The sequence below is a fragment of the Alteraurantiacibacter lauratis genome, assembly GCF_037154155.1.
Lineage (GTDB): Bacteria > Pseudomonadota > Alphaproteobacteria > Sphingomonadales > Sphingomonadaceae > Alteraurantiacibacter > Alteraurantiacibacter lauratis.
Genome location: NZ_JBANRN010000013.1, coordinates 54543 through 100709, shown reverse-complemented (window position 1 = coordinate 100709; position 46167 = coordinate 54543). Strand labels below are relative to the sequence as shown.

Sequence of the window (46167 nt, the reverse complement as noted above, 5' to 3'; positions counted from 1 at the left end):
TCGCCAGAAACTTCCTATCCGCCGTATGCCTTGCCGCCGCCGTGGCTTTCTGGCTCTGATTGAGTCTCGACCCTAATAAACACCCCTCCACATCAATATACGTCATGCCCTCGTGACGATCATTCGTAATTTCAGAGCAGGATCAGTTGAAGACTGAGAGGCCCTCGTTTGCCAAAACCTTGATCTCGTAGCCCTCCGTTTTCAGGGCTTCGGCGAAGGCGATCGGGTCGAAATAGACGCAGAGCTTCTTGCCAGCTCCGATCCCTTCAGGCTTGATCGTGACGATGTCGAATGCATATTCGCGAAGACGTTTCAGGGCCGTGTTGATTTCTCCCGGCCCCAAGCCCGCTGAAGTGGCCCAGTCCGCCTTCTGCATGGCGAGACATTCGCCGTCGTTGCCCTTCCATTTGGGCTCAATGACCCGCCAGAGGTGTGCCATACGATAGAGCAAGGCTGCTGCTGCCAAATCGCCACCGACTATCGCTCTACAGCGTGCCAGGTAGCCGGGGCTGGACATGCGGAGCTTACCCTTCATCCGCTCCTTGATCTTAGCAGCCTGCGTCTGCTTGCTGGGGGGAGCCTTGGCATCCTTCGCCTTGGTCTTCCCTTTGGACAGATGCTTCTCCACCTCAGCCTTCGCTTTGGCTTTGGACAGGAATGGGGTCACTTTGGTCATAGGTAATCTCCTTCTCGATTGAACAGAAGGAGCACCGGGGATACATGAGATGGTGGTAGTCAGCGTCACCCCGGCGCTCGCGAAAACCCTCACCCGGCAAGGTGGGGGTTTTCTGGTTTCAGGGATGATGCGCGCTAACAGACCAGGCTCGCGGTTTACCGAGCTTTTGTATCTCTTTGAAATCTATAGGCTGAAAAAGCGATCGTTTTACAGCTAAATCACTGAAATACAGTGATACAATCTTGCTTTGGGAGCAGAGGGTCGCAGGTTCGAGTCCTGTCTCCCCGACCATTTCGCCACCTTGTCAACGCTAGGGGCCGCCCCTGTCTATCGAGGAGGCGGCCCCGGTGAAGTCAGCTATCAGGTCGGTCCTGTCAGAAGCGCAGCGAGCCGCTCACCCGGAAGCCCTGCGTCCGCAGGTTGGTGCTGCTGGGCCGCAGATCGGTGCCTTCGGGATTGTCGAGCAGGAAGGGATTGGTCGGCCCTGCCGTGCCCGGCCCCACTTCAACCAGATAGTTCCGGTCGCGGTAGGACGAGCGCAGATATTCCGCGCCCAGGGTGATGCTTGGCGAAAGGGCAAATTCCACGCCGCCGCCATACTGCCAGCCGCGACGCAGCTTGTCGTCATTCACCTCGGTGAAGCTGTTGGCGGTGTTGGTGGTGGCAAAGCTGTGGTCGATCTTCGCCCAGGATACGCCGCCCGTGCCATAGACCAGCACGCTTTCATCCAGGACGAACCCGGCGCGGGCACGCGCGCTCAGCGCATAATCCATCTCGCGCGAGACGGTGTAGCTGGCGGGCGTGGTGGAAAAGCCCGTGGTGCTGTCGGTCACTTCGCTGCGGCTGATTTCGGCAATGCCGCCGACCAGGAACGGGCCGCCGCCAACGCGCATATCGTAACCCACGCGTGCGCCATATTCGGCCCCGCGCCCTTCCCTCAGGCAGGGCCGCGTGGCTCCATCCACGCCGCTGTTGCAGAAACCGGGGCCAAAGGCGTTCTCGCCCGTCGCTGTGCGCACGGTGTCGTCGAACGCGCCATCGCGGTCGGTATCGAAAACGAGGCTGTCTGCAGCCTGATCGCGCACGGCATTCAATCCGCCGAAAACGGAGACATAGGGGCCCTGAAAGGCATCCTGTGCAGCAGCGGGAGAGGCAATGGCTGTGCATGCCAAGGCTGCGCCTGCGAGAAGAAAATATTTGGCGGTCATGGTAACCTTTCAATCAATCAAACGCGTTTCCCGTCCGCCTTTCCAACCGGCAAGACGCGCCGCTGTTCCCCGAATTGTCAGGCAGATCACATCGCCCCAGCGCAAATCGGGCCATCAGGAGCGATGCATTTTCGTATGGAGCGCCTGTGCCATTAGGCTTGCCGCCTTGCGCCTTAACCCCTATCTGCGCGGGCAAATCACCCACACTCCCGTTTACCCGAAGGACGACGCATGGCCGCCCAATACGCCTATGTCATGAAGGACATGACCAAGACTTTTCCCGGTGCGCAAAAGCCGGTGCTGTCGAACATCAACCTGCAATTCTATCAGGGCGCCAAGATCGGCATTGTCGGCCCCAACGGCGCGGGCAAATCCACGCTGATGAAGATCATGGCAGGCGTGGACAAGGATTTCACCGGCGAGGCATGGCCCGGCGAAAACATCACCGTAGGCTATCTGCCGCAGGAGCCGGAGCTCGACCCGGCCAAGTCGGTGCTCGAAAATGTGAAGGACGGCGCGCGGCACATTGCCGACATGGTTGACCGTTTCAACGAGATCAGCGCGCTGATGTGCGAGCCGGATGCCGATTTCGAGGTGCTTGGCGCTGAAATGGGCGAGTTGCAGGACAAGATCGACGCGGTGGACGGCTGGACGCTGGACAACCAACTCGAAGTGGCGATGGAAGCACTGCGCTGCCCGCCGTCGGATGCTTCGGTGGAAAACCTTTCGGGCGGCGAAAAGCGCCGCGTCGCGCTCACCCGCCTGCTGATCCAGAAGCCGTCAATCCTGCTGCTGGACGAGCCGACCAACCACCTCGACGCCGAAAGCGTGCAGTGGCTGGAAAACCACCTCAAGGAATATGCCGGCGCCGTGCTGATGATTACGCACGACCGCTATTTCCTCGACAATGTGGTGGGCTGGATCCTCGAACTCGACCGGGGCAGCTATTACCCCTACGAGGGCAATTATTCGACCTACCTCGAAAAGAAGGCCAAGCGTCTGGAGCAGGAAAGCCGCGAGGAAAGCGGCAAGCAGAAGGCGCTGCAACGCGAACTCGAATGGATCCGGCAGACCCCTGCCGCGCGCCAGAGCAAGAGCAAGGCGCGAATCCGCAAGTTCGAGGAATTGCAGAACGCGCAGGAAAACCGCGCCGTGGGCAAGGCGCAGATCGTCATCCAGGTGCCCGAACGCCTTGGCGGCAAGGTGATCGAGGCGAAGAACATCTCGAAGGCTTACGGAGACAAGCTGCTCTTTGAAAACCTCTCCTTTACCCTGCCGCCGGGCGGCATTGTCGGCGTGATCGGGCCGAACGGCGCGGGCAAATCCACGCTGTTCAAGATCATCACCGGGAAGGAACAGCCCGATTCGGGCACGATCGAGATCGGATCGACCGTGCATCTGGGCTATGTCGACCAGAGCCGCGACCATCTGAACCCGGCCAATAATGTGTGGCAGGAAATCAGCGACGGGCTCGATTACATGAAGGTCAACGGGCAGGATGTCTCCACCCGTGCCTATGTCGGCGCGTTCAATTTCAAGGGGCAGGACCAGCAGAAGAATGTCGGCAAGCTGTCGGGCGGTGAACGCAACCGCGTGCACATGGCCAAGATGCTGAAGCAGGGCGGCAACGTGCTGCTGCTCGACGAACCGACCAACGACCTCGATGTCGAAACGCTGGGCGCGCTGGAAGATGCGATTGAAAACTTCGCGGGCTGCGCCGTGGTCATCAGCCACGACCGCTTCTTCCTCGACCGCCTCGCCACGCACATTCTGGCGTTTGAAGGCGACAGCCATGTCGAATGGTTCGAAGGCAACTTTGCGGCATATGAAGAAGACAAGCGCCGCCGGATGGGCGACGCGGCGGATCGGCCGACGCGGTTGGCGTATAAGAAGCTGACGCGGTGAAATAAGGTCGCCAACGTTATTTTTGCCAACTTACGTTATTGACCAAGCTGATCGCAGCACAGCAGCACGCTGATTTGCTGAAGTGTTAGCGCCTTGCACAGGAACAACTTGGTGAAATCCCGCCCCCATTGGCGGGTTTGTGGCAATCGGCCCGATTGGGCCGATTTCACAAACACCTCTGATAGTCATTCCTGCAGTTTCAAAGGCGTTGATATACGATTGTGCAGGGTTGCAATTGCGAAATTGACCGTATCGCATTGCGATTATCGCTACACCGCAACCACTATTCAAAATATTATCAACGGCTATTTGTTCGTTGATTGAGACTTCCTGTAACGATCTAATTTCAACCCATACCGGTCGAACGATCCGAGGCGTACCAATCTCCACATTAATGGCGCCACGGACCCGAGCACCCGTCAACGCCCTAATCGTGGCTGATTTTCCAGCAGCACCATTGGCGACTACCAAAAATACATCAACCATGATCAACCCCCCCAACTTTTAGTCTGTTAAGGCACTACTTCTATCAAATACAGCAATCAATCAAGGCACCACCCACATCCCCTGCCACCCGGCCCCGGCGCGCACGAATTGCGCGCGGCGGTGGCCGTCATGGGCGAGCAGGAGCCAGTCGAAGGCGTCCACTTCCACCATCAGCAGGGCGAAGTTTTCGCGGGCGGGCAGCAATTGTTCCTCGCTGGGGCGCACGCCCTCGACTTCTGCCGGGAGGCCGCTGGTCGGCCCATCGGACGCGCTGCCGGGGGCGGCCACAGCGAGGTAGCAGCGGCGCGCATATTCGCTGGATGCGGCCCAGGCCGATTCCACCTGTTCGCCCTGCGTCAGAATATGGCCCTGCCCCTTGGCGCGGATCTGGATTCGGGCATCGGGATCGTGGAACAGCAGGCCTACACGCGCGCCTTCTCCGATCTGCCTGACCTTGGCCGAACGGGCATCGGTATGCAGCCGCAGCGTTGCGGTGCGGGCGTCCCAGCCGCGCAGCACCATCATGCGCACATCGGCATCGACCGTGCCCACCACCGGCGTGTGCATCGGGGAACGACGGTTGGAGGCAGCTTCCGCAAGGCTCTTGCGGATATCCTCTTCGATCTGGTCCAGCGTTTCGAACATGGACCGCGCTTTCGGCTTGTGCAGGGTCATCGGCAACATGGACCTTCGTTCATGGACACAATTCAAAAAATGAACAATTGGCTGTCAGCCCGGTTCAGAGATGCGACAGGCCGACTCGAATAAACGCCTCTCTATAAACACCGCTTCCACTCGGCGGCTCGTTTGTGGAGGACGCCATGTACACATTTTCTTCGCTCTTGAAATCGAGTGGAATTGCCGCGTTGGCCATTGCCATTGCCGCGCCCGCCATTCCCGCTACCGCCTTTGCGCAGGATCGTCCGCAGCGCGGCGAATGGCGCGGGGGGGATCGGGGCAATGGTGAGCGGGCCGCACCGCAGGGCCGCAGCGGCGGCGGTGAACGCTCCGGCCGCAGCGAAAGCCGGTCGCAGCCGCAGGCCCAACCGCAAGTTCAGGCACAGCCGCAATCCCGGCCCGTGGCCCAGGCCCGGCCAGACACTCGTGGCAGCGATCGCGGCAATCAAGGTGGCTGGAACGGCGATCGCGGCGGGGACCGGGCGAATGGCGGAAGCTGGAACGGCGACCGTAGCCGGCCAGACCGCGGCCAGGCGCAGAACGCTCCTTCGGCACCGCCCCCCGCTACCTCTCCGCATCGCCAGCCCGAACAGGCCCGCACCCCGCAGCGCCAGACCAACCCCTATGTCGTGCAGACCGATGGTCGCCGCCGGATCGATACCGACCGCACGCGTGACCAGAACTGGGATCGGGATCGTAATTGGGATCGCGACCGTGACCGGGATCGTAATTGGGATCGGGATCGCAACAACGGCAATTGGAGCGGGCGCGACCGGGATTACCGCGACAATGACCGCAACCGCGATTACCGCGACCGGGATCGCAACGGCTCCTACCGCGACGGATACCGCGATGCGCGGCGCGATTACCACCGGTGGGATCGCCAGCGCTGGCGCAATGACCGGCGCTATGACTGGTACAATTACCGCTACAGCAACCGGAATGTCTATCGGCTGGGTGCCTATTACGCGCCCTATCGCAATTACAGTTACCGGCGGCTGAGCATCGGCTTCTATCTGGACAGCCTGTTCTTCGGCAGCCGCTACTGGATCAACGATCCGTGGCAGTACCGCCTGCCCGCCGTCTACGGCCCCTATCGCTGGGTCCGGTATTATGACGATGTGCTGCTGGTGGACACCTATACCGGCGAAGTGGTCGACGTGATCTACGACTTCTTCTGGTAGCAATCCGCTGCCGGAAGAGTGGCCGGCACCCGGAGCCCCCGCCCTGTCACAGGGGCGGGGGTTTTCTGTTGCGCAAAGGCCAGGGCTTTGGAAAAAGAGCGGGCATGACCCTCGCCACCAAGCCCGAATTCCTGAAGGATCAGCCAAACCTGCGCAAGGTGGGCAAGGAGGTGCGCCAGCGGCTGGCGGATAACCCCAACGTCTGGAAAGTGCCCACCGACAAGGCCGAAATTTTCGCCGTGGCCGATTTCATGACGGCGGAGGAATGTGCGCGAATGATCACCATGATCGACGAAGTGGCGCGCCCCTCCACCGTGTTCGATCTCAGCTACAAAGATGGCTTTCGCACCTCCTATTCGGGCGATGTCGATCCCTATCACCCTTTCGTGAAGATGATCGACCGGCGGCTGGACGATCTGATGGGGATCGAGCCCAGCTTTGGCGAGACGATCCAGGGCCAGCGCTATATGCCGGGGCAGGAATTCAAGCCGCATCACGACTGGTTCCACCCCAATACCAGCTATTGGGAAATCGAAACCTCGCGCGGCGGCCAGCGCGCGTGGACCGCCATGGTCTATCTCAACAATGTGGAGGAAGGCGGCAGCACCGATTTCACCGATCTCGGCATGTCGATCGAGCCGAAACAGGGTGTGCTGTTGCTGTGGAACAATGCCGATGAGGGCGGGCTGCCCAACCCCGCCACCATCCATGCAGGTCGCCCGGTCGTGCGAGGCGTGAAATATGTCATCACCAAATGGTATCGCGCCAAGAAATGGCGCTGACCTGACTGCCTAGCCGCGGGTTGATCGCAATTCCTGCGCAAGATGTTCAATCTTGCGCGACAGGCGCAGGATTTCCAGCTGCGTGCGCAGGTTCACCTCGTAATCGTGACGCGCGGTAATGCGGTCCTTTGCCGCCTGCCGGTTCTGGCTCATCAGGATGACGGGCGCCTGCACCGCGGCCAAGGTGGACAGCATCAGGTTGAGGAAAATGTAGGGATAGGCGTCGAAGGGATCGAGGCCGATAACTTCAAGCACCCGCGAATTGAGCAACATCCAGCCCAGCAGGACGACGGCAAAACCGATGATGAAACCCCAGCTGCCGCCAATCGCTGCCACCTTGTCCGCCAACCGATCTGCCCGCGTAGCATGGGCCTCCGCGGCTTCATCCGCATCGCTGCCAGTGAACGTGCCCGACGCCACCCGGCGCAGCACCCGCTGCTCGTCAGTGGCCAGATCCTCAAAATCGCGGCCCAGCAATTCACGGGCCAGGTGACGCGGATCTTCGGTGTGCGACATTGCGAAGGCTTCCTAGCTGGCCAGCGCCTCGGCAATCAGGCGGCGGGTGTTGGCTATGCCATAGAGCGCGATGAAGCTGCCCATGCGCGGCCCCTGTTCGCTGCCCAGCAGCGTTTCATACAGCGCACGGAACCAGTCGCGCAGCGATTCAAAGCCGTATTCGGCCTTCTTGCCGATCTCGTAAACCTGCGTCTGCAATTCCTCGGCGGTGGTATCTTCGGGCACGCCCGCCAGCCATGCATCGAGTTCGCGCAGGGCTGCCGCTTCGTTTTCGGCAGGCGCGCGGCGCTTCAACGTGGGGGCCACGAAATCGCGGTTATAGGCCAGCGCCTTTTCGACAAGACGGTAAAGATCGGGATGATCGTCCGGATCGGCATCGCCGATGTAATTGCCAAGGTAATTCCACACCTGCGCGTGCGTTGCCCCTGCCCCCAGCACGCCCACCAGATTGAGCAGCAGGCCAAAGCTGACCGGCAGGCTGTCGCCTGCTCCCTTCACATGGCCATCGCTGTCCTTGCCCATGGCGTGCAGCAGGTGCCAAGCGGGATTGCCCAGCCGCTTGTCCCATTCCTGCCCCGGAATGGCGGCGCGGAACTGCCAGTATTCGTCCACCGCGCGCGGGATTACGCCAACATGCAGCTGCTTGGCGCTCTTGGGATTGGCGTAGAGATAATGACCCAGGCTTTCCTCGCTGCCATAGGTCAGCCATTCCTCGATGCTGAGGCCGTTGCCCTTCGACTTGGAAATCTTCTCGCCATTGGCATCGAGGAACAGCTCGTAAATCATGCCTTCGGGCTTGCGCCCGCCCAGCACCTCGACAATGCGGCCTGATTGGGTGACGCTGTCGGTCAGGTCCTTGCCGCACATTTCGTAATCGACGCCCAGCGCATACCAGCGCATCGCCCAGTCGACTTTCCACTGCAGCTTGGCATTGCCGCCGAAGATGCAATGCTCGATCAGCTGCCCCTCATCCTCGAACCGGACAATCCCGGCCTCGGCATCGACCACTTCCACCGGCACCTGCAACACCACGCCGCTGGTCGGGCTGACGGGCAGGACGGGCGAGTAGGTGCGGCGGCGTTCCTCGCGCAAAGTGGGCAGCATGATGGCCATGATCGCGTCGTATTTGCGCAGCACCTGCCGCAGCGCCTCGTCGAACGCGCCCGAATTGTAGCGGTCTGATGCCGAAACGAATTCGTAATCGAAACCGAACTGGTCAAGGAAATCGCGTAGCCGCGCATTGTTGTGGTGGGCAAAGCTTTCGTGCGTGCCGAAGGGGTCGGGTATCCGGCTCAGAGGCTTGCCCAGATGGCCTGCCAGCATGTCCTTGTTGGGCACATTGTCGGGCACCTTGCGCAGGCCGTCCATATCGTCGCTGAACGCCACCAGCCGCGTGGGCGCCGGCGCGCCGCCTTCGCTCGCCACGATTTCATAGGCGCGCCGCACCAGCGTGGTGCGCAGCACTTCCTGAAACGTGCCGATATGCGGCAGGCCGCTGGGGCCATAGCCGGTTTCGAACAGCGCAGGCACGCCATCGGGCTTGGCCCCGCCGAAGCGTTTCACCAGCTTCATCGCCTCCTGCATGGGCCAGGCCTTGGACACACGGGCGGCGGAGATCAGCGCATCGTCGAACATGGGCGGGGGCTATTGCGCCAAAGCGGATAGCTTGCAAGCGCCCGCTGTGGCGGTCGGTGCAGATTGCGACATATTCGCCGGTTGCCTTCGCGGCCATCTGTGGCAGTCTGGCGGGCGGAGAGAACTGGGGGGAGACAAGAAGGATGGCGCGCAAGGCCTATCCCGACATACCGCTGTTTCGGTATGCCTACACGCCGCTGAGCGAGGCCGAAGTGGCGCAGAAGCTGGCACCCGCCGCGCTGGCGGGGCCGCAAAGCGCGAGCGAGCTGGAAGAAATCGCGCCGCAGCGTCTGTCCTTTGTGGCGAGTGATGGAACGCGGCTGACCTGGCAGTTCAGCAGCGGCCGGCAAGTGGCGCTGGAGGGGGAGCGCAGCGGAGGGTACGGTGCGCTGACGGTCGATCACATCACGCTGATCGCACATCTGATACCCGGCACGCGGCGCGGCTATGCGCTGGCATGGGACCGTCACGACAACCGCGCCACCGTGTTCGAGCTCTGGTTCGGCACCCCCGGCCCCGCGCCGCAACCGCGCGAAGTCAACCGCGCCATCTGGCATGGGGTTATCGAGGGCGGCCCGTCTCCGACCGGCGAAATGCATGCCCCCACGGGCCGGGTGCAGGGCCGCGCGATCATGTGGGCCGAGGACACCGGCAACCGCACGGTGGATTATTACGCCTCCTCCGCCTTTTCGCACTGGGTAGAGCTCGACCGCAGCGACGAAGGGCGCGGCTATTCCGGCCCGTCCGATTACATCAAGCTGACCGAGGATCTCTATCTCTACACCCGCACCGAGGCCGAGTTTTCGGGCCTGTGGCATATGCTGGTGATGGACGCGAACCGGCTGCAAGCGGCAGGGCTGCGGCTGGGGTTCGACGGGCTCGATACCCTCGAATATTACATGTTCCGCGGCACGGGCGAATGGCTGGGCCAGATCGCCAATTTCATGAAGTTCGAGGATGTGAGCGGCGATCCGCTGGCCATGCCCGACGGGCCGAAGGGCGCGCGGCGCGTGTATCGGCCGCTCGAAACCATGGACAAGATGACGCCAGCAGAAGTGAACGCCGCCGTTGCCGCCAGCACCCATGTGTTCGACCGGGCGAGCGCCATGGCCGGCCACGGCCTGCCGCCCAGCGGCGCGCTGGCGGGAAAGGCATTCGCGGTGCATTACGACGGCGGGCCAGTGATCGAATACCGCTTCACTGCCCACGACGAATTGCAATGGCGCGAAGGCGGCGGCGCGTGGACCACGGCGCGCTACAACGCATGGGAAAATATGCCCGGCGTGTTCATCTTCGGGCATCTGCTGGCAGGCAAGCCCGACCATGACGGGCACGTGGTGGTGGCCGATCTGGACAGCGGCAAGGCCACCTGTTTTCGCGGCTATCTCAACACGCCCTACTTCGCCAACGAGGCGGGTGCGCAGACCATGTTCGGAAAGCTGGTGGGCGAAGGCATCCCCGACCCCGGCAATGCGCGGCACGAACGCACGACAGACCTTTTGGGCAGTGCGTTTACCTGGTCCTACTCGCCGGGCCTTACCTCGATGCATGTCTATTCCAGCCCCAACACGGTGAGCTGGGTGATCTTCACCCCGTCTGGCCACGGCGGCGCGCAATGGAGCGGCAGCGGCGATTATGTGAAGATCCGCGACCAGCTCTATTTCGTGCGCTGGCAGGAGGAGGCATGCAACGGAACGCTGGGCACGATCCTCATCAATATGCGCACCATGCATGACAGCGGGATTGGCTATCACTGCGGAAAAAACGGCCTCAGCATGAGCCCTGTGGGCGCCTATGCCCGCCTTGCCGGGCGCTGGGATGTGGCGAAATATCTGGGCACCAAGCGGGGAGGATATGCGGTATGAGCACTCTGGCGACAAACCGGCGCGATATTCTGAAGCTGGGCGCGCTGGCGGCTGCCCCGCTCGCCGCGCTGGCTCCGGCAGGGGCACTGGCGACGCAGGCTGGGGCGAATGCCGAGGCAGAACTTGGCAAGATCACCGCATTGATGCGCGATGCGGTGCGCCGCTTCAACGCGGGCGGCGTGGCGGCCTGTGCGGGCCTCGCAAGCTGCGGCGATGCGCTCGCCCTTCCCGGCGATATCCGCGCCTTGCGCCTCGCCGGAGAGGCCGACCCTGAGGTCGCGCTGGCCGATGATCAGATGACCGCGCACTGGTCGCACCCTGCCACAGCGGTGCGTGAACACGCCTTTGCTGGCGACAGCACGGCCGAGCGGATGGCCCGCTTTCAAGGGAACGCGGCCGCGCAGAGTGAAACCGCGGTAACACTGGTAGCCGAGATGTGGCGCAGGGCGGATGGCTGGACAATCAGCCGCCTCTATCTCGCCTGACAGAACCATGATCCGGGAGAGAGACATATGAAAAACCGTGCCGCTGTCAGCCTGACAGCGATCCTTGCCACAGGAGCGCTGGCCGCCTGCACCAGCGAGGGAAGCAATGCCCCCGCAACGCTTACCGCAACGCCGCAGCAATGCGCCGATTTCGACACCGCCGTCCTGGACGCGCAGGATGCCAGCACACGCTGGGTGGAGGCAGCCGAGGGCGCGCCGGCCTATTGCGAAATCACCGCCACGCTGACTCCTGCGGAAGGCTCCACCATCGGCGTGGTCTATCGCCTGCCCGCCGAATGGAACGGCAAGCTGCTGGGCCTTGGCGGCGGCGGCTGGGCGGGCAATGTCACCATTCAGGCCGCGACGGATGGTCTTTCCAAGGGCTATGCCACGCTGCAAACCGATGGCGGCAATCCGGGCACCGATGTCTGGGCCAATAGCTGGGTGGCCGAGCGCCCCGCCAGTGCAGAGGATTTCAGCCACCGCGCGATCCATGAAATGACCGTGGCCGGCAAGGCCGTCGCCGCCGCCTTTTACGGCCAGCCGCACCGCCGCGCCTATTTCCAGGGCTGTTCCACCGGCGGACGCATGGCGCTGATGGAGGCGCAGCGTTACCCCACCGATTACGATGCGATCATTGCGGGCGCGCCAGTCTATACCTTGCAGGTGCAGACCAGCGCGGTCTTCCGCAACCAGACCTTTGCTGCCGGTGGAGGCGCGGCGGGTTTCAGCGAGGGCGATCTGCAACTGGTGCAGGCCGCCGTGCTGGCGCAATGCGATGCGGCGGACGGGTTGGCCGACGGCATTGTGAACGATCCGGCATCATGCAACTGGCAACCGCGCGCCCTGCAATGCACCGGGACCAAGACCGACCAGTGCCTGACCGCGCCCCAGGTGACCGCGCTGCAAACCGCCTATGACGGCATTCGCGCGTCGGACGGCAGCTGGGCCATGCATCCGATGCGGCGCGGCGGCGAGGCGAGCTGGGGCTTCTTTGTCGGCACCGCCGGCACCGGGGCCGATCCCACCGGTGGCGGCGGGTTGGGCAATCTCTTCCCGCTGTTCTTTGGGCCGGGCAATGCGGTGACGCTGGCCAATTTCAACGATGCGAATTACCTGACTGTTCGCACCAGCCCCTTTGCCGAAATGTACGAAGCGAAAAATCCGGACCTCTCGGCCTTTTTCGCCAATGGCGGGCGGCTGTTGCTGTGGCACGGGGAAAACGATGCCGGGCCCAGCCCCGTGCTCTCGCTGGATTACGCGCGGGCGGTGATGGCGGCCAATCCGGCCGCGGCAGACCAGTTCCGCTATGTCACGCTGCCGGGCGTCGGCCATTGCCGCGGCGGACCGGGCGCGGATCTGGTCGATTACATTTCCGCGATGGACGATTGGGTGGAAAGCGGCCGCGCGCCCGATCGGCTGATCGGCACGAAGGAGGACGGATCGCTCACCCGCGCGCATTGCGCCTGGCCCAATGTGGCGCGCTATTCCGGATCGGGCGATGCCAACGATCCGGCAAGCTGGCAGTGCATGGCGCGCAGCAGCTGATCGGCAAGTGAAGGGGCAGCGCTCCGCAAGGATTCGCTGCCCCACCTCGCCTTCCTCCCCACCGGGGATAACAGTGGAAAGGACGGGAGGAACACCTCGCAAACGCCAGAACTTGCCTCCGGTTCCAAAGAAAATGCCGCCTTCAATGCGTTTACTTTTCGTTCCGGGTAGCGATAGTGGCCTGTGATGGCCGAAACCGCCCCTTACCCTGCCCCATTGGCCTTGCCTGCGATCCATGCGAGCCATGCGGGGTGCTGGCTGCGGCGCGGCGAGCGCACCGAAGGCGTGGGCAAGGGCGAGGCAGTGATGGTCGCTGCCGATTCGCCGCTGCTGATGATCAATGCGCCGCTGTTGGCCACGCGGCTGGGCTACCCCGATCTGTCGGGCCTTGATCTGCTGGAACTGTTCGCCTTCATCCATCCCGCGCGCTTCTGCGTCCCCACGCCGCGCGGCCTTGCCCATGCGCTCGGTCTGGCCGAACCGGCGGGCGACGATGATGTGCCGCGCTTCCTGCAAGTCGCTGGCGCTGCGCTGCTCACGCGCCTGACCGATCCCGCCTGGCCGGAGCGGGAGGGGGCGTGGAGCGCGCTGCAATCGCTCGCCCGCCTGCGCTGGAGCTGGGCGGGCGTCATCGCCCCGCATCTGGCGCGGCCTGACAGCGCCGAAAAATGGTTGTTCTCGCGCCTGCCTGAATGGGAAGAGGCTGGCGAACGGCCCCAGCCTGCGCAGATAAGGCTGGAGGATGCCGCGGTAGACGCGCGCCTCGCCGCGCTGACAGGCGAAGGGGCCGAACGGCGCGAGGGACAGCGCAGCTTTGCCCGCGCCGCCGCGCAGATTTTCGCGCCCCGCACCCGCCGCGATGCGCCCAATATGCTGCTGGCGCAGGCCGGCACCGGCATCGGCAAGACGCTGGGCTATCTGGCCCCCGCCTCGCTGTGGGCACAGGCATCGGGCGGCACCGTCTGGGTTTCGACCTACACCAAGAACCTGCAACGCCAATTGCGCAGTGAAAGCGCGCGCGCCTGGCCCGAACGCCGCCCTGACGGCACCCGCCCGGTGGTGATCCGCAAGGGGCGGGAGAATTACCTGTGCCTGCTCAATCTGGAAGATGCGCTGCAAGGCGGTTTTGGCGGGCGCGCGGCGGTGATGGCGCAACTGGTCGCGCGCTGGGCGGCTTATAGCCAAGATGGCGACATGATCGGCGGCGATCTGCCCGGCTGGCTGGGCACGCTGTTCCGCAGCCGCGCCATTCGCAGCCTGACCGACCAGCGCGGCGAATGCATCTATGCCGGGTGCCCGCATTACCGCAAATGCTTCATCGAACGCGCTGCCCGTGCCAGCGCCGGGGCCGATCTGGTCATCGCCAACCACGCGCTGGTGATGGTGAACGCCGCGCGCGGACGCGATCATGCGCAGCGCCCCACGCGCATCATCTTCGACGAAGGGCATCATGTGTTCGATGCGGCCGACAGCACCTTTTCCGCCGCGCTGACGGGCGCGGAGGCGGTGGAGCTGAAACGCTGGCTTCTGGGGCCGGAACGCGGATCGAAGGGCCGCCGCCGGGGCCTTGCCGCACGGTTGGCCGATGTGGCGAGTTACGACGAGGCGGGCGGCAAGGCGGTGGCCGCCGCCTGCGACGCCGCAGAAGCCCTGCCCTCGCAAGGCTGGCTGCAACGGCTGGCGGAAGGGCAACCCTCCGGTCCGCTGGAGGAGCTGTTCGCCGCGGTGCGCGCGCTTACCTATGCCCGCGACGAAAGCGGGCAGGATGCAGGCTATGCGATAGAGACCGAGGCCGCGCAGCTGGACGGGGCCTTTGTCGAACTGGCGCAGCAAGCCGCCGCCGCGCTGGCCGACATCCGCCTGCCGCTGATCCGGCTGGGCGTGCGGCTCGAAGCGTTGCTGGCCGAAGGGCCGGACTGGCTCGACGGGCAAGGCCGCGCCCGCATCGAAGGTGCGCGCGGATCACTTGCCTGGCGCATCGATCTGCTTGCTGCGTGGGAAGCGCTGCTGGGCCGCATGGGCGGGCCGGCTGACCCGGATTTTGTCGATTGGCTGGCGGTCGAGCGATCCGATGCGCGCGATTACGATGTGGGCCTGCACCGCCATTATCTCGATCCGACGAAACCCTTTGCCCACACCGTGCTGGCGGGCACGCACGGCGTGATGATGACCAGCGCCACCCTGTGCGACCGGGGGGCGGAGGGGCCGGACTGGGCGGGCGCCGTGGCCCGGTCGGGCGCCGCCCACCTCGACATCGCCCCGCAGCTGGCAGAGGCAATCAGCCCTTTCGATTACGCCAATGCCGCCGAAGTGCTGATCGTGACCGATGTGGCCAAGGGCGATCTGGCCGCGCTGGCGGGTGCCTATGCCGCAATCATCGATGCCTGCGGCGGCGGGGTGCTGGGCCTGTTCACCGCGATCCGCCGCCTGCGCGCCGTGCATGGCCGCATTGCCGACCGGCTGGCGCGCGCCGGATTGCCCCTCTACGCCCAACACGTCGATCCCATCGATACCGGCACATTGGTGGACATCTTCCGCGACGATCCCGCCGCCAGCCTGCTGGGCACCGATGCCCTGCGCGACGGGGTGGACGTGCCCGGCGAAAGCCTGCGCTGCGTGGTGATGGAGCAGGTGCCCTGGCCCAAGCCATCGATCCTGCACCGCGCCCGCCGCGCGGCGAATGGCGGGGCCGCGCATGATGACCGGATCATCCGCGCCCGGCTTGCTCAGGCCTTTGGCCGGTTGATCCGCAGCAAGGATGACCGGGGGCATTTCATCGTCCTGTCGCCCGCCTTTCCCACCCGCTTCACCAGCGCCTTCCCTCCCGGAACGCCGGTGCTGCGCGTAACGCTGGAGGAGGCTTTGCATCGCGTGGCGCGCGCGAATCTGCTAGAGGACAGGAGCGCCGCCGTGGCGCAGGGAAACCCCGCCCGATGAAGCTCCTTGGTCTGTTGCGTCATGCCAAGTCCGATTGGGACGATCTGTCGCTGCGCGACTTCGACCGCGGGCTGAACGCTCGCGGGCGCAAAGGCGCGGCGCTGATGGGCACGCATATCGCCGCTTTGGGCCTTCCGTGGCAGCGCGTCATTGCCAGCCCGGCAGAGCGGGTGAAGCGCACATTGGATGCATCAGGCCTGGGCCTGCCGGTAACCTGGTGCGACAGCGCCTACATGGCCGATGCGGATACGCTGCTGGATTTGCTGCGCACCCAGGGCGGCAGTGATGAGGCGTTGCTGCTGGCCGCGCACAATCCCGGCTTGCAGGAACTCGCGCTCAAACTCGTTCCGCCCGAACAGGAAAGCGCGCTGTTTGACGAGGTGATGGCCAAGTTTCCCACGGCCGCGCTGGCGGTGTTCGAACTGGATATTGCCGATTGGGCCGGAATTGCGCCGGGTTGCGGCAGGCTCACCCATTTCGTGCGGCCGCGCGACCTTGACCCCGCACTGGGGCCACAGGGACGCGATTGAGGTTAGGCCGCGTCGAGCGCGCGGGCCAATCGCTGACGCAATTGCCGAAGGCGGCTGCGCACTTCGGCCACGGCTTCGGTTCCGGGGCTGGTTGCGGGTGCGGGTGCGGGTGCGGATGATGGCACGGTATCCGCAGCATGTCCCGCCGGTTTTTCAGAGAACGGCACCGCCGCCCTGCCTTCCAGTACGGCGCGCGCCCCTTTCAGCGTATACCCTTCGCGGTTGACCAACTGGTCAATCCTTTGCACCAGCGCCACATCTTCGGGGCGGTATAGCCGCCGCCCGCCGCTTCGCTTCAGCGGCTTCAGCATCGGGAACTGCTGTTCCCAATAACGCAGGATATGCTGACGAATGCCCAGCGCTGCGGCCACTTCCCCGATCGTGCGCATGGCGCCGGGCGCCTTGCTGTCAGCAAAAGGGGAAGCGGGCGGCGTGGTCATGTCAGGATCCTTGGGCGATCCGGTCCTTCAACTTGTGGCTGGCGCGGAACGTCATCACCCGGCGCGGCGTGATCGGCACTTCGACGCCGGTCTTGGGATTGCGGCCGATGCGCTGTTTCTTGTCGCGCAGGACAAAGCTGCCGAAGCCCGAAATCTTCACATTCTCACCCGCCGCCAGCGCATCGCTCATCTTGGCGAGGATCGCCTCGACCAGGTCAAGGCTTTCGGCACGCGAAAAGCCAAGCTTGCGGTTGATGGTTTCAGCCAGATCGGCACGTGTCAGCGTGCCCACGGATCGCATAGCGTCCATGCGTCCTCTCCCCTTGCAAAATGGCGCGACCCATTCCTCTTAGTGCAGCAATAAGAGCAGCTTGACAAGGATTACAAATTTGTTGCGCTCAGCCTTGTCGGAATACATTCCGCACGCGTTAGACGCGCATCAGGCTGGCACCCCAGGTGAAGCCGCCGCCCATCGCTTCCAGCACCACCAGATCGCCGCGCTTGATACGCCCATCGCGCCAGGCGGCATCGAATGCCAGCGGCACTGACGCGGCCGAGGTGTTGGCGTGCCGGTCCACCGTCACGATTACCCGCTCCATTGGCAGGCCCAGCTTGCGCGCGGTGGCATCCAGGATGCGGAAATTGGCCTGATGCGGCACCACCCAGTCAATATCGGCCGGACCATGGCCAGACTTTTCCAGCACATCTTCAAGCACTTGGGCAAGATTGTTCACGGCATGGCGGAACACTTCGCGCCCCTTCATCCGCATCAAGCCCACCGTCTGCGTGGTGGAAGGGCCGCCATCGGTAAACAGCAATTCGCGGTGTGAACCATCTGCGTGGAGCTGGCTGAACAATATGCCGCGCTCTTCGCCGGGCCCGGCATCTTCGGCACCCAGCACGAATGCACCCGCCCCATCGCCGAACAGCACGCAAGTGGTCCGATCCTCCCAATCAATCAGACGGCTCAAGGTCTCCGCCCCGATTACCAGCGCCTTTTTCGCCATGCCTGCCCGGATCATCGCGTCGGCCGTGGTCAGCGCGTAGAGGAATCCTGAGCATACGGCCGCCACATCAAAGGCGGGAAAGCCGCTCCCTCCTAATGCGTGTTGCACGATAGTGGCGGTGGAGGGAAAGGTCAGATCGGGCGTGCAGGTGCCCAGCACGATCAGATCAATATCGGCAATGGAAACGCCAGCATTTTCCAACGCGGCGCGAGCGGCAGCCGTGGCGAGCGTGGAGGTCGTTTCGCCCTCGCCCGCGAAATAGCGTTGGCCAATGCCTGTGCGCTCGCGAATCCACTCGTCGCTTGTGTCGACCGTCTGGGCCAGATCGTCATTGGTGACGCAGCGCGATGGCAAGGCGGAGCCGGAGCCGAGAAAGACGGAACGGATCATTTGGCGCTGCTTCCCTTGTCGCGCAGCTTTTCGGTGCCCAGTTCGGCCAGATCGGCGGTAATCCGCTCGGTCAGGCTTTCTTCCAGCAGGCGGGCTGCCACCGCCACGGCATTGGCCACGCCCTGCGTATTGGCGCTGCCATGCGATTTCACGATCACGCCGTTGAGGCCCAGAAAGACGCCGCCATTGTGGTTGTTGGGATCGAGATGATGGCGCAGCAGCTCGGTGGCCGGGCGCGAGACCAGAAAGCCGATCTTCGATCGCAGCGAGGAGGTGAAGGCATTGCGCAAGAGGTCGGTGACGAACCGGGCCGAGCCTTCGATGGCCTTGAGCGCGATATTGCCCGAAAAGCCATCGGTAACCACCACGTCCACTTCGCCGCGGTTGATCTTGTCGGCTTCGACAAAACCTTCGAACGACATGGCAAGCCCCGTGGCCGCACGCAGCGCACGGGCGGCGTCCTGCACGCTGTCGGTGCCCTTGATATCCTCGGTGCCGATATTGAGCAGGCGCACGCGCGGCGCGTCCTTGCCGGTGACAATGCGCGAATAGGCCGCGCCCATGATGGCAAACTGCACCAGGTTGCGCGCATCGCATTCGGTGTTGGCGCCCAGGTCGAGCATGACGACATCGTTGTCGCCCAGGCTGGGCATCAGCGCCGCGAGCGCCGGCCGGTCGATCCCCGGCATGGTGCGCAGCGCCAGCTTGCTCATCGCCATCAGCGCACCGGTATTGCCTGCGCTCACCGCCGCGCCGCAATCGCCGGTTTTGACGGCATTGATCGCAAGACCCATGCTGGTGGTCTTCGCACGGCGCAGCGCGGCGGTGGGCTTTTCATCGCCCGCCACCACATCATCGCAATGCAGGATTTCGGATGCGCCGCGCAGATTGGGGTGGTTATCCAGCGCGGCCTTGATCCGCACCTCGTCACCCACCAGCAGAAACTTGAACCGGTCGTGACGGCGGCGAGCAAGCGCAGCGCCTGACACCATCACGCGCACGCCTTCATCGCCGCCCATCGCATCGATCGCGATACGCGGCAGGCTCATAAGCGCAATTCCCCCGGAAACCTTAGAGCTTAAATGCCCTTGGGCTCGAGAATCTGGCGGCCGTTATAGTGGCCACACGCCGGGCACAGATTGTGCGGGCGCTTCAATTCGCCGCAATTGCCGCATTCGTGGAAAGCTTCCACCTTCAGCGCATCGTGGGCACGGCGGTTGCCGCGACGATGCGGCGACGTTTTTCTCTTAGGGACAGCCATCTCGGCACCTGTTCCTTGAAATCAAAAAGACCTGTTGGCAGCCGCCCTAGGGCAAGCAGAACACCGGCGCAAGCGCGCCGTTTGCTGTCCCACGGGGATGCGGCGAAGGCGCGCGCTATAGACCATTCTGCCCGCGTTGCAAGCCAAGATGCTTGCCCCTATGCCGACAGAGGGACCGGGGGAAACCTTGCCATGGACGATCTGCATATTTCACTTCTCGCTGCAGCCTTGGCCGCCTTGATTGCCGGATGGCTGGGTTGGCGCTGCGGCAAGCTGCGCGTCAGCGAGAAGATTATCCACGGCGACGGCGGCCACGCGCTGCTGCACCGCCGGATGCGCGCGCAAAGCAATTTCACCGAATACACGCCCTTTGCGCTGGTGCTGATTCTGGTGCTCGATCTGGCGGATCAGGACGGGTGGCTGCTGACCATGACCGCGCTGGCTTTCATGACTGGGCGCGTCCTGCATGCACTGGGAATGGATGCGGAAGGGCCGGTGAAGCCGCGCATGATCGGCATGATGCTGACTTTCCCGCTACTTCTGGTGTGGGCCGTCTGGGCGGCGCTGGCGGCGTTTGGCGCGCTTTAGCCGCGCGCCAGTGCCGCATCGCTGACAAAGGCGTTGGTGCGACGCTCCTGCCCGAAGGTGCTGGTGGGGCCATGGCCCGGCACAAAGGTGACATCATCGCCCAACGGCCACAATTTGCCGGTGATCGCATCAAGCAAATCCTGATGGTTGCCCAGCGGAAAATCGGTGCGGCCAATGCTGCCGGCAAACAGCACATCGCCAACAAAGGCAAACCGCGTGGGCCGGTGGAAAAACACCACATGGCCTGGCGTGTGGCCGGGGCAATGGATCACTTCCAGCGTCACCTCACCAAACGACACCGTGTCGCCATCCTTGAGCCAGCGGCTCGGCTCGAACACGCGGGCATCCATGCCAAAGCGCGGGCCATCATCGTTCAGCCGCGCGATCCAGAACCGGTCGGCTTCATGCGGCCCTTCGATCGGCAGGCCGAGTTCCTCGGCCAGCATCCCGGCCTGCCCGCAATGGTCCGCATGGCCGTGGGTGAGGAGGATCTTCTCCAGCGTGACCCCCGCGCGCGCCACCGCATCCTTCAGCCGGGGCAAATCGCCGCCGGGATCGATCAGCGCGCCCTTCATGGTCCGGGAACACCAGACGAGCGAGCAATTCTGCTCGAACGCAGTCACGGGGATGATGGCGGCTCTCAAGGGGGCTTGCTGCATCGGGATTAAGTGGCAAGCGCCACGGCAGATGGCAACCTCCGGCCTAGACTCGCCCGCTTTTCCACACCACGCGGCCCAGCAGTTCAAAATCCTGTGCGTCTACCGACAGCGGAGGATAGGCGAGATTCTGGCTGAGGATGGAGAAGCGGCCCGCACCCTGCGCGGTCACCCGCTTGACGAGCAGATTGCCATCCAGGCGCAGGACGTAAATGCCATCACGAAACGGCTGGGCGCGGGTATCGACCAGCAGATCATCCCCCTCGCGCAGCAAAGGTTCCATCGAATCGCCGATGACACGGACAGCCGACAGCTTGCCCGCTTCCAGCGCCTGTTCGCGCAGCCATTTGCGGCTGAAACGGAAGGCATCGAACACGGTTTCCGCATCCGCCGCCGCGCCTGGCCCGGCCGATGCCTCCACCTCCAGACGCGGCACTTCCACCCACTCGGCCGCTTCGTCGTAGGATTTTTCCTGCGATGCCCCAAGCACGGTTTCGGGCACACCGAAAAAGCGGGCGAGTTTGCGCCGGTCGTCCTCCTCCAGCTTTCGCGGGCTGCCTTTCGAGATATATTGCTGCAAATAGGTAGTATTACGCCCCAGCATCCGCGAAAGTGACGCGAGGCTGCTGCCCCTCTCGCGCGCCAATCGCGCCAATGTCTCGCGTGCTTCCATGACCTGTGTCCCCGCGTTGGCGTCGCTCAGTGCTCTACACAAAGTATTTTTCCTAGACAAGTAGGATTTGCGGCGACAGCAATATGGCAGAGGCGATTCGGCGCCTCCGGCTCACCTGGCCCGCCGCCAGTCTGGCCCGCAGCATGAACGAGCACAAGAAGGGGAACCCGCAATGCTGATCCGCAAAATCGAAGTCTTCCTGCGAAGGACGGGGATGCCGGCCACACGCTTTGGCCGCCTTGCCACGCAGGATCCGCGCTTTGTGCTGGACCTTCGCAACGGGCGTACGCCCCGCTTCGAGACCGAAAAAAAAGTGGAACATTTCATGAACGCATACCGGGAGCGGACCCATGCATATTGAAGTAAAAAGCGCCCCCCTCGCCCCGCGCATCGCACCCAAAAGGCGGCGCAGCACGGCGGATCGCGTGAACGAGGCGCTGCTGGAACTGGCAGGCGGCCACGCCGCCATCACCCGGCACAGCGAGGCGTCTTGGGCCAGCATCACCTTTGCCGGCACACGGCACCGGGTGGAATTGGAATTTGCCGGCGATGCCGCAGTGGAAGCGGGCGAGTGCTTGATCGCCTTTCTGCCCGAACACGAATTCGCCATTCCGGGCCAGTTGGTGGCCGATGCCGCAGTGGTGGAAGTGGATCACCGCGCCCATCCGGCGCTGCTGCGCGTCACCTGCGAATTGCTGCTGCTGGAAGAAGGCTGAACGTCTGCCCCCTTCCCGCATCGCGCGGGAACGGGGGGATTGCGCAGCCTCAATAACCCAGATCCAGATCAACCTCGGACACCAACGGCGCACCGGTCAGATAGGCCTCGCAATTGGCAAGGAAGCGCTGCGCGGCCGCCACTTTGCTGGCCAGCGTGGGCAGGCCCGCCATGTGCATGGTGATCTGTGCGCCGGGCGCATCCCACAGCGGATGATCGGGCGGCAGCGGTTCGGGATCGGTCAGATCGAGAATCGCTCCGCCCAACCGCCTTGCATGAAGCGCGGCGATCAGCGCTTCCTGATCCAGCGCATCGGCCCGGCCCATATTCACCAGCACAGCACTTGGCTTCATGCGGGCAAGCACGTCGGCGCTGACCACCCCGCGCGTGTCGGGCGTGCCGGGCATGGCCATCACTACCCAGTCGAACTCGCCCACGCGCGCCTGCCATTCGCCGGGCCGCAAGGCTCCATCCGCGCCTGACCGGCGCACCGGAACAACCTCCACGCGGAAACCCGCCAGCATCCGGGCAATCGCCTGCCCGATCTCGCCATAGCCGAGGATCAGCACCTTGCTGCCTGCCAGCTCGCGATTGCCTTCCATGCGCGGAGCGAGCCATTCGTGCCGGTCACCCGCGCGCACGATGTCGGCATGGCCGCGGGCAAAGGCGAGCATTGCCATCACCGCGAATTCGGCCACGGTGTTGGCGTTGAGGCCCGACCCGTTGGTCAGCCGCACACCGCGCGCCTTCAGGTCGGCCAGCGGCAGCCAGTCGACCCCTGCGAAGAAGGAATTGAGCCATTTGAGGCCGGTCGCTCGCCGGATAGCCTCCAGCGGGGCGGTCTTGTCGAACATGTCGAACCAGCCGATTTCGGCCTGCGGAGCGAGCGCCACCAGCTCATCCCCGCTGTCCCACCACAGCGGCGAGATCTGTGACGGCAAGCGCCCTTCGAGCAGCGGCCGTGCCTGCGCGGCAATCAGGGCAATCGTCATGCCGGAAGCTTCCATTCCCAGCCCAGCGGGTCGCCATCCATCACCTCCACGCCCTTTGCGCTGAGTTCATCGCGCAGGGCATCGGAACGGGCAAAGTCCTTTGCGGCGCGGGCTTCCTTGCGGCTGGCGATGACCGCCTCCACCTCGGCTGCGTCAATCACAGCACCCTTTGGCCGGATGCGCAGGTCTGCACGATCCAGCGTCAGCAGACCCAGCCCCAGCACCGCGTCCATCGCGGCGATCGCCTGCAATCGGTGCAACGGATCAAGCTTCTTCATCCCCAGCACTTCTTCCAGCACGGTCAGCCCCTGGGGCGAATTGAGATCATCGGAAATTGCCTCGTCAAAGCGGGCGAGCAGCGGCAGCAGCGCGCCGCCGATTTCGCCGCGCGCCGCGTCCAGCGTCCAGCCGCCTTCGGGTTCTTGCGGCATTTCCTCCACGCGCGCCTTGGCGGTCTCCACCGCGATCAGCATCCGCTTGAGCCGGGTCAGCGCCGCTTCCAGCCCGTCCCAGCTGAATTCCAGCTCGCTGCGGTAATGCGCCTGCAGGCACATCAGCCGGTAGGCGAGCGGGTGGAAGCCCTTGTCGATCAGCAATTGCAGGCGCAGAAATTCGCCGGACGATTTGCTCATCTTGCCAGAGCGTTCGACGAGGAAGTTGTTGTGCATCCACAGCTTCGCACCCGAATTCGCGGGTTCGGCGAGGCTACCGCAGCCGCAAAAGGCCTGATTCTGCGCAATCTCGTTGGGATGGTGGATTTCGCGGTGGTCGATCCCGCCGGTGTGAATGTCGAAGGGGAAGCCGAGCAGTGCCCCGCTCATCACGCTGCATTCCAGATGCCAGCCGGGCGCGCCGCGGCCCCACGGGCTGTCCCATTCCATCTGCCGCTTCTCGCCCGGCGGGGTCTTGCGCCAGATCGCGAAATCGGCCGCGTTGCGCTTGCCTTCCACCGCCTCGATCCGGCCCTCGCCCTCTTCCGTTTGCGCACGGGCAAGGCGGCCGTAATCAGCCACGGTGGAAACATCGAAATAGAGGCCGCTGTCGAGTTCGTAGCAGTGCTTGTCTGCAATGCTTTTTGCAAATTCAATCATTTGCGGCACGAACTTGGTGGCGATCGTCCATTCTTTCGGCTGGCGGATATTGAGCGCCTTCACATCATCCCAATAGGCCTCGGTATAGTGTTGCGCGATATCCCAGATCGATTGCGCCTTTTCAGCGGCCCTCTTCTCCATCTTGTCCTCACCCGCATCGGCATCGTCAGTCAGGTGCCCGACATCGGTGATGTTGATGATGTGGGTGAGCTTGTAACCCTTCCAGCTGAGCGTGCGGCCCAGAAGATCGGCAAAGACATAGGCGCGCATATTGCCGATATGCGGGTAGTTGTAGACCGTCGGCCCGCAGGAATAGACACGCGCTTCCCCCGCATGGACAGGCTGGAACATTTCCCGCTGGCGGGTAAGCGAATTGAACAGGTAAAGCGGCGTGGTCATGGCAAAGCCTTTGGGGGAGAAGCCGCGTCGCGGTCAAGCCGTGCGCTACAGGCGCAGGCCCACCATTTGCCACGCCAGCCCCTGCCGCTCGAACACCAGTTGCGGCCCCGGCGTCCCGTCTTCGTAAGTGGACACGCCGCGCACCTGGTTCGGCCCGTCATAGGCAACGCTCCACGACAGATCCTGACCTGGCACGGCAGGACTGACATCGAGCAGCACCGCCATGCCGCCGGGTGTCACCAGCGTGTCGATCGCCGCGCCGCCCACGGTCTTCACCACTCCGTCGCCGATCCGGTCGAACAAGCCTGTGTCGCCATCATCGCGGCTGGCGGCCAAATCGGCCTTCATCTGCGCCTGGACGCGGTCGAAATCGATGCGGGCGCGCAGTTCGTCGCCATTGCCGTCCTCGGCCGCATTCACGATGCGCCACATGGCGTACCACGGCGAGGCGGCATACCATCCGCCCAGCACCAGCGCGGCAAGCAAGGCCAATTTCAGCAGACCGCGCATCATTCCACCTCGAACAGGCCCGCCAGTTGTTCGATGATCGTCCCGCCCAATTGCTCGACATCCATGATCGTCACCGCCCGCTTGTAATAGCGCGTCACATCATGGCCGATGCCGATGGCCACCAGCTGAACGGGGCTCTGCTTCTCGATCCAGTCGATCACCTTGCGCAGATGCGTTTCGAGATAGCCCGCATTGTTGACACTGAGCGTGGAATCATCGACCGGCGCTCCATCGGAAATCACCATCAGAATGCGGCGGTCCTCGCGCCGGCCCAGCATCCGTTCGTGCGCCCACAGCAGAGCTTCGCCGTCGATATTCTCTTTCAGCAAGCCTTCGCGCATCATCAGGCCAAGGTTCTTGCGCGCACGGCGATACGGCTCGTCAGCCTTCTTGTAGATGATATGCCTGAGATCGTTGAGGCGGCCGGGATCGGGCGGCTTGCCATCGGCCAGCCATTTCTCGCGGCTCTGCCCGCCCTTCCACGCGCGGGTCGTAAAGCCGAGGATCTCGACCTTCACCCCGCAGCGTTCCAGCGTCCGCGCCAGAATATCGGCGCTGATCGCGGCGATCGAAATGGGCCGCCCGCGCATCGAACCCGAATTGTCGATCAGCAGCGTGACGACCGTGTCCTTGAACTCGATATCCTGTTCGACCTTGTAGGACAGCGAATGGCCGGGCGAGACGATCACCCGCGCCAGCCGGGCGGCGTCGAGAAGACCTTCCTCCTGATCGAAATCCCAGCTGCGGTTCTGCTGTGCCATCAGGCGGCGCTGCAACCGGTTGGCAAGCCGCGTCACCACCGCGCCCAGCCCGGCAAGCTGGCTGTCGAGATAGGCGCGCAGGCGGTCGAGTTCCTCGAAATCGCACAGATCCTGCGCCTCGACCACTTCGTCGAATGCCGTGGTGAAAATGCGGTAATCGAAGGTATCGGGCAATTCGGTCCACGGGCGGTTGGGGCGCACAGGCATCATGCCTTCCTCCCCCTCCTCGCCCGGATCGCCTTCGGTCATCTCCTGCTCTTGCCCGGTGGCTTCGCTTTCCTCGGTCTCGCCTTCGCCCTCGGTCTGCTCGGCCGCGATCTGTGTCTGCTGCTGGTCGGAACCTTCGGAATCGTCGGGGCTGTCCTGCTGCTCACCGTCGTCGGTCTTGTCCTCGTGGCCTTCGGGCTCGTCGTGGTCGTGATCTTCCTCGGTCTTCACCAGTTCGAGGTGCCGCAGCATATCGAGGCTCAAGGTCTGGAACGCGCGCTGATCGTCCAGCGAATGGGCCAGCCGGTCGAAATCGCTGCCCGCCTTCTCCTCGATCCAGTCGCGCAGCATCTCCACCCCGGCGCGCGCGGGTTCGGGCACGGGCTGGCCGGTCAGCTTCTCGCGCAGCAGCAGGGCCAGCGCGGATTGCACAGGCACCTCGTCAGCATTGGTCGCCCGCGTGATGGGATCGGCAGCCACGCGCATTCGCGTCGCCGCGTCCAGATTGCCGCGCATCCCGGCGTAAGTATTGGCACCCAGCGCCTCGTAACGCACCGTTTCCACCGCATCGTAACAGGCGCGTGCAGCCGGTTCGGCTGGCGCGTTGCGCGCGTGCAGCCGCTCGTTATGATGCCGCTGGCGCAGCGCGAAACTGTCGGCAAAGCCGCGCGCCTCCTGCGCTTCGGCTGCCGGAAGCGTGCGTGGCGGCATCGGCACGCGGATGGTGTTGCCTTGCAGGTTGGGCGCCTCGGCCGTCCACGTCACCTCGGTCTCCGCCTCGCGCCCGATGGCACGCGCCGCGCCGGTCAGCGCCTGCTTGAAACGATCGAGGGGTGATTCTTGGTTCATGACGGTGGCGTGATCCGTAGAGGACGCGGCGGGCGGGGTGCAAGGTGTGACTGGAATTGGCTGCGCATTGCCAGCGCGCGGCGCTGCATTTACGGGCCGGGAATGACCAGGCTCCAATGGGGGGAGATCACCCGGATCGTGTTGACGACAGCGCTTGCGCGCCTTGCCGCTTTTCTTGCCCTTCTGGCCCCCGTGCCTGCGCTTGCCACGCAGGATGACGGGCAGCTGTGGCTCTACCTGGTGGGCGTGGTGCCGCTGGAAGACGGTGTTGTGTCCACGCTTGAGTTCTCCCCGCGCCGTCGCGAAAACGCCGATCAGGTGCTGGTGCGCGGCTCGGTCGATTTCCGTGTCGCACCGGGGCTGGATGTGGGCGGGGGCACGGCCTGGGTGGAAAATGCCGGCGGGCACGAATTTCGCCTGCATCAGCAGTTGCAATGGGCCACAGGGCCGCTGCAATTGCGCAGCCGGGTGGAGCAGCGATTCTTCGCCGGGGCCGACCGTGCGCAATTGCGTCTGCGCCAGCGGGTGCAGGTTACGGTGCCGGTGGCCGAGCGGTTGCGCGGCATCCTGAATGGCGAGCTGCTTTATATTGCCGTGCCCGAAAACCGCGCGCAATCAGCGCGGGTGGACAGCTGGCGGCTGAACGCCATGGCCAGTTACCGCCTGTCCCCTCGCGCCGAACTGGCTGCGGGCTATCTGGCGATCTACGTTCCACGGCCCGGCCCCGGCGACCGGTTGTCGCACGTGCCGCAAATCCGGCTGACCTTGCGGTAAGCGATCAAAGATAGCCCGCGGCGCCGAACACGCCGATCAGAAGCGGGTCGTTGGTGGATGCCGGATTGGCGCGGATCGCGGCTTCCTCCACCCCGATTTCCTGCCAGATCACGTCGTTGATGCGGGTGGAAAAGGTGGTGGCGACGCCCGGCACATCGACGCCGGTCAGAGCGGAAAGCAATTGCCCCACCAGCGGTTCCTGCGCCACGCGCAGGGCCTCACCCACTTCGGGCACCATGGCTTCGATCAGGGCATTGCCCATCTGCTGGCGAAGAAAGCCTGTGGCGGCGGTCGGCCCGCCCCGCACAAGTGCCACGGCGTTCTCGAAACCGATCACGCGCACCGCATCGGTGACCAGAGGGGCCGCACGGTCGCTGGCGTCGCGTGCAAAGCCCGCAAAGGCGCGTTCAAGCCGCGTCTTGAAAAGGGCAGATGTCAGGATAGTAGCCAGCACGCTGCCGCGATTGCCCAGAAAGCCTTCCAGCCCCAATTGCGCGACATTGCTGTCCCAATATCCGCCGGGCGCGGTCAGCCGGGCAAAGGCGCGCATGCTCGACAGGAACAGAAGCTGGCGGATCGCATCGACCAGGCTCCACCGGCCGCCCGTGGTGGCGCAGGCGGGCAAGGTCAAAACGGCGGCGCCCGTCAACAGGCCGCCAATCACCCTGCGGCGATCAAGGCCGATATTCTCTCGTGCCCCATTTTCCAGACTCGTCATCGCCTTTTCTCCTTCCCCATCCTTGCGGCCCACCCACATCGCCGTTCATAGCTGGCCTTACCATGAACCGCGTTCGCCTGCTTATCTTCAATGCCGCACTCGGCCCGCTGGATTACCGCGTGCCGGACGGCATGGATGTGCGCCCCGGCTCTGTCGTAATTGCCCCGCTAGGGCCACGGCAAGTGCTGGGCATCGTCTGGGAGCCTGAACGCCTGCCAGCCGAATCGGTGCCCGATGCGAAGTTGCGTCCGCTTCTTGGGCTGGTGCCGGTGCCACCGCTGAAGCCGGAACTGATGCGGCTGATCGAATGGACAGCGGACTATTATTGCGCGCCACTGGCCTCCGTCGCCCGCATGGTAATCGCCAGCGGCGGCGCTCTGCGCGGCCCATCGACGATCACCGAATACCGCCTGTCGGGCGGGCTGCCCGAACGCCTCACCCCGCAAAGGCAGGCCGCGATGGAAGCCTTGGCGGGCCAACAGGCGACCATCCGCGAACTGGCGGGAATCGCCGGGGTATCCGAAGGCGTGCTGCGCGGCCTCGTCAATCAGGGCGTGCTCGAACCGGTGGAGGTCGATTGCGACCGCCCTTACCCCCGCGCCGATCCGGTTTTTGCTCCGCCCGCCCTGAACCCGCAACAGACCGAAGTCGCAACCAGGCTGGCGGATGCAGTCACGGCGCGGCAATTCCAGCCCTTCCTGCTCGACGGCGTGACCGGATCAGGCAAGACCGAGACCTATTTTGAAGCCGTTGCCGCCGCTTTGCAGGATGGGCGGCAGGTTCTGGTGCTGCTGCCCGAAATCGCGCTGACCGAGGCCTTCCTCAAACGCTTTGAGGGGCGTTTCGGTGCCGCCCCGGTGCTGTGGCATTCCTCGCTCAAAAGCACTGAACGGCGCCGGGCATGGCGGGCGATTGCGAGCGGCGAGGCACAGGTGGTGGTGGGTGCCCGCAGCGCCCTTTTCCTCCCCTATGCCAATCTTGGCCTGATCGTGGTGGATGAAGCGCACGAGGTCAGCTTCAAGCAGGATGACGGGGTGCGCTATAACGCCCGCGATGTGGCGGTCATGCGCGCCCGGTTCGAATGCCTGCCCGTGGTGCTGGCCAGCGCCACCCCCGCATTGGAAAGCCTCGCCATGGCCGAACAGGGGGTTTACGAGCGGCTGGTACTCGATGCCCGGTTTGGCGGGGCGCAGATGCCGGCCATTTCCACGGTGGACCTGACCAAGGAAAAGCCGCCACGCCAGCACTGGATCGCGCCGCCTCTGGTGGAGGCCCTGAAAGACCGGCTGGCCAAGGGCGAGCAATCGCTGCTGTTCCTCAACCGGCGCGGCTATGCCCCGCTGACGCTGTGCCGCCATTGCGGCCACCGTTTCAAATGCCCCAATTGCAGCGCATGGCTGGTGGAACATCGCCTGTCCGCGCGGCTGGCCTGCCACCATTGCGGGCTGGAAACCGCCACGCCCGACAAATGCCCCGAATGCGGCGAAGGCGATTGCCTTGTCGCCTGCGGCCCCGGCGTGGAGCGGATCGCGGACGAGGTGGCCGAAATCCTGCCCGATGCGCGCATCGCCGTGGTCACATCCGACACGATCAATTCGCCCGAAAAGGCGGCGGAATTCATCGCCCTGGCGGAGAGCGGCGCAATCGACGTGATCGTCGGCACGCAATTGGTAACCAAGGGCTTCCACTTTCCCGAACTAACGCTGGTGGGCGTGATCGATGCTGATCTCGGCCTTGAAGGCGGCGATCTGCGCGCGGCGGAGCGGACCTATCAGCAAGTGGCACAGGTGGCAGGCCGCGCCGGTCGCGGGGCGAAACCGGGCGAAGTGCTGATCCAGACGCGCCACCCTGAAGCGCCCGTGATCGCCGCGCTGGCGGCGGGCGACCGCGACGCCTTCTATGCCGCGGAGACCGAGGCGCGCCGCGATGCAAACGCCCCGCCCTTCGGCCGCTGGGCCGCGATCATCGTATCGAGCGAGGACGATACCGAAGCGCGCGAGGCCGCCAACCGCATCGGCGCGACCCGCCCCATGCTGCCCGATGTGCGGATCCTTGGCCCTGCGCCCGCCCCCATGGCGCTGCTGCGCGGGCGCTATCGCTACCGCCTGCTGCTGAACGCCCGGCGCAGCGCACGCGTGCAGGATGTGATCCGCCATTGGCTGGGCGCGCTCAGTTTCCCGCAAGGGGTGCGCGTCAGCGTGGACATTGATCCGTATAGCTTCGTGTGAGCCTGCGCCTAGGCACTGCACGCATGACCGGCCCCGTCCTCGTTCCCGTGCTGGGCGACCAGCTCAGCCATTCGCTCGCCAGCCTTCGGGGCAGCGAAAAGGCGGATACCGTGGTGCTGATGATGGAGGTGGCCGAGGAGGCGACCTATGTCCCGCATCACAAGCAAAAGCTGGTGCTGTTCTTATCCGCCATGCGCCACTTCGCCGCAGAGCTGGCGGCGGAAGGCTGGCGCGTGGACTACATAACGCTGGACGATCCGGCCAATGCGGGCAGCTTTACCGGTGAGGTCGCCCGCGCGGTGGAACGGCACAATCCCCGCGCAATCCGCGTGGTGGAACCGGGCGAATGGCGCGTGCGCGCAGCGATGGAACAATGGGCGGACAAGTTCCCCTGCCCCGTCGACATCCTGCCCGATGACCGTTTCGTCGCCAGCCTGGCCGAGTTCCGCGACTGGGCCGACGGGCGCAAGGCGCTGCGCATGGAATATTTCTACCGCGAAATGCGCCGCAAGACCGGCCTGTTGATGGATGGCGGCGAGCCAGTGGGTGGGCAATGGAATTACGATCACGACAACCGCGAACCGCCGAAGAAAGGTCTGAAAGCCCCGCCGCGCCCGCTCTTCGCGCCCGATGCGATCACCCGCGACGTGATTGCCATGGTGGAAGCCCGCTTCCCCGATAATTTCGGCAACCTCGCCAGTTTCCACTGGCCCGTCACCGCCGCGCAGGCACAAACCGCCGCCGATGCCTTCTTTGCCGAACGGCTGGCCGATTTCGGGCAATATCAGGACGCGATGCTGTTTGGGCAGGACGATCTGTTCCATTCCATGCTGTCCACCAGCATAAATCTGGGCCTGCTCGACCCGCTCGACCTGTGCCGCCGCGCCGAGTCCGAATACCGCGAAGGCCGCGCGCCGCTCAATTCGGTGGAGGGGTTCATCCGGCAATTGATCGGCTGGCGCGAATATGTGCGCGGCTTCTACTGGTTGAAAATGCCGGGACTGGCGCAGGCGAACGAACTGGCTGCGAACCGGCCGCTGCCCGCCTTCTGGTGGACGGGCGAGACGGATATGCGCTGCCTTGCTGATTGCGTCCGCTCCACCCACGACAACGCCCACGCGCACCATATCCAGCGGCTGATGGTGCTGGGCAATTTCGCGCTGTTAGCGGGGATCCGTCCGGCAGAGGTGCAGGAATGGTTTCTGGCGGTCTATGCCGATGCGCTCGAATGGGTGGAACTGCCCAATGTCGCGGCCATGGCGCTGTATGCCGATGGGGGAATGCTGGCGTCAAAGCCCTATGCCGCCAGCGGGGCCTATATCGACCGGATGTCGGACTATTGCGGGAAGTGCCGTTACAAGGTCTCTGCCAAGACTGGGCCGGATGCCTGCCCGTTCAACCCGCTTTACTGGGATTTTCTGCACCGCAACCGGCCTGCGCTCGAAGCCAATCCGCGAATCGGGCGCATCTATGCGACATGGGACCGGATGGATGAGGGCAAGCGCGCCGATTACCTCGCCACTGCCGAAACCTTTCTGCGTGAACTGGCCCCTGCCAACGCAGAAAAATGATTTCAGCCGCCATCACCCGTTCACAAGCCGGCCCGCATCCGCCAAGCTGGCCCCGCCTCGAATCGCAGCAGTATTAAGGACATATTTTCATGCGTCTGATCCTGGCGGCCCTCGCGCTGTTCTGTCTTGCGCTTCCTGCCAAGGCGCAGACCTGGTGGGAGGCCGAAACGGCGCATTTCATCATCAAATCGCGCGACAGCGAGGCGGCCACGCGCGAATTTGCCGCACAGGTCGAACGGTTTGATCGCGGCCTGCGTTTTCTGAACGGGCTCGATGAAAACCATTCGCAGGCCAGCCGGGCGAACAAGCCGGTGATCTATCGCTTTGGCGATTTCAACGACATGGCGCGCATGGCCGGCGCGCCGGGATCGGGCATTGCCGGCTTCTTCATCAGCCGGGCCGGCCGCGCGGTCGCCTTTGTGCCCACGCGCGGCTTCACCACCAACAATTCGCGTGAGCGGCGCGGCCCCGTCCGCGAAAACCCGGCCGAGGTGCTGTTCCACGAATACACACACTACTTCATGATGCAGAACTTCCCGGCAGCCTATCCCGGCTGGTATTCGGAAGGCTATGCCGAGATGCTCTCGACCATGCGGTTTCTCGATGGGGGAGCGTTTCATATCGGTGATCCGCCGCAAAGCCGCGCATTCCAGATTTTCCAGATGCAGAGCTTTCGCCTGCACGAAATGCTCGACTCCAACCACCGGATGAGCCGGCGCGACGCCTTCCAGCAATATGGCACGGGCTGGCTGCTGACACATTATCTCAGCTTCAACCCTGAGCGTGAGCAGGTGCTGCGCAATTACCTTATCGCGCTGGGCAACGGGGCCAATTCGCTGGAAACCGCGCGCGAAATGTTCGGCGATCTGCGCGCGCTGGAACGCGAGCTTGACCGCTATAAGGGCGGCCCCTTCCCCGGCTATACGGTGCGCCCCAATATCACTTCCGAACCGGCAGTTGCGATGCGGCAATTGGGTGAGGATGAGGTTGCGCTGATCAACCATGAAATGCGCCTGCAAGTGGGCGTAACCGAATCGTCGGCCCGCACCGTGGCGCGCGACCTACGCAATTTGGCGGGCCGCTTCCCCGAAAGCGCAGCCGTGCAACGCTGGCTGGCCGAGGCGGAATACGATTCCAAGAATTATGCCGCCGCCGACGAGGCCGCCGCACGCGCGCTGGGAATCGATGCGGACAATGTCGACGCGCTTCTCTACCGTGCCATGGCGTCTATCGAAATGGCAAAGGTTGACCCCGCCTATCTGGCAACCGCGCGGCAGCATCTGGCGGCGGCGGTACGGCTGGATGACGAGGATCCGCGCGCAATGATCCTCTATTACCGCACCTATTACGATGAAACCGATGGTCAGCCCCCGGAAAACGCCATCGTCGCGCTGGAACAGGCGCTCGACCATGCGGGCATGGATGTCGAATACCGGCTGATGCTGGGGCGCCAACTGGTGCTGGAAGACCGCCTGCCCGAAGCGCGCATCGTCATGCTGCCGGTGCTCTTCCGCGGCCATGCCGTGACGCCGGAAAGGGATGACCGGCCTACGCCGCAGGGGATCCTCGACGCGCTGGCGGCCAACGACCGCGACCGGACGCTCGACCTTATCAACCGCTTGCTGAAACCGGATGACGAACAGGCCTAGGCCTTCCGCTCGCGCCACAGCAATTCGCGCTTGATGGCCTCGCCCCAGGCGTAGCCGCCCAGCGCCCCGTCGGCAGCGATCACCCGGTGGCACGGGATCAGCACCGCAACGGGGTTCGCCCCGTTCGCGCCGCCCACCGCGCGCGCTGCGCCCGGTTGGCCGATCGCCACGGCGATTTCGGCATAGGAGCGTGTCTCGCCCGGCGGAATGGCCCGCAACTGCGCCCAGACGCGCTGCTGGAAGGGTGTTCCGCCGGTATCAATCGCCAGACCATTCGCGCCGATGGACGGGTTCTCCACGCGGGCCACGACGTTATCCATCAGCGCCGCCGGCACTGCCCCTTGCGCCAGATCGGCCTGCGGAAAATGGCGCGGCAGATCGTCCCCGCTTTCATGGAATGACAGGCGGCAGATGCCCTTATCGCTCACCGCCAGCAGCATGGGGCCCAGCGTGGTTTGCTCCACCGCCCAGCCGATACGCACCCCGGCACCGCCGCGCTGCCAGGCCGATGGGGTCATGCCCAGCCGTTGGCGCATCGCGGCATAGAAGCGACCCGCGCTTTCAAACCCGGCATCGTAAATGGCATCGGTGATCCGCCCGCCTTGCGCCAGCGCGTGCACCGCGCGCTCCTCGCGCAGGGCGCGCGCAAAGGCAGCGGGTGACAAGCCTGTCACGCGCAGGAACAGGCGCTGCACCTGAAAGGGCGAAAGGCCCGTGGCGCGGCCAAGCGCATCCAGCGTAGGCGCCCTTCCCTCGCCATCAAGTAGGCGGGCGATGCGATAGGCCAGTTGCTGTTCATCCGGATTCGTCATGCGCTGATGATAGGATGCCACCGCGTGATTGCTTCCCGAATCTTGCAAGGCGGCCAAGGTGCTGAAAGAAGGTGGCGCATGATACGCCGGATCACCGCCCGCCTGCTTTCTGTCCTTGCCCTTCTGGCTGCCTTGGCAGGGATATCCCTGCCAGCACACGCCGACCCGGCCGATATCGATGCCGCCGCGCGCGGGGTGGTGCGTGTAGTGGTGGCGGCGCGTGATGGCGGGGAGCTTTATGCCGTCAGCCACGGGTCGGGTTTTGCGGTGACTGCCGAAACCATCGTCACCAATGCGCATGTCGTGGGCGAGGCGATGGGGGATCCGCGGCTGGTCATCGGCATTGTTCCGTCCGAAGGGGGCGAGGCGGTATATGGCCGGGTTATCGCAATGTCCCCGCGCAACGACCTCGCGCTGTTGCGCACCACCAGCCCGCTGCGGCTCGCGCCGCTTACGCTGTCGGGCCTCACCCCGCAGGGTGCCGGGGCGGTTACCGCGATTGGCTATCCGATGAATGTGGATCAGGCGCAGGGGCTGGAGATGGCCGACATCTTCCGCGCCCAGCCGCCGGTAACCAGCCAGGGCTTTCTGTCGGGCAGGCGGCCGAGCCGTGAATTCGATACGCTGCTCCACACCGCGCCGATTGCGCGCGGCAATAGCGGCGGCCCGCTGGTGGACCAGTGCGGGCGCGTGATCGGGGTCAATTCCTTCGGCACCGAAAGCGCCGGGACCGAGGCCGAGTTCTTCTTTGCCGTCTCCATCCGCGAACTGCTGCCCTTCCTGCGCGCCAATTCGGTCACGCCTACGGTCAATTCGCTGCCCTGCCGCAGCCTGGCGGAACTGGAGGAAAGCGAGCGCACGCTGGAACAGAACCGCCAGGCCGAAGCTCAGCGCCGGGCACAGGCCGAGGAAGCCGCCCTGGCGCAGCGGCGAACGGAAATGCGGCGTGATATTGAGTATGGCGTGATTGACGAACGCGCCAACGGCCTGGCGCTGGCGCTCGTGCTGCTCATGGTCGGTTTTGCCGGTGCCGGATTTGCCTATGATGCGCATCGCCGGGGGGTGATGCAGCACCGCAGGATCGGCGGCGCGGTCGCTTTGGGGGCGGTCGTGCTGGCAGTGGTCGCTTGGGCCATGCGGCCATCCTTTGCCGAAATCGAGGAGAGACTGGAGGAGCAATTGCGCGCCCAGATGGACGCAGAACGCGCCAACGGCGACACAGGGGTGATCGCCGCAGCCGCAAGCGGGGAACTGACCTGCGTGCTCGATGTCGCGCGCAGCCGCGTTGTGGGTGAGCCGCTGGAAAGCCTGCCGCTTCAATGGCGCAGCGATGGCTGCGTCAACGGGCGCACCCAGTATGGGCTGGCCAGCGGCGAATGGACGCGCATCTTTGTTCCGGAAGAAGATCAAAGTGTCTCGATCAACCGGTTTGATCCGGCAACCGGCGAATATGTGGTGGACCGCTTTCTGCTCGACAGGGACGCGATGATCGCCGCGCGCGAAGCCCGCGCCCAATTCCAGGCTCCGGCTTGCGGGGCTGGTCTGGAAGCGGCAGGTGCGTTTGGTGCGCAGCAGGCCCGGATTGCTGCATCGCTGCCTGCCAGCCCAAATGAGCGGCTGGTCTATCAGTGCGCTTCGGGCCGCGTCGCTGCAGAGGAATAATGGGTGCGGCATCCGCCGGACGGCCAAGATGATGCCGGGTGGCTTGCATCCCCGGCACCTGCCTGCTAGGCGCGCGCCAACCTTGCCCGGACCCATTGGTTTGAGTCCATCTGGTGGCAAGTGACATCTATCGTTTTCGGTAACCTTTCAAGGGACACCTCACGCGTGGAGCTTTCCGCCGGTATCAAGGCAAGCCTGGCAGGCCGTTACGCCTCCGCCCTGTTCGATCTCGCAAGCGAAGCGGGAAGCGTTTCGGCTGTGGAGGGCGACCTCGACAAGCTGAGCGCTGCGTTGGCCGAATCAGGTGAACTGCGCGCGCTGATCCAGAACCCGCAGGTCAGCCGTGGGCAGATGGCCAAGGTGGTGGCGGGACTTGCCGCCCACTTGTCGCTTTCCCCGCTGACTGCCAACTTCCTTGGCGTGCTGGCCGAAAACCGCCGCGTGGGCGCCCTGCCCGCCATTATCCGTGCGTTCGCCGCGATTGCCGCTGCCCAGCGCGGCGAAGTGGCTGCTGAAGTCGCCAGCGCTCACCCGCTGAATCCCAGCCAGCTTGCCGAGCTGGAAAGCCGCCTGCGCGCCCGCGAAGGGCGCACGGTGAAGCTGGCTGCCCGCGTCGATCCCGACCTTCTGGGCGGGCTTGTCGTCACCATTGGTTCCAAGCGTATCGATTCGTCGATCCGCACCCGTCTCAACTCGCTTGCCCAGGCCATGAAGAACGCCTGACCGCCCCATTTGTCGAAAGGCTGAATGATGGAAATCCGCGCCGCAGAAATCTCCAAGGTCATCAAGGACCAGATCGCCAATTTCGGCACCCAGGCCGAGGTGAGCGAAGTTGGCTCCGTGCTGTCTGTTGGTGACGGCATCGCCCGCATCCACGGTCTGGACAAGGTTCAGGCCGGCGAGATGGTGGAATTCTCCAACGGCGTGCAAGGCATGGCCCTGAACCTCGAAGCCGACAATGTCGGCGTCGTGATCTTCGGTTCGGACTCCGAAATCAAGGAAGGCGATGTGGTCAAGCGCACCGGCACCATCGTGGACGTGCCCGTGGGTAAGGGCCTGCTGGGCCGCGTGGTTGACGCGCTGGGCAATCCGATCGACGGCAAGGGCCCACTGGTCGATGTCAAGCGCGAGCGCGTGGAAGTGAAGGCGCCGGGCATCATCCCGCGCAAGTCGGTGCATGAACCGGTGCAGACGGGCCTCAAGGCGATCGACGCCCTCGTGCCGATTGGCCGTGGTCAGCGCGAACTGATCATCGGTGACCGCCAGACTGGCAAGACTGCGGTGGCGATCGACACCTTCATCAACCAGAAGGAAGTCAACGCCGGCTCTGACGAAAGCAAGAAGCTGTACTGCATCTATGTCGCCGTGGGGCAAAAGCGTTCAACCGTGGCGCAGATCGTGCGCCAGCTCGAAGAAAACGGCGCGATGGAATATTCGATCGTGGTCGCCGCAACCGCTTCGGAACCCGCACCGCTGCAATATCTCGCCCCCTACACCGGCGCGACGATGGGCGAATTCTTCCGCGACAACGGCATGCACGCCGTGATCGTGTATGACGACCTGTCCAAGCAGGCCGTGGCCTATCGCCAGATGTCGCTGCTGCTGCGCCGCCCGCCGGGCCGCGAAGCCTATCCGGGTGACGTGTTCTACCTGCACTCCCGCCTGCTGGAGCGCGCCGCGAAGCTGAACGACGAAAACGGTGCCGGTTCGCTGACCGCGCTGCCGATCATCGAAACGCAGGCGGGCGACGTGTCGGCCTACATCCCCACCAACGTGATTTCGATCACCGACGGGCAGATCTTCCTTGAAACCGGCCTGTTCTACCAGGGTATCCGCCCGGCCATTAACGTGGGCCTGTCGGTGTCGCGCGTGGGCGGTGCGGCGCAGACCAAGGCGATGAAGAAGGTGGCGGGCAGCATCAAGCTGGAGCTGGCGCAATACCGCGAAATGGCGGCCTTCGCGCAGTTCGGCTCGGATCTCGACGCCGCGACGCAGAAGCTGCTCAATCGCGGCGCGCGCCTGACCGAGCTGCTGAAGCAAAAGCAGTTTTCGCCCATGCCGTTCGAAGAGCAGGTGGTATCGATCTATGCCGGCACTAACGGCTATCTCGATGCCATTCCCGTAAGCCGCGTGGGCGAATACGAGGCAGCGATGCTCAGCTACATGCGTAACGAGCATGGCGGCGTTCTGGCCGAAATCCGCGAAACGCAAAAGTTCGAAGGCGAAGTGGCAGACAAGACCAAGGCCGCCCTCGACGCTTTCGCCAAGCAGTTCGCCTGATCCTTTTCGAGCCTTGTTAGGGAGCCGAAATGGCCTCGCTGAAAGAACTTAAAGGTCGGATCAACTCGGTCAAATCGACCCAGAAGATCACCAAGGCCAAGCAGATGGTCGCCGCGGCCAAGCTGCGCCGTGCGCAGGCTGCGGCCGAGGCGGGCCGCCCCTATGCCACGCGGCTGGCGGCGGTGATGGCCTCGCTCGCCGGCAAGGTCAGCGGCGATTCCGCCCCGCGCCTTCTGGCTGGCACCGGTGCGGACAAGCGCCACCTCCTGGTGGTGGTCAACACCGACAAGGGCCTGTGCGGCGGTCTCAATTCCAACATCGTCAAGGAAGCGCGCAATGTGGCGCGCCGCCTGATGGCGGAAGGCAAGGAGGTGGAATTCTTCCTGGTCGGCAAGAAGGGCCGCGCGCCGCTGCGCCGGGATTTCCCCAATGCCATCGGCGAAGGCTTCGACACCAGCCATGTGCGCACGCCCGGTTTCGAAGAAGCCGCAGCGATTGCCGATCAACTGGTGGCGATGTTCGATGCGGGCAAGTTCGATGTGGCGCACCTGATTGCGCCGGTGTTCAAGAGCGCGCTGGCGCAGGACCCGGTGACGCAGCAGCTGATCCCCGTCCCCGCGCCCGCCACCGCCGCCGCATCGGATGCGGTTGTCGAGTATGAGCCGGACGAGGAAGCCATTCTGGCCGAATTGCTGCCGCGGTATATCAAGACGCAGATCTTCGGCGCGCTGCTGGAACGCGAGGCTTCCGAACAGGGCGCGTCGATGACCGCGATGGACAACGCCACGCGTAACGCCGGCGAACTGATCAGCAAGCTGACCATCCAGTACAATCGCAGCCGCCAGGCCGCGATCACCACCGAACTCATTGAAATCATTGCTGGCGCGGAAGCGCTGTAAGCTCCGAGGGAAACGAAAATGGCCACCGCCCCCGCTCTCAACCAGTCCACCAACGGCACGATCAGCCAGGTCATCGGCGCTGTCGTCGACGTGACCTTTCCTGGCGAACTGCCCCCCATTCTCACCGCGCTGGAAACCCGCAACGGCGACACCACGCTGGTGCTCGAAGTGGCGCAGCACCTCGGTGAAAATACCGTGCGCACCATCGCCATGGACGGCACCGATGGCCTCACCCGCGGGCAGGAAGTGATCAACACCGGCGCGCAGATCTCGGTGCCGGTCGGCCCCAAGACGCTGGGCCGCATCATGAACGTGGTGGGCCAGCCGATTGACGAGCGCGGCCCCATCGGCGCGGAACAGACCGCACCGATCCACGCCAAGGCCCCGGAATTCGTCGACCAGTCGACCGAAGCCAGCATCCTGGTCACCGGCATCAAGGTGATCGACCTGCTCGCTCCCTATGCCAAGGGCGGCAAGATCGGCCTGTTCGGCGGCGCCGGCGTGGGCAAGACCGTGCTGATCCAGGAACTGATCAACAACATCGCCAAGGGTCACGGCGGCGTGTCGGTGTTCGCCGGCGTGGGTGAACGCACCCGCGAAGGCAACGACCTCTACCACGAATTCCTCGACGCGGGCGTTATCGCCAAGGATGCCGAAGGCAACCCGACTTCGGAAGGCTCCAAGGTGGCACTGGTGTTCGGCCAGATGAACGAACCGCCGGGCGCGCGTGCCCGCGTGGCGCTGTCGGGCCTGACCATGGCGGAATATTTCCGCGATCAGGAAGGGCAGGATGTGCTCTTCTTCGTGGACAATATCTTCCGCTTCACCCAAGCCGGCTCGGAAGTGTCGGCGCTGCTGGGCCGTATTCCTTCGGCGGTGGGCTATCAGCCGACACTGGCGACCGACATGGGCGCCCTGCAGGAACGCATCACCTCCACCACGAAGGGCTCGATCACCTCGGTGCAGGCGATCTATGTGCCTGCGGACGACTTGACCGACCCGGCTCCTGCCACCTCGTTCGCGCACCTGGACGCGACCACCACGCTCAGCCGCGCGATTTCGGAACTGGGCATCTACCCGGCGGTGGACCCGCTGGATTCGACCAGCCGCGTGCTCGAACCGCGCATCGTGGGTGCCGAGCATTACGAAACCGCCCGCCGCGTTCAGGAAACGCTGCAGAAGTACAAGAGCCTGCAGGATATCATCGCCATCCTGGGCATGGACGAGCTTTCCGAAGAAGATAAGCTGACCGTGGCCCGCGCGCGCAAGATCCAGCGCTTCCTGTCGCAGCCCTTCCACGTGGCCGAAGTGTTCACCGGCATTCCCGGCAAGTTCGTCCAGCTGGAAGACACGGTGAAGAGCTTCAAGGCAGTTGTGGACGGCGAATATGACCACCTGCCCGAAGCCGCCTTCTACATGGTCGGCGGGATCGAGGAAGCGGTGGCCAAGGCCAAGAAGCTGGCCGAGGACGCGTAAGCACAATGGCTCTCCACTTCGAACTCGTCACCCCGGCCAAGCTGGTTCGGTCCGAGGATGTCTACATGGTAGTCGTCCCCGGAACCGAAGGCGAGTTTGGCGTGCTGGAAGGCCATGCGCCGTTCATGTCGACCATCCGCGATGGCGCGGTGCAGGTTTACAAGACGGCGGGTGCTGCGCCTGAAAGCATCACCGTTCGCGGCGGTTTTGCCGAAGTCAGCGAAGCGGGCCTCACCGTGCTGGCGGAGCAGGTCGAGGGTTAAACAACCTGCGTTTCGGCTGCTGGCACAGTTCTGAAAGGGGCGTCCGACGGGCGCCCCTTTTGCATTGGAGGATCAGCGCTTTTGCCGCACCGGCGCGTTGAAATCGGGTGGTTTACCCGCCACCCATGCGACAAACCGCGCCATGTCCTCACGCGCCAGCAACCGGGCGCGGTCTGCCCCGATGCGCACCAGTTCCGCATTGGTAAAGCACGCGTGGATCGTCTTGTGGCAGATCGGATGCACCGCCACGACATCGCGCCCCTTCCGCGCTTTGGGAACGGGGTGGTGCCACTGCACCGCATGGCCCAGCGGTCTGTCGCAGAGCCAACACCGCGCCTCGGAAGGTTCGCGATGAAGCGTGCTGGGCACCTTCAAGCCCCGAATTGCTCCTGTGCCGCCGAGGCGGCCTCTTTGCGCGCCCGGTCGCGGCGACGGCCTGCCTGCCACAGGAAAAGACCTGCCGCGATGATGATGCTTGCGCCCAATAGCGCGATGGCATCAGGCGCATCGCCAAAGAACACCCAGCCCAGCGCAACCGCCATCAGCAATTGGCCGTATGTCATGGGCGCCACGGTGCCAGCTCCCGCGCGCACCGTTCCCATGAAGATGAGATACTGCGCCAAGGTGGCCGACAGGCCGATGAAGGCGCAGCGCGCCACCACGCTCCAGTGCGGCAAGGTCAGCACAAAGCCTTCCACTCCGCTGAAATGTCCGGCCAGCGTCGCGAAGGCCAGCACGATCAGCGCGGTGACCGACATGTAATATTGCATCGCCAATACGCTGGCCTTTCCCGCGGCGGCGCGGTTGGCGATGATCACCACCGCCATGCCAGTGGCCGAAAGCAGCGGCAGCAGCGCCCCCCAGCCAATGGTCTCGAAATTGGGACGCAGCACAATTGCAACGCCGATGAAAGCCAGCGCGGTGGCAATCCAAGTGCTGGCATGCGCGCGTTCTTTCAGGAACACCAGCGCCAGCAACGCGGTGATGACCGGCTGGGTAAAGGCAATCGTCGTCGCCTCCGCCAGCGGCATGATCCACACCGCCAGGAACATCCCGACCGCCGAAGTGCTGATCGCCAGCCCGCGCAGCCACTGCAAACCGTCGCGCGGCAAGAGGAGGCCGGCTGTGCCCTGATGCCGCAGCACCAGAGCGGCCAGCAATAATGTGCCCATGAGGTAGCGCGTGGTCGCCATCGCGGTTGCGGGCCACTCCCCCGCCATGCCCTTGATGATCGCATCGCCAACGGAAAGCGTGCAGAAGCCCGCCAACGCATAGAGCAGGCCGGCACGGTCAGAATGATGTGGCATGGTCGGTATCGTCCTCTCCCAGGCCCCCGCCTAGAACAGCGGCGGGATGCGGGCAATCGGCACGAAGGAAGCCACAGGGCTTTTACCCGCAGTTAACTATGAACCGGTAGTTCTGCGGAGACGGGCGGAACGCGGGCGTTTCGGCGATTTACAGAGCGGGACGACGAACGGGGCCACATGACCAAGCTGATCATCCAGATACCTTGCCTGAACGAAGCGGATAGCCTTCCGGACACGCTGGTTGCCCTGCCGCGGATCATCCCCGGCATCGACACGATCGAAATCCTTATCATCGACGATGGCAGCACCGATAACACGGCGGAAGTTGCCCGGCGGTTCGGCGCGCATCATGTCATTCGCCATCGCCGCAATCGCGGGCTGGCCGCCTCGTTCCAGACCGGTCTTGATGCCGCGCTTGCCGCAGGTGCAGACATCATCGTCAACACCGATGCCGATGGGCAATATGCTGGCGAGGATATCGGCAAGCTGGTGGCCCCGATTCTGGCGAACGAGGCCGACCTTGTGATCGGCGACCGGGGCGTTGGCCGCAACGAACATTTCGGGTTCATCAAACGGCGGCTGCAAAGGCTGGGAAGCGCGGTTGTGCGCAATCTGTCAGGCACCGAAGTGACCGATGCCGTCAGCGGCTTTCGCGCCATCAGCCGGGCGGCGGCACAGCGCATCACGATCACGACCGAATTCAGCTACACCACCGATATGCTGATCCAGGCGGGCCGCAAGCGCTTCAAGATCGTGAGCGTGCCAATCCGCACCAATGCGACCGAGCGGCCCAGCCGGCTGTTCACATCGATCCCGCAATTCATCGCTCGTCAGTTGATGACGATGGCGCGCGCCTATGCAACTTATAATCCGCTGCGCACCTTTGCCTTGATCGGTGCGGTCATGGCGGTGATCGGCCTTGTTCCGATGGCGCGCTTCCTTGTCCTGTATGCGCTTGGCCAGGGCGACGGGCATATTCAATCGCTGGTTCTGGGCGGCGCTTTTCTGGTGATGGGTGTGTTGACCGGGTTGCTGGGCGTGCTGGCCGAATTGATCGGCGCGAACCGCAAGCTGCTGGAGGCGGCGCTGGCCCATATCCGGCGGCTGGAGCAGGACGTGGCTGCCCTGCGCGATAACAGCGGCCCTGTACAAATGGCTCCAAAATCCAAGCTGGATGACCGGGAAGCGGCATGACGTCCCTGCCGGCCCCAGCAATGGATGCGGGCGCAACGGCCCGATCAGCATCTCCGCGCCCCTCGCCCCTTGCGGCAGAGCGCTGGCTGCTCCCTGCCGCGCTGGTGCTCGTTCTGGCGCTGCAACTGCCGCTGGTCCTGCACCGGGCGATCAATTGGGACGAATTCTGGCACTATAACCTGACGGTACTGGCCGCGCAGGGCCAGCTCGACCAGCCCTTGCAAACCTTCTTCACCCGCTTTTTCATGTGGGTGCCGGGCCTTCCCGGAAACCCGGTGGATCATATCGTGCTGATCCGCCTGTTCATGCTGGGCTGCGAAGTGGTGGTGCTGGCGTGCATTGCCGCCATTGCCGGGCGGTTCAGCGACAGGAACACCGGCCTTCTTTGCGCCCTTGCCTATCTTTCCAGCATCTTCGTGTTTCAGCACGGCACTTCGTTCCGGTATGATCCGCAGGCAACCGCGCTGCTGATGGGCAGCCTTTGGGTGCTGGTCTGCCGCCCGGCCACGGCGCGCTGGATGGTGCTGGCGGGCGTATTGGGTGGACTTGCCGCCATGATTACCATCAAGTCGGTTCTTTATGCGCCGGTCTTTGCCGGCGTGTTCTGGCTGCGCTGGAACGAGAACGGTCGCACGCGCGCCGCGCTGGGCCGACTGGCGATCATGGTGTTGGCTGCAGCCATCACCTTTGCTGCCGTGTATCTGTGGCACACCAGCACGATCGTCGAAGCCCCCGGCAGTGGTGCAGGCGACCTTGTGCGCGCCTCAGGCGAGAAAATGTTCAGCCTGACCGAACATCTTTATCTGCTGCACAATCTGAAAGGGGCGATCTTTTCCCCCGTGATGACGCTGCTGGCGCTTGCCTGCCCCTTTGCCATTGCGCTGGCCAAGCGTCCCGCAGCCGAACGCGCCGCGTTGGCCGGCTTCTGGCTGCCGCTGACCACGCTCGGCTTCTACCACAACACCGCGCCCTATTTTCACGTATTCATGCTGGCCCCCGTAGCGGTATCGCTGGCGGCCATCATGCCGGCCGTCATGCGCCGCTATGATGTAAAACCCCTTGCGGCCACCTTCGTGCTGCTGGCCGCGATGTTGCTGTGGCGCGAAGGCGAGAGCCCCATCGGCAAGCAGCGCGAAATCATCGCCACCGCCAGCCAGATATTTGGCGAGCCGGTTTCCTATTTCGACAGCAGCGCGATGCTGGGGCAATTCCGCAAGGCCAATCCATTCATGACTCCTTGGGGCGTCCACCGCTATCTGCGCGGCGAATTTCCCAGCATGACCGCCACGATGGAACGGCAGGTGGTGCCATTGGTGGTGGAGAATGATCCGCTGTTCACGCAGGCGCTGCGCACGCGTGAGGATGTGAACGGATTGCTGCCGCAGGACCTTGCCGCCTTGCGCGAGACCTACATCCCCTTCTGGGGGCCGCTGTGGATCGCGGGCTTTGACCTTCCTGCAGGAAGCGGGGAGCAGACGGTGCTGGTGCGCGTTCCCGGCCCCTACACCGTGCACGGCGATGCAGGCGTGATCGTGAACGGAATGACCTACCAGTCGGGCAGCGTCCTTACGCTGGAACGCGGGATGCACCGCATGGCTGCACCCGATGCCGCCGCCCGACTGGTCTGGGGCGACAGGCTTGCGCAGCCGGCACAGGCGGCCCCGGCCGAACCCTATTTCATGGGATTTTGACGATGTGCACAGAACTTCCTCAAAGGCTCGAAGCTGGCGCAGCCGTCGACCCGCAATTCGACCGAGCCCATGAAACAAGCCCATCGCGCCCACTGCCCCCGCTGACCGCAAATGCCAGCCTGCGCTGGGACGTGGTTCAGCGGCTGCTTCCTGCCGACCCTGGCCGCGTACTGGAAATCGGGTGCGGACGGGGAACAGTGGCTGCGCGAATTGCGCGGCGGGCGTCACATTTGGTGGCGGTGGAGCCGGATAAGACATCGTTTGCATTGGCAAAGGCGAATCTGGCAGGCCTTGGTGAAGTGCATAACTGCATGAGCTTTGAACTCGATCCAGACGAGAGGTTCGATACGATCTGCGCGTTCGAAGTGCTTGAGCACATCGCGGATGATCAGGCGGCGTTGACCGAATGGAGAGCCAAGCTGAAACCGGGCGGCCAATTGGTGCTGAGCGTGCCGGCTTGGCAGGAACGCTTTGCTGAACTGGATGAACTCGCCGGGCATTTCCGCCGCTATGATCCGGCGCAAATGGAAGCCCTGCTGCACGAGGCAGGCTTCACGGACATCACGGTAGAACTTTACGGATTTCCCGCCGGACATGTCCTCGAAGCGATCCGCAACGCGCTTGCCAAACGCAGTCTGGCGGCTGGAGCGCATATGTTGGATATTGTCG

Annotated in this window: 45 protein-coding genes (1 of these 45 cut by a window edge); 24 read left to right on the top strand and 21 right to left on the bottom strand. The window is 64.1% G+C overall.

All coding sequences use genetic code 11. The features are described 5' to 3' along the window. Positions 1-142: 142 nt before the first annotated feature. Together WFP39_RS12415 and WFP39_RS12410 are read right to left on the bottom strand one after the other, a co-directional pair. Entirely contained in the window at positions 143-676 is a 534-nt protein-coding gene (locus WFP39_RS12415) for a hypothetical protein (protein ID WP_336920013.1), read from the bottom strand. A 374-nt stretch (positions 677-1050) separates the two neighbouring features. After that, entirely contained in the window at positions 1051-1884 is an 834-nt protein-coding gene (locus WFP39_RS12410) for an outer membrane protein (protein WP_336920012.1), read from the bottom strand. A 231-nt stretch (positions 1885-2115) separates the two neighbouring features. Here WFP39_RS12410 and ettA point away from each other — a divergent pair, with 231 nt between their 5' ends. Next, a complete protein-coding gene (gene ettA, locus WFP39_RS12405) occupies positions 2116-3789 on the top strand; it encodes an energy-dependent translational throttle protein EttA (protein ID WP_336920011.1) in 1674 nt (557 codons plus the stop codon). Positions 3790-3819: 30 nt separating this feature from the next. Here ettA and WFP39_RS12400 read toward each other — a convergent pair whose 3' ends face one another. Both WFP39_RS12400 and WFP39_RS12395 read right to left on the bottom strand, forming a co-directional pair. Continuing rightward, positions 3820-4275, bottom strand: a complete 456-nt coding sequence (locus WFP39_RS12400) for a hypothetical protein (RefSeq protein ID WP_336920009.1) — start codon at positions 4273-4275, stop codon at positions 3820-3822. Between the two features lie 60 nt (positions 4276-4335). After that, positions 4336-4950 carry a pyridoxamine 5'-phosphate oxidase family protein gene (locus tag WFP39_RS12395; protein WP_336920008.1) on the bottom strand — a complete coding sequence of 205 codons (615 nt, stop codon included), beginning with the start codon at positions 4948-4950 and terminating at the stop codon, positions 4336-4338. Between the two features lie 146 nt (positions 4951-5096). Here WFP39_RS12395 and WFP39_RS12390 point away from each other — a divergent pair, with 146 nt between their 5' ends. Further along, entirely contained in the window at positions 5097-6137 is a 1041-nt protein-coding gene (locus WFP39_RS12390; RefSeq protein ID WP_336920007.1) for an RcnB family protein, read from the top strand. Positions 6138-6241: 104 nt separating this feature from the next. Next, positions 6242-6919, top strand: a complete 678-nt coding sequence (locus tag WFP39_RS12385; RefSeq protein ID WP_336920006.1) for a prolyl hydroxylase family protein — start codon at positions 6242-6244, stop codon at positions 6917-6919. Between the two features lie 9 nt (positions 6920-6928). Here the strand turns inward: WFP39_RS12385 and WFP39_RS12380 are convergent, their stop codons facing one another. Together WFP39_RS12380 and WFP39_RS12375 are read right to left on the bottom strand one after the other, a co-directional pair. Then, positions 6929-7435: a DUF1003 domain-containing protein gene (locus WFP39_RS12380; protein ID WP_336920005.1), complete on the bottom strand. Its 507-nt coding sequence runs from the start codon at positions 7433-7435 to the stop codon at positions 6929-6931. A 12-nt stretch (positions 7436-7447) separates the two neighbouring features. After that, complete coding sequence (locus WFP39_RS12375) at positions 7448-9070, bottom strand: lysine--tRNA ligase (protein ID WP_336920004.1); 1623 nt, start codon at positions 9068-9070, stop codon at positions 7448-7450. 143 nt (positions 9071-9213) lie between these two features. On the opposite strand from WFP39_RS12375, the gene WFP39_RS12370 reads away from it, so the two are divergent. The 5 genes from WFP39_RS12370 (at position 9214) to WFP39_RS12350 (ending at position 16435) form a co-directional block, all read left to right on the top strand. Beyond that, entirely contained in the window at positions 9214-10935 is a 1722-nt protein-coding gene (locus WFP39_RS12370) for a MoaF N-terminal domain-containing protein (RefSeq protein WP_336920002.1), read from the top strand. Then, positions 10932-11420, top strand: coding sequence for a hypothetical protein (locus WFP39_RS12365; RefSeq protein ID WP_336920001.1), 489 nt, complete (start codon positions 10932-10934; stop codon positions 11418-11420). Before WFP39_RS12370 ends, WFP39_RS12365 begins: the two co-directional genes overlap by 4 nt. Before the next feature lie 27 nt (positions 11421-11447). Further along, complete coding sequence (locus WFP39_RS12360) at positions 11448-12968, top strand: tannase/feruloyl esterase family alpha/beta hydrolase (protein ID WP_336920000.1); 1521 nt, start codon at positions 11448-11450, stop codon at positions 12966-12968. A gap of 186 nt (positions 12969-13154) precedes the next feature. After that, positions 13155-15905, top strand: coding sequence for an ATP-dependent DNA helicase (locus WFP39_RS12355; protein WP_336919999.1), 2751 nt, complete (start codon positions 13155-13157; stop codon positions 15903-15905). Next, positions 15902-16435, top strand: a complete 534-nt coding sequence (locus tag WFP39_RS12350) for a SixA phosphatase family protein (protein ID WP_336919997.1) — start codon at positions 15902-15904, stop codon at positions 16433-16435. The genes WFP39_RS12355 and WFP39_RS12350 overlap by 4 nt, the downstream gene beginning before the upstream one ends. Before the next feature lie 2 nt (positions 16436-16437). Here WFP39_RS12350 and WFP39_RS12345 read toward each other — a convergent pair whose 3' ends face one another. The 5 genes from WFP39_RS12345 to rpmF form a co-directional block, all read right to left on the bottom strand. Then, positions 16438-16875: a MerR family transcriptional regulator gene (locus WFP39_RS12345; RefSeq protein ID WP_336919996.1), complete on the bottom strand. Its 438-nt coding sequence runs from the start codon at positions 16873-16875 to the stop codon at positions 16438-16440. A gap of 1 nt (position 16876) precedes the next feature. Beyond that, positions 16877-17176: an integration host factor subunit alpha gene (locus WFP39_RS12340; protein WP_336920023.1), complete on the bottom strand. Its 300-nt coding sequence runs from the start codon at positions 17174-17176 to the stop codon at positions 16877-16879. Positions 17177-17303: 127 nt separating this feature from the next. Beyond that, complete coding sequence (locus WFP39_RS12335; RefSeq protein ID WP_336919995.1) at positions 17304-18272, bottom strand: beta-ketoacyl-ACP synthase III; 969 nt, start codon at positions 18270-18272, stop codon at positions 17304-17306. Continuing rightward, a complete protein-coding gene (gene plsX / locus WFP39_RS12330) occupies positions 18269-19321 on the bottom strand; it encodes a phosphate acyltransferase PlsX (RefSeq protein WP_336919994.1) in 1053 nt (350 codons plus the stop codon). Before plsX ends, WFP39_RS12335 begins: the two co-directional genes overlap by 4 nt. A 29-nt stretch (positions 19322-19350) precedes the next feature. Continuing rightward, positions 19351-19533 carry a 50S ribosomal protein L32 gene (gene rpmF / locus WFP39_RS12325; RefSeq protein WP_336919992.1) on the bottom strand — a complete coding sequence of 61 codons (183 nt, stop codon included), beginning with the start codon at positions 19531-19533 and terminating at the stop codon, positions 19351-19353. Between the two features lie 192 nt (positions 19534-19725). On the opposite strand from rpmF, the gene WFP39_RS12320 reads away from it, so the two are divergent. Beyond that, a complete protein-coding gene (locus WFP39_RS12320) occupies positions 19726-20121 on the top strand; it encodes an MAPEG family protein (RefSeq protein WP_336919990.1) in 396 nt (131 codons plus the stop codon). On the opposite strand, the gene WFP39_RS12315 is transcribed toward WFP39_RS12320, so the two are convergent. After that, complete coding sequence (locus WFP39_RS12315) at positions 20118-20765, bottom strand: MBL fold metallo-hydrolase (protein ID WP_336919988.1); 648 nt, start codon at positions 20763-20765, stop codon at positions 20118-20120. The two genes, WFP39_RS12320 and WFP39_RS12315, sit on opposite strands and share 4 nt — an antisense overlap. A gap of 58 nt (positions 20766-20823) precedes the next feature. Beyond that, positions 20824-21450: a S24 family peptidase gene (locus WFP39_RS12310; RefSeq protein WP_336919987.1), complete on the bottom strand. Its 627-nt coding sequence runs from the start codon at positions 21448-21450 to the stop codon at positions 20824-20826. 172 nt (positions 21451-21622) lie between these two features. Between WFP39_RS12310 and WFP39_RS12305 the strand changes: the two genes are divergently transcribed. Beyond that, a complete protein-coding gene (locus WFP39_RS12305) occupies positions 21623-21811 on the top strand; it encodes a hypothetical protein (RefSeq protein WP_336919986.1) in 189 nt (62 codons plus the stop codon). Continuing rightward, positions 21801-22166 carry a hypothetical protein gene (locus WFP39_RS12300; RefSeq protein WP_336919984.1) on the top strand — a complete coding sequence of 122 codons (366 nt, stop codon included), beginning with the start codon at positions 21801-21803 and terminating at the stop codon, positions 22164-22166. Before WFP39_RS12305 ends, WFP39_RS12300 begins: the two co-directional genes overlap by 11 nt. Positions 22167-22215: 49 nt before the next feature. Here WFP39_RS12300 and WFP39_RS12295 read toward each other — a convergent pair whose 3' ends face one another. The 4 genes from WFP39_RS12295 to cobT are packed head-to-tail and all read right to left on the bottom strand — an operon-like array spanning position 22216 to position 26974. After that, entirely contained in the window at positions 22216-23157 is a 942-nt protein-coding gene (locus tag WFP39_RS12295) for a D-2-hydroxyacid dehydrogenase (protein WP_336919982.1), read from the bottom strand. After that, complete coding sequence (gene cysS, locus WFP39_RS12290) at positions 23154-24647, bottom strand: cysteine--tRNA ligase (protein WP_336919981.1); 1494 nt, start codon at positions 24645-24647, stop codon at positions 23154-23156. The genes WFP39_RS12295 and cysS overlap by 4 nt, the downstream gene beginning before the upstream one ends. A 45-nt stretch (positions 24648-24692) precedes the next feature. After that, positions 24693-25160 carry a DUF2939 domain-containing protein gene (locus tag WFP39_RS12285; RefSeq protein WP_336919980.1) on the bottom strand — a complete coding sequence of 156 codons (468 nt, stop codon included), beginning with the start codon at positions 25158-25160 and terminating at the stop codon, positions 24693-24695. Next, on the bottom strand, positions 25157-26974 hold the full coding sequence (gene cobT / locus WFP39_RS12280) for a cobaltochelatase subunit CobT (RefSeq protein WP_336919978.1): 1818 nt from the start codon (positions 26972-26974) through the stop codon (positions 25157-25159). Before cobT ends, WFP39_RS12285 begins: the two co-directional genes overlap by 4 nt. Positions 26975-27076: 102 nt before the next feature. Between cobT and WFP39_RS12275 the strand changes: the two genes are divergently transcribed. Further along, complete coding sequence (locus tag WFP39_RS12275) at positions 27077-27748, top strand: DUF2490 domain-containing protein (protein WP_336919977.1); 672 nt, start codon at positions 27077-27079, stop codon at positions 27746-27748. Positions 27749-27752: 4 nt separating this feature from the next. Here WFP39_RS12275 and WFP39_RS12270 read toward each other — a convergent pair whose 3' ends face one another. Beyond that, positions 27753-28466 (bottom strand): DUF4197 domain-containing protein, encoded by a 714-nt coding sequence (locus WFP39_RS12270; RefSeq protein ID WP_336919976.1) that lies wholly within the window; start codon positions 28464-28466, stop codon positions 27753-27755. A gap of 62 nt (positions 28467-28528) precedes the next feature. Here WFP39_RS12270 and WFP39_RS12265 point away from each other — a divergent pair, with 62 nt between their 5' ends. From WFP39_RS12265 to WFP39_RS12255, 3 genes are all read left to right on the top strand, one after another. Then, a complete protein-coding gene (locus tag WFP39_RS12265; protein ID WP_336919974.1) occupies positions 28529-30694 on the top strand; it encodes a primosomal protein N' in 2166 nt (721 codons plus the stop codon). Between the two features lie 23 nt (positions 30695-30717). Then, a complete protein-coding gene (locus tag WFP39_RS12260; protein ID WP_336919972.1) occupies positions 30718-32265 on the top strand; it encodes a cryptochrome/photolyase family protein in 1548 nt (515 codons plus the stop codon). Between the two features lie 89 nt (positions 32266-32354). After that, complete coding sequence (locus WFP39_RS12255) at positions 32355-33914, top strand: tetratricopeptide repeat protein (protein WP_336919971.1); 1560 nt, start codon at positions 32355-32357, stop codon at positions 33912-33914. Here the strand turns inward: WFP39_RS12255 and WFP39_RS12250 are convergent. After that, the gene (locus WFP39_RS12250; protein WP_336919970.1) at positions 33911-34726 is read right to left on the bottom strand and encodes a bifunctional transcriptional activator/DNA repair enzyme AdaA; all 816 of its coding nucleotides are present in this window, start codon (positions 34724-34726) and stop codon (positions 33911-33913) included. The genes WFP39_RS12255 and WFP39_RS12250 overlap by 4 nt on opposite strands. Before the next feature lie 78 nt (positions 34727-34804). Between WFP39_RS12250 and WFP39_RS12245 the strand changes: the two genes are divergently transcribed. The 6 genes from WFP39_RS12245 (at position 34805) to WFP39_RS12220 (ending at position 41306) form a co-directional block, all read left to right on the top strand. Next, the gene (locus WFP39_RS12245; protein ID WP_336919968.1) at positions 34805-36388 is read left to right on the top strand and encodes a S1 family peptidase; all 1584 of its coding nucleotides are present in this window, start codon (positions 34805-34807) and stop codon (positions 36386-36388) included. Between the two features lie 165 nt (positions 36389-36553). Next, positions 36554-37111: a F0F1 ATP synthase subunit delta gene (locus tag WFP39_RS12240; protein ID WP_336919966.1), complete on the top strand. Its 558-nt coding sequence runs from the start codon at positions 36554-36556 to the stop codon at positions 37109-37111. 27 nt (positions 37112-37138) lie between these two features. Then, entirely contained in the window at positions 37139-38668 is a 1530-nt protein-coding gene (gene atpA / locus WFP39_RS12235) for a F0F1 ATP synthase subunit alpha (protein WP_336920021.1), read from the top strand. Between the two features lie 29 nt (positions 38669-38697). Continuing rightward, positions 38698-39567, top strand: coding sequence for a F0F1 ATP synthase subunit gamma (locus tag WFP39_RS12230; protein ID WP_336919965.1), 870 nt, complete (start codon positions 38698-38700; stop codon positions 39565-39567). A gap of 18 nt (positions 39568-39585) precedes the next feature. Continuing rightward, positions 39586-41043 carry a F0F1 ATP synthase subunit beta gene (gene atpD / locus WFP39_RS12225; protein WP_336919963.1) on the top strand — a complete coding sequence of 486 codons (1458 nt, stop codon included), beginning with the start codon at positions 39586-39588 and terminating at the stop codon, positions 41041-41043. Positions 41044-41048: 5 nt separating this feature from the next. Beyond that, positions 41049-41306, top strand: coding sequence for an ATP synthase F1 subunit epsilon (locus WFP39_RS12220; RefSeq protein ID WP_336919962.1), 258 nt, complete (start codon positions 41049-41051; stop codon positions 41304-41306). Between the two features lie 72 nt (positions 41307-41378). Here the strand turns inward: WFP39_RS12220 and WFP39_RS15245 are convergent, their stop codons facing one another. Next, positions 41379-41555: a hypothetical protein gene (locus WFP39_RS15245; RefSeq protein WP_377923266.1), complete on the bottom strand. Its 177-nt coding sequence runs from the start codon at positions 41553-41555 to the stop codon at positions 41379-41381. Positions 41556-41677: 122 nt separating this feature from the next. Further along, entirely contained in the window at positions 41678-42613 is a 936-nt protein-coding gene (locus WFP39_RS12210; RefSeq protein ID WP_336919961.1) for a DMT family transporter, read from the bottom strand. Between the two features lie 177 nt (positions 42614-42790). Between WFP39_RS12210 and WFP39_RS12205 the strand changes: the two genes are divergently transcribed. The 3 genes in view from WFP39_RS12205 to WFP39_RS12195 are tightly spaced (at most 2 nt apart) and all read left to right on the top strand, a layout consistent with a single transcriptional unit that may run on beyond the window. Next, positions 42791-43807, top strand: coding sequence for a glycosyltransferase family 2 protein (locus tag WFP39_RS12205; protein WP_336919960.1), 1017 nt, complete (start codon positions 42791-42793; stop codon positions 43805-43807). After that, complete coding sequence (locus WFP39_RS12200) at positions 43804-45498, top strand: ArnT family glycosyltransferase (protein ID WP_336919959.1); 1695 nt, start codon at positions 43804-43806, stop codon at positions 45496-45498. Before WFP39_RS12205 ends, WFP39_RS12200 begins: the two co-directional genes overlap by 4 nt. A 2-nt stretch (positions 45499-45500) precedes the next feature. After that, a protein-coding gene (locus WFP39_RS12195) for a class I SAM-dependent methyltransferase (RefSeq protein WP_336919957.1) crosses the window boundary here: on the top strand, positions 45501-46167 show its 5' portion. It continues 152 nt past the right edge of the window; the window shows 667 of its 819 coding nt (coding positions 1-667); the start codon lies at positions 45501-45503; the stop codon falls past the right edge of the window.

Excerpts from the sequence above, each read along its gene's own strand:
- WFP39_RS12415 (WP_336920013.1), bottom strand. The coding sequence starts at position 676 with ATGACCAAAGTGACCCCATTCCTGTCCAAAGCCAAAGCGAAGGCTGAG.
- WFP39_RS12410 (WP_336920012.1), bottom strand. The coding sequence starts at position 1,884 with ATGACCGCCAAATATTTTCTTCTCGCAGGCGCAGCCTTGGCATGCACA.
- ettA (WP_336920011.1), top strand. The coding sequence starts at position 2,116 with ATGGCCGCCCAATACGCCTATGTCATGAAGGACATGACCAAGACTTTT.
- WFP39_RS12400 (WP_336920009.1), bottom strand. The coding sequence starts at position 4,275 with ATGGTTGATGTATTTTTGGTAGTCGCCAATGGTGCTGCTGGAAAATCA.
- WFP39_RS12395 (WP_336920008.1), bottom strand. The coding sequence starts at position 4,950 with ATGACCCTGCACAAGCCGAAAGCGCGGTCCATGTTCGAAACGCTGGAC.
- WFP39_RS12390 (WP_336920007.1), top strand. The coding sequence starts at position 5,097 with ATGTACACATTTTCTTCGCTCTTGAAATCGAGTGGAATTGCCGCGTTG.
- WFP39_RS12385 (WP_336920006.1), top strand. The coding sequence starts at position 6,242 with ATGACCCTCGCCACCAAGCCCGAATTCCTGAAGGATCAGCCAAACCTG.
- WFP39_RS12380 (WP_336920005.1), bottom strand. The coding sequence starts at position 7,435 with ATGTCGCACACCGAAGATCCGCGTCACCTGGCCCGTGAATTGCTGGGC.
- WFP39_RS12375 (WP_336920004.1), bottom strand. The coding sequence starts at position 9,070 with ATGTTCGACGATGCGCTGATCTCCGCCGCCCGTGTGTCCAAGGCCTGG.
- WFP39_RS12370 (WP_336920002.1), top strand. The coding sequence starts at position 9,214 with ATGGCGCGCAAGGCCTATCCCGACATACCGCTGTTTCGGTATGCCTAC.
- WFP39_RS12365 (WP_336920001.1), top strand. The coding sequence starts at position 10,932 with ATGAGCACTCTGGCGACAAACCGGCGCGATATTCTGAAGCTGGGCGCG.
- WFP39_RS12360 (WP_336920000.1), top strand. The coding sequence starts at position 11,448 with ATGAAAAACCGTGCCGCTGTCAGCCTGACAGCGATCCTTGCCACAGGA.
- WFP39_RS12355 (WP_336919999.1), top strand. The coding sequence starts at position 13,155 with ATGGCCGAAACCGCCCCTTACCCTGCCCCATTGGCCTTGCCTGCGATC.
- WFP39_RS12350 (WP_336919997.1), top strand. The coding sequence starts at position 15,902 with ATGAAGCTCCTTGGTCTGTTGCGTCATGCCAAGTCCGATTGGGACGAT.
- WFP39_RS12345 (WP_336919996.1), bottom strand. The coding sequence starts at position 16,875 with ATGACCACGCCGCCCGCTTCCCCTTTTGCTGACAGCAAGGCGCCCGGC.
- WFP39_RS12340 (WP_336920023.1), bottom strand. The coding sequence starts at position 17,176 with ATGCGATCCGTGGGCACGCTGACACGTGCCGATCTGGCTGAAACCATC.
- WFP39_RS12335 (WP_336919995.1), bottom strand. The coding sequence starts at position 18,272 with ATGATCCGTTCCGTCTTTCTCGGCTCCGGCTCCGCCTTGCCATCGCGC.
- plsX (WP_336919994.1), bottom strand. The coding sequence starts at position 19,321 with ATGAGCCTGCCGCGTATCGCGATCGATGCGATGGGCGGCGATGAAGGC.
- rpmF (WP_336919992.1), bottom strand. The coding sequence starts at position 19,533 with ATGGCTGTCCCTAAGAGAAAAACGTCGCCGCATCGTCGCGGCAACCGC.
- WFP39_RS12320 (WP_336919990.1), top strand. The coding sequence starts at position 19,726 with ATGGACGATCTGCATATTTCACTTCTCGCTGCAGCCTTGGCCGCCTTG.
- WFP39_RS12310 (WP_336919987.1), bottom strand. The coding sequence starts at position 21,450 with ATGGAAGCACGCGAGACATTGGCGCGATTGGCGCGCGAGAGGGGCAGC.
- WFP39_RS12305 (WP_336919986.1), top strand. The coding sequence starts at position 21,623 with ATGCTGATCCGCAAAATCGAAGTCTTCCTGCGAAGGACGGGGATGCCG.
- WFP39_RS12300 (WP_336919984.1), top strand. The coding sequence starts at position 21,801 with ATGCATATTGAAGTAAAAAGCGCCCCCCTCGCCCCGCGCATCGCACCC.
- WFP39_RS12295 (WP_336919982.1), bottom strand. The coding sequence starts at position 23,157 with ATGACGATTGCCCTGATTGCCGCGCAGGCACGGCCGCTGCTCGAAGGG.
- cysS (WP_336919981.1), bottom strand. The coding sequence starts at position 24,647 with ATGACCACGCCGCTTTACCTGTTCAATTCGCTTACCCGCCAGCGGGAA.
- WFP39_RS12285 (WP_336919980.1), bottom strand. The coding sequence starts at position 25,160 with ATGATGCGCGGTCTGCTGAAATTGGCCTTGCTTGCCGCGCTGGTGCTG.
- cobT (WP_336919978.1), bottom strand. The coding sequence starts at position 26,974 with ATGAACCAAGAATCACCCCTCGATCGTTTCAAGCAGGCGCTGACCGGC.
- WFP39_RS12275 (WP_336919977.1), top strand. The coding sequence starts at position 27,077 with ATGACCAGGCTCCAATGGGGGGAGATCACCCGGATCGTGTTGACGACA.
- WFP39_RS12270 (WP_336919976.1), bottom strand. The coding sequence starts at position 28,466 with ATGACGAGTCTGGAAAATGGGGCACGAGAGAATATCGGCCTTGATCGC.
- WFP39_RS12265 (WP_336919974.1), top strand. The coding sequence starts at position 28,529 with ATGAACCGCGTTCGCCTGCTTATCTTCAATGCCGCACTCGGCCCGCTG.
- WFP39_RS12260 (WP_336919972.1), top strand. The coding sequence starts at position 30,718 with ATGACCGGCCCCGTCCTCGTTCCCGTGCTGGGCGACCAGCTCAGCCAT.
- WFP39_RS12255 (WP_336919971.1), top strand. The coding sequence starts at position 32,355 with ATGCGTCTGATCCTGGCGGCCCTCGCGCTGTTCTGTCTTGCGCTTCCT.
- WFP39_RS12250 (WP_336919970.1), bottom strand. The coding sequence starts at position 34,726 with ATGACGAATCCGGATGAACAGCAACTGGCCTATCGCATCGCCCGCCTA.
- WFP39_RS12245 (WP_336919968.1), top strand. The coding sequence starts at position 34,805 with ATGATACGCCGGATCACCGCCCGCCTGCTTTCTGTCCTTGCCCTTCTG.
- atpA (WP_336920021.1), top strand. The coding sequence starts at position 37,139 with ATGGAAATCCGCGCCGCAGAAATCTCCAAGGTCATCAAGGACCAGATC.
- WFP39_RS12230 (WP_336919965.1), top strand. The coding sequence starts at position 38,698 with ATGGCCTCGCTGAAAGAACTTAAAGGTCGGATCAACTCGGTCAAATCG.
- atpD (WP_336919963.1), top strand. The coding sequence starts at position 39,586 with ATGGCCACCGCCCCCGCTCTCAACCAGTCCACCAACGGCACGATCAGC.
- WFP39_RS12220 (WP_336919962.1), top strand. The coding sequence starts at position 41,049 with ATGGCTCTCCACTTCGAACTCGTCACCCCGGCCAAGCTGGTTCGGTCC.
- WFP39_RS12210 (WP_336919961.1), bottom strand. The coding sequence starts at position 42,613 with ATGCCACATCATTCTGACCGTGCCGGCCTGCTCTATGCGTTGGCGGGC.
- WFP39_RS12205 (WP_336919960.1), top strand. The coding sequence starts at position 42,791 with ATGACCAAGCTGATCATCCAGATACCTTGCCTGAACGAAGCGGATAGC.
- WFP39_RS12200 (WP_336919959.1), top strand. The coding sequence starts at position 43,804 with ATGACGTCCCTGCCGGCCCCAGCAATGGATGCGGGCGCAACGGCCCGA.